Annotated in this window: 52 protein-coding genes and 1 tRNA gene (1 of these 53 running past the window's edge); 28 read left to right on the top strand and 25 right to left on the bottom strand. The window is 66.1% G+C overall.

What is annotated here, in order from left to right:
- On the bottom strand, positions 1 to 345 hold the 5' end (the start) of the coding sequence (locus H7J73_RS28935) for a LuxR family transcriptional regulator (protein WP_264071260.1). 747 nt of this gene lie to the left of the window's left edge; only the first 345 of its 1,092 coding nucleotides appear in the window; its start codon is at positions 343 to 345; its stop codon lies beyond the left edge, outside the window.
- A 219-nt stretch (positions 346 to 564) separates the two neighbouring features.
- Between H7J73_RS28935 and H7J73_RS28930 the strand changes: the two genes are divergently transcribed.
- The 8 genes from H7J73_RS28930 to H7J73_RS28895 all read left to right on the top strand — a co-directional run bounded on the left by H7J73_RS28930 (position 565) and on the right by H7J73_RS28895 (position 10,032).
- Positions 565 to 1,413, top strand: coding sequence for an NAD(P)H-dependent flavin oxidoreductase (locus tag H7J73_RS28930; RefSeq protein ID WP_353962011.1), 849 nt, complete (start codon positions 565 to 567; stop codon positions 1,411 to 1,413).
- 165 nt (positions 1,414 to 1,578) lie between these two features.
- On the top strand, positions 1,579 to 3,177 hold the full coding sequence (locus H7J73_RS28925) for an acyl-CoA carboxylase subunit beta (protein ID WP_264071258.1): 1,599 nt from the start codon (positions 1,579 to 1,581) through the stop codon (positions 3,175 to 3,177).
- 7 nt (positions 3,178 to 3,184) lie between these two features.
- Positions 3,185 to 5,200: an ATP-binding protein gene (locus H7J73_RS28920; RefSeq protein WP_264071257.1), complete on the top strand. Its 2,016-nt coding sequence runs from the start codon at positions 3,185 to 3,187 to the stop codon at positions 5,198 to 5,200.
- Entirely contained in the window at positions 5,197 to 5,955 is a 759-nt protein-coding gene (locus H7J73_RS28915; RefSeq protein WP_264071256.1) for an enoyl-CoA hydratase/isomerase family protein, read from the top strand. The genes H7J73_RS28920 and H7J73_RS28915 overlap by 4 nt, the downstream gene beginning before the upstream one ends.
- A complete protein-coding gene (locus tag H7J73_RS28910; RefSeq protein WP_264071255.1) occupies positions 5,955 to 6,749 on the top strand; it encodes a TIGR03084 family metal-binding protein in 795 nt (264 codons plus the stop codon). The genes H7J73_RS28915 and H7J73_RS28910 overlap by 1 nt, the downstream gene beginning before the upstream one ends.
- Positions 6,746 to 8,584 (top strand): acyclic terpene utilization AtuA family protein, encoded by a 1,839-nt coding sequence (locus H7J73_RS28905; RefSeq protein WP_264071254.1) that lies wholly within the window; start codon positions 6,746 to 6,748, stop codon positions 8,582 to 8,584. The genes H7J73_RS28910 and H7J73_RS28905 overlap by 4 nt, the downstream gene beginning before the upstream one ends.
- Before the next feature lie 83 nt (positions 8,585 to 8,667).
- The gene (locus H7J73_RS28900) at positions 8,668 to 9,099 is read left to right on the top strand and encodes a type II toxin-antitoxin system Rv0910 family toxin (protein ID WP_264071253.1); all 432 of its coding nucleotides are present in this window, start codon (positions 8,668 to 8,670) and stop codon (positions 9,097 to 9,099) included.
- Positions 9,100 to 9,177: 78 nt separating this feature from the next.
- Positions 9,178 to 10,032 carry a rhomboid family intramembrane serine protease gene (locus tag H7J73_RS28895; RefSeq protein ID WP_264071252.1) on the top strand — a complete coding sequence of 285 codons (855 nt, stop codon included), beginning with the start codon at positions 9,178 to 9,180 and terminating at the stop codon, positions 10,030 to 10,032.
- Between the two features lie 3 nt (positions 10,033 to 10,035).
- Here the strand turns inward: H7J73_RS28895 and H7J73_RS28890 are convergent, their stop codons facing one another.
- The gene (locus H7J73_RS28890; protein WP_264071251.1) at positions 10,036 to 10,308 is read right to left on the bottom strand and encodes a hypothetical protein; all 273 of its coding nucleotides are present in this window, start codon (positions 10,306 to 10,308) and stop codon (positions 10,036 to 10,038) included.
- Between the two features lie 144 nt (positions 10,309 to 10,452).
- On the opposite strand from H7J73_RS28890, the gene H7J73_RS28885 reads away from it, so the two are divergent.
- Together H7J73_RS28885 and H7J73_RS28880 are read left to right on the top strand one after the other, a co-directional pair.
- Positions 10,453 to 11,457 carry a zinc-binding dehydrogenase gene (locus tag H7J73_RS28885; RefSeq protein ID WP_264071250.1) on the top strand — a complete coding sequence of 335 codons (1,005 nt, stop codon included), beginning with the start codon at positions 10,453 to 10,455 and terminating at the stop codon, positions 11,455 to 11,457.
- Positions 11,458 to 11,492: 35 nt separating this feature from the next.
- Positions 11,493 to 13,880, top strand: coding sequence for a flippase-like domain-containing protein (locus H7J73_RS28880; protein WP_264071249.1), 2,388 nt, complete (start codon positions 11,493 to 11,495; stop codon positions 13,878 to 13,880).
- A 33-nt stretch (positions 13,881 to 13,913) separates the two neighbouring features.
- On the opposite strand, the gene H7J73_RS28875 is transcribed toward H7J73_RS28880, so the two are convergent.
- Positions 13,914 to 15,410 carry a potassium/proton antiporter gene (locus H7J73_RS28875; RefSeq protein ID WP_264071248.1) on the bottom strand — a complete coding sequence of 499 codons (1,497 nt, stop codon included), beginning with the start codon at positions 15,408 to 15,410 and terminating at the stop codon, positions 13,914 to 13,916.
- Positions 15,411 to 15,492: 82 nt separating this feature from the next.
- On the opposite strand from H7J73_RS28875, the gene H7J73_RS28870 reads away from it, so the two are divergent.
- Entirely contained in the window at positions 15,493 to 16,158 is a 666-nt protein-coding gene (locus tag H7J73_RS28870) for a potassium channel family protein (protein WP_264071247.1), read from the top strand.
- A 10-nt stretch (positions 16,159 to 16,168) separates the two neighbouring features.
- Here the strand turns inward: H7J73_RS28870 and H7J73_RS28865 are convergent, their stop codons facing one another.
- Positions 16,169 to 16,627, bottom strand: coding sequence for a MarR family winged helix-turn-helix transcriptional regulator (locus tag H7J73_RS28865; RefSeq protein ID WP_264071246.1), 459 nt, complete (start codon positions 16,625 to 16,627; stop codon positions 16,169 to 16,171).
- A 255-nt stretch (positions 16,628 to 16,882) separates the two neighbouring features.
- Between H7J73_RS28865 and H7J73_RS28860 the strand changes: the two genes are divergently transcribed.
- Genes H7J73_RS28860 through H7J73_RS28850 form a run of 3 tightly spaced genes read left to right on the top strand, consistent with a single transcriptional unit; the run spans position 16,883 to position 20,612 of the window.
- Positions 16,883 to 17,299, top strand: coding sequence for an MmpS family transport accessory protein (locus H7J73_RS28860; RefSeq protein WP_264071297.1), 417 nt, complete (start codon positions 16,883 to 16,885; stop codon positions 17,297 to 17,299).
- 35 nt (positions 17,300 to 17,334) lie between these two features.
- Positions 17,335 to 20,148 carry an MMPL/RND family transporter gene (locus H7J73_RS28855; protein WP_264071296.1) on the top strand — a complete coding sequence of 938 codons (2,814 nt, stop codon included), beginning with the start codon at positions 17,335 to 17,337 and terminating at the stop codon, positions 20,146 to 20,148.
- Positions 20,145 to 20,612: a hypothetical protein gene (locus H7J73_RS28850; RefSeq protein ID WP_264071245.1), complete on the top strand. Its 468-nt coding sequence runs from the start codon at positions 20,145 to 20,147 to the stop codon at positions 20,610 to 20,612. The genes H7J73_RS28855 and H7J73_RS28850 overlap by 4 nt, the downstream gene beginning before the upstream one ends.
- On the opposite strand, the gene H7J73_RS28845 is transcribed toward H7J73_RS28850, so the two are convergent.
- Both H7J73_RS28845 and H7J73_RS28840 read right to left on the bottom strand, forming a co-directional pair.
- Positions 20,600 to 21,685 carry a 3-deoxy-7-phosphoheptulonate synthase gene (locus H7J73_RS28845; RefSeq protein ID WP_264071244.1) on the bottom strand — a complete coding sequence of 362 codons (1,086 nt, stop codon included), beginning with the start codon at positions 21,683 to 21,685 and terminating at the stop codon, positions 20,600 to 20,602. The two genes, H7J73_RS28850 and H7J73_RS28845, sit on opposite strands and share 13 nt — an antisense overlap.
- Positions 21,686 to 21,998: 313 nt before the next feature.
- Entirely contained in the window at positions 21,999 to 23,060 is a 1,062-nt protein-coding gene (locus H7J73_RS28840; protein WP_264071243.1) for a hypothetical protein, read from the bottom strand.
- Positions 23,061 to 23,496: 436 nt separating this feature from the next.
- On the opposite strand from H7J73_RS28840, the gene H7J73_RS28835 reads away from it, so the two are divergent.
- From H7J73_RS28835 to H7J73_RS28825, 3 genes are all read left to right on the top strand, one after another.
- Positions 23,497 to 23,814: a WXG100 family type VII secretion target gene (locus tag H7J73_RS28835; RefSeq protein WP_264071242.1), complete on the top strand. Its 318-nt coding sequence runs from the start codon at positions 23,497 to 23,499 to the stop codon at positions 23,812 to 23,814.
- Positions 23,811 to 25,505, top strand: a complete 1,695-nt coding sequence (locus H7J73_RS33765; RefSeq protein ID WP_264071241.1) for an alpha/beta hydrolase — start codon at positions 23,811 to 23,813, stop codon at positions 25,503 to 25,505. The genes H7J73_RS28835 and H7J73_RS33765 overlap by 4 nt, the downstream gene beginning before the upstream one ends.
- Positions 25,506 to 25,596: 91 nt before the next feature.
- Positions 25,597 to 26,037: a lipoprotein LppJ family protein gene (locus tag H7J73_RS28825; RefSeq protein ID WP_264071240.1), complete on the top strand. Its 441-nt coding sequence runs from the start codon at positions 25,597 to 25,599 to the stop codon at positions 26,035 to 26,037.
- 139 nt (positions 26,038 to 26,176) lie between these two features.
- Here the strand turns inward: H7J73_RS28825 and H7J73_RS28820 are convergent.
- Positions 26,177 to 26,260: transfer RNA gene (locus H7J73_RS28820), tRNA-Leu, on the bottom strand.
- A gap of 273 nt (positions 26,261 to 26,533) precedes the next feature.
- Here H7J73_RS28820 and H7J73_RS28815 point away from each other — a divergent pair.
- Together H7J73_RS28815 and H7J73_RS28810 are read left to right on the top strand one after the other, a co-directional pair.
- A complete protein-coding gene (locus H7J73_RS28815) occupies positions 26,534 to 26,914 on the top strand; it encodes a hypothetical protein (protein WP_264071239.1) in 381 nt (126 codons plus the stop codon).
- Entirely contained in the window at positions 26,911 to 27,276 is a 366-nt protein-coding gene (locus H7J73_RS28810) for a DUF3817 domain-containing protein (RefSeq protein ID WP_264071238.1), read from the top strand. The genes H7J73_RS28815 and H7J73_RS28810 overlap by 4 nt, the downstream gene beginning before the upstream one ends.
- On the opposite strand, the gene H7J73_RS28805 is transcribed toward H7J73_RS28810, so the two are convergent.
- The 9 genes from H7J73_RS28805 to clpS form a co-directional block, all read right to left on the bottom strand.
- On the bottom strand, positions 27,254 to 28,732 hold the full coding sequence (locus H7J73_RS28805) for an MFS transporter (protein WP_264071237.1): 1,479 nt from the start codon (positions 28,730 to 28,732) through the stop codon (positions 27,254 to 27,256). The two genes, H7J73_RS28810 and H7J73_RS28805, sit on opposite strands and share 23 nt — an antisense overlap.
- A gap of 36 nt (positions 28,733 to 28,768) precedes the next feature.
- The gene (locus H7J73_RS28800; RefSeq protein WP_264071236.1) at positions 28,769 to 29,380 is read right to left on the bottom strand and encodes a non-canonical purine NTP pyrophosphatase; all 612 of its coding nucleotides are present in this window, start codon (positions 29,378 to 29,380) and stop codon (positions 28,769 to 28,771) included.
- 45 nt (positions 29,381 to 29,425) lie between these two features.
- Positions 29,426 to 30,205 carry a ribonuclease PH gene (rph, locus tag H7J73_RS28795; protein WP_264071235.1) on the bottom strand — a complete coding sequence of 260 codons (780 nt, stop codon included), beginning with the start codon at positions 30,203 to 30,205 and terminating at the stop codon, positions 29,426 to 29,428.
- Positions 30,206 to 30,238: 33 nt separating this feature from the next.
- Positions 30,239 to 31,012 (bottom strand): cyclic nucleotide-degrading phosphodiesterase, encoded by a 774-nt coding sequence (locus tag H7J73_RS28790; RefSeq protein ID WP_264071234.1) that lies wholly within the window; start codon positions 31,010 to 31,012, stop codon positions 30,239 to 30,241.
- Between the two features lie 69 nt (positions 31,013 to 31,081).
- Positions 31,082 to 31,912, bottom strand: coding sequence for a glutamate racemase (murI, locus tag H7J73_RS28785; protein WP_264071233.1), 831 nt, complete (start codon positions 31,910 to 31,912; stop codon positions 31,082 to 31,084).
- Positions 31,909 to 32,577: a rhomboid family intramembrane serine protease gene (locus tag H7J73_RS28780; protein ID WP_264071232.1), complete on the bottom strand. Its 669-nt coding sequence runs from the start codon at positions 32,575 to 32,577 to the stop codon at positions 31,909 to 31,911. Before H7J73_RS28780 ends, murI begins: the two co-directional genes overlap by 4 nt.
- 76 nt (positions 32,578 to 32,653) lie before the next feature.
- Complete coding sequence (locus H7J73_RS28775; RefSeq protein ID WP_264071231.1) at positions 32,654 to 33,676, bottom strand: P1 family peptidase; 1,023 nt, start codon at positions 33,674 to 33,676, stop codon at positions 32,654 to 32,656.
- A complete protein-coding gene (aosR, locus tag H7J73_RS28770) occupies positions 33,673 to 34,263 on the bottom strand; it encodes an oxidative stress transcriptional regulator AosR (protein ID WP_264071230.1) in 591 nt (196 codons plus the stop codon). The genes H7J73_RS28775 and aosR overlap by 4 nt, the downstream gene beginning before the upstream one ends.
- 31 nt (positions 34,264 to 34,294) lie before the next feature.
- On the bottom strand, positions 34,295 to 34,597 hold the full coding sequence (gene clpS / locus H7J73_RS28765) for an ATP-dependent Clp protease adapter ClpS (RefSeq protein ID WP_264071229.1): 303 nt from the start codon (positions 34,595 to 34,597) through the stop codon (positions 34,295 to 34,297).
- Between the two features lie 125 nt (positions 34,598 to 34,722).
- Between clpS and H7J73_RS28760 the strand changes: the two genes are divergently transcribed.
- Genes H7J73_RS28760 through H7J73_RS28750 form a run of 3 tightly spaced genes read left to right on the top strand, consistent with a single transcriptional unit; the run spans position 34,723 to position 39,548 of the window.
- Entirely contained in the window at positions 34,723 to 36,009 is a 1,287-nt protein-coding gene (locus tag H7J73_RS28760; RefSeq protein ID WP_264071228.1) for a nicotinate phosphoribosyltransferase, read from the top strand.
- An 8-nt stretch (positions 36,010 to 36,017) separates the two neighbouring features.
- A complete protein-coding gene (locus H7J73_RS28755) occupies positions 36,018 to 38,045 on the top strand; it encodes an ATP-dependent DNA helicase (RefSeq protein ID WP_264071295.1) in 2,028 nt (675 codons plus the stop codon).
- A 60-nt stretch (positions 38,046 to 38,105) separates the two neighbouring features.
- Positions 38,106 to 39,548 carry a neutral zinc metallopeptidase gene (locus tag H7J73_RS28750; RefSeq protein WP_308207452.1) on the top strand — a complete coding sequence of 481 codons (1,443 nt, stop codon included), beginning with the start codon at positions 38,106 to 38,108 and terminating at the stop codon, positions 39,546 to 39,548.
- Here H7J73_RS28750 and H7J73_RS28745 read toward each other — a convergent pair.
- The 3 genes from H7J73_RS28745 to H7J73_RS28735 all read right to left on the bottom strand — a co-directional run bounded on the left by H7J73_RS28745 (position 39,545) and on the right by H7J73_RS28735 (position 43,855).
- A complete protein-coding gene (locus H7J73_RS28745; protein WP_264071227.1) occupies positions 39,545 to 40,291 on the bottom strand; it encodes an MspA family porin in 747 nt (248 codons plus the stop codon). The two genes, H7J73_RS28750 and H7J73_RS28745, sit on opposite strands and share 4 nt — an antisense overlap.
- 106 nt (positions 40,292 to 40,397) lie before the next feature.
- Complete coding sequence (locus tag H7J73_RS28740; protein ID WP_435405596.1) at positions 40,398 to 41,255, bottom strand: Vgb family protein; 858 nt, start codon at positions 41,253 to 41,255, stop codon at positions 40,398 to 40,400.
- On the bottom strand, positions 41,252 to 43,855 hold the full coding sequence (locus tag H7J73_RS28735; protein ID WP_264071226.1) for a glycosyltransferase family 1 protein: 2,604 nt from the start codon (positions 43,853 to 43,855) through the stop codon (positions 41,252 to 41,254). The genes H7J73_RS28740 and H7J73_RS28735 overlap by 4 nt, the downstream gene beginning before the upstream one ends.
- A gap of 215 nt (positions 43,856 to 44,070) precedes the next feature.
- Between H7J73_RS28735 and H7J73_RS28730 the strand changes: the two genes are divergently transcribed.
- Together H7J73_RS28730 and glgB are read left to right on the top strand one after the other, a co-directional pair.
- Positions 44,071 to 46,158 (top strand): alpha-1,4-glucan--maltose-1-phosphate maltosyltransferase, encoded by a 2,088-nt coding sequence (locus H7J73_RS28730; protein ID WP_264071225.1) that lies wholly within the window; start codon positions 44,071 to 44,073, stop codon positions 46,156 to 46,158.
- A gap of 25 nt (positions 46,159 to 46,183) precedes the next feature.
- Positions 46,184 to 48,385, top strand: a complete 2,202-nt coding sequence (glgB, locus tag H7J73_RS28725; protein WP_264071224.1) for a 1,4-alpha-glucan branching protein GlgB — start codon at positions 46,184 to 46,186, stop codon at positions 48,383 to 48,385.
- Positions 48,386 to 48,394: 9 nt separating this feature from the next.
- On the opposite strand, the gene H7J73_RS28720 is transcribed toward glgB, so the two are convergent.
- The 3 genes from H7J73_RS28720 to H7J73_RS28710 are packed head-to-tail and all read right to left on the bottom strand — an operon-like array spanning position 48,395 to position 50,969.
- Entirely contained in the window at positions 48,395 to 49,327 is a 933-nt protein-coding gene (locus H7J73_RS28720; RefSeq protein ID WP_264071223.1) for a tetratricopeptide repeat protein, read from the bottom strand.
- A gap of 13 nt (positions 49,328 to 49,340) precedes the next feature.
- Positions 49,341 to 49,724 (bottom strand): DUF3817 domain-containing protein, encoded by a 384-nt coding sequence (locus H7J73_RS28715; protein ID WP_435405598.1) that lies wholly within the window; start codon positions 49,722 to 49,724, stop codon positions 49,341 to 49,343.
- 51 nt (positions 49,725 to 49,775) lie between these two features.
- Positions 49,776 to 50,969: an acetyl-CoA C-acetyltransferase gene (locus H7J73_RS28710; RefSeq protein ID WP_264071221.1), complete on the bottom strand. Its 1,194-nt coding sequence runs from the start codon at positions 50,967 to 50,969 to the stop codon at positions 49,776 to 49,778.
- Positions 50,970 to 51,062: 93 nt separating this feature from the next.
- Here H7J73_RS28710 and mce point away from each other — a divergent pair, with 93 nt between their 5' ends.
- Positions 51,063 to 51,536, top strand: coding sequence for a methylmalonyl-CoA epimerase (gene mce / locus H7J73_RS28705; RefSeq protein WP_264071220.1), 474 nt, complete (start codon positions 51,063 to 51,065; stop codon positions 51,534 to 51,536).
- A 26-nt stretch (positions 51,537 to 51,562) separates the two neighbouring features.
- On the opposite strand, the gene H7J73_RS28700 is transcribed toward mce, so the two are convergent.
- Together H7J73_RS28700 and nucS are read right to left on the bottom strand one after the other, a co-directional pair.
- Positions 51,563 to 51,856, bottom strand: a complete 294-nt coding sequence (locus tag H7J73_RS28700) for an Rv1322 family protein (protein WP_264071219.1) — start codon at positions 51,854 to 51,856, stop codon at positions 51,563 to 51,565.
- Positions 51,857 to 51,874: 18 nt separating this feature from the next.
- The gene (nucS, locus tag H7J73_RS28695; protein ID WP_264071218.1) at positions 51,875 to 52,546 is read right to left on the bottom strand and encodes an endonuclease NucS; all 672 of its coding nucleotides are present in this window, start codon (positions 52,544 to 52,546) and stop codon (positions 51,875 to 51,877) included.
- A 47-nt stretch (positions 52,547 to 52,593) separates the two neighbouring features.
- Here nucS and H7J73_RS28690 point away from each other — a divergent pair, with 47 nt between their 5' ends.
- The gene (locus tag H7J73_RS28690) at positions 52,594 to 54,210 is read left to right on the top strand and encodes an adenylate/guanylate cyclase domain-containing protein (RefSeq protein WP_264071217.1); all 1,617 of its coding nucleotides are present in this window, start codon (positions 52,594 to 52,596) and stop codon (positions 54,208 to 54,210) included.
- Here H7J73_RS28690 and glsA read toward each other — a convergent pair.
- Entirely contained in the window at positions 54,207 to 55,496 is a 1,290-nt protein-coding gene (gene glsA / locus H7J73_RS28685) for a glutaminase A (RefSeq protein WP_264071216.1), read from the bottom strand. The genes H7J73_RS28690 and glsA overlap by 4 nt on opposite strands.
- Before the next feature lie 89 nt (positions 55,497 to 55,585).
- Here glsA and H7J73_RS28680 point away from each other — a divergent pair, with 89 nt between their 5' ends.
- Together H7J73_RS28680 and H7J73_RS28675 are read left to right on the top strand one after the other, a co-directional pair.
- Entirely contained in the window at positions 55,586 to 57,079 is a 1,494-nt protein-coding gene (locus H7J73_RS28680) for a DNA-3-methyladenine glycosylase 2 family protein (protein ID WP_264071292.1), read from the top strand.
- A complete protein-coding gene (locus H7J73_RS28675; protein WP_264071215.1) occupies positions 57,076 to 57,567 on the top strand; it encodes a methylated-DNA--[protein]-cysteine S-methyltransferase in 492 nt (163 codons plus the stop codon). Before H7J73_RS28680 ends, H7J73_RS28675 begins: the two co-directional genes overlap by 4 nt.
- Positions 57,568 to 57,671 lie beyond the last annotated feature (104 nt).

The raw sequence follows: 57,671 nt of genomic DNA, 5'->3' as shown, positions 1-57,671 counted from the left end.
GTACATGGCCTTCGGCAACCAGGTGGAACCCCGGATGCCCGACAACATCACTCGGCCGAACACCCGCGTTGCACACAATTCCCGCGGAGCGAGCTCCAGCACCGTGGCGGGAACGGTCTCCTGCCGGATCCGGGCCAACGCCTCCAGCACAGCGGACAGCGCTCCCTCGACCCGATCGCTGTCCCGCTGCGCCGATGCCGACGTGGCCGCACTCATATCCGCAAACCGGTCGGCCAACTCGGTGAAATCCAGCGTTGCCGACGCCAGGGGTGAGAGACCGGTGCTGATGGCGGACGCTCCTTCGGACCGACAGCCCGATGCGGGCCAGGATTTACTAGTGGCCACATCATTGGTGACGTGTATCACTTTGTCAAACGACCCGGCAGATCGCGTTCACATCGGGAGATGGCGCTGTGAGCATGCCCTCGAGTTGACATATCGCTGCGGGCATTAGTTATTGTGGATTCACTAACTAGCGTGCCGCAGCTGCAACCCCGAGGTGACACCGTGCCCCCCACCACCCCCTGGTCTGATCGGCTGACGATTCCGGCCATCGCCGCACCCATGACGGGGGTGTCAGGCCCGGATCTGGTGATCGCGACCTGCCGGAGCGGGGTCATCGGTTCATTTCCCACTCACAACGCGACCAGCACCGGCGCGCTCGACGACTGGTTGCGTCGAATCGCCGACGAGGTCGACGCCACCGACGCTCCCGTCGCGCCGAACCTGGTGGTGCATCGCAGCAACACCCGGCGGGATGCCGATCTGGATTGCCTGCTGCGCCACGGCGTCGAGCTGGTCATCGCCAGCGTCGGATCGCCTGCACCGGTGATCGAGCCACTGCACAGCGCGGGTGCAGCGGTCTACGCAGACGTGGCAAGCCTCGGACACGCCTGGCATGCGCTCGACGCCGGCGCCGACGGCCTGGTGCTGCTCACCGCCGGCGCGGGTGGCCAGACCGGCTGGGCGAATCCGTTCGCCTTCGTGCGTGCGATCCGGGAACGATTCGACGGGCCAGTGGTGCTCGCCGGGGGTATCAGCGACGGTCGGTCCATCTTCGCCGCCGAAGTCCTCGGCGCGGACCTGGCCTACCTCGGCACCCGCTTCATCGCCACCTATGAAAGCGCCGCCGACGACGACTACCGCAGCGCACTTGTCGAGGCCACCCTCGACGACATCCGACTTTCGTCGGATCTGGGCGGGATCCCCGCCAGTCTGCTGGCCGCCTGGCTGGACCGAACCGCAACGGACTCGCCGGCACGGACCGGCTTCGCCCAGGACCGGCTGCTCGCCAACCAGGACGCCTGGAGCGCGGGCCACAGCGTGTCCGGGGTCCACTCCGTGCTCAAGGTCGACGAGTTGGTGGCGACGCTGACTGCCGAGTATCGACAAGCGCGAAATAGTTACCGGTGACCAGCTTGTGGCCGAGAAGCCACACCGCCCTACTCCGTACGGACCCTTCATCTCACCAGATAGAGATGTTCCTCGGACTTCCACGCCGAACCAGGACCCACCCATTTAGCGTTTCTGTATTCACTATCCATCTGACCGCCATCACCACCGATTCCAGGGAAGACGATGCCCATCCTCACGTCGGACGTTGACACCGCCTCCGCGGCCTACCTGCACAACCGGGAGGTTCAATCCGCGGCTGTCGCGGCGTTGAACGAACAGCTCGAAATCGTCGCCGCGGGCGGCGGCGAACGCTACGTCAAGCGCCACCACGACCGCGGCAGGCTGCTGGCCCGTGAACGCATCGAGCTGCTGGTGGACCGGGACGCCCCCTTTATGGAGCTCTCGGCTCTGGCGGCCTGGGGCACCGAGTTCAACGTCGGCGCGGCCATCGTCACCGGCGTAGGGGTGATCAGCGGTACCGAATGCATGATCATCGCTCACGACCCGACCGTCCGCGGTGGCACGATGAACCCCTACACGCTGCGAAAGAACCTGCGCGCGTTGGATATCGCCACTGTCAATCGACTCCCGGTGGTTTACCTCGTGGAGTCCGGCGGCGCCGACCTGCCCACGCAGTCCGACTTGTTCGTCGACGCCGGGCGCATCTTTCAGAAGCTCACCGCGCTGTCCTCGATCGGCATCCCCACCATCTCCCTGGTCTTCGGCAACTCCACCGCGGGTGGCGCCTATGTGCCCGGCATGTGCGACTACGCCGTCCTGGTCGACAAAGCCGCCAAGGTGTTCCTCGGCGGGCCGCCGCTGGTCAAGATGGCCACCGGCGAAGAGTCCGATGACGAGTCGCTCGGCGGGGCCGATATGCACACCCGCGTCTCGGGCCTCGGCGACTACTTCGCCATCGACGAAGTCGATGCCATCCGCATCGGCCGCGATATCGTCGCTCACCTCAACTTCCGCAAGCTCGGCCCCGGGCCGACCCAGCCCGCCGACGATCCGCTTTTCGACGCAGAGGAGCTCCTGGGAATCGCGTCCGGCGACTCAAGGGTGCCGTTCGATCCGCGGGAGGTCATCGCCAGAGTGGTCGACGGGTCCCGGTTCTCCGAGTACAAGCCCCGGTGGGGTACCAGCCTGGCCACCGGGTGGGCGTCTGTGCACGGCTTCCCGGTCGGCATTCTCGCCAACACCCGCGGCGTCCTGTTCTCCGAAGAGTCCAAGAAGGCAACGGAATTCATCCTGCTGGCCAACCAGACCGATATCCCGCTGATCTTCCTGCAGAATGTCACCGGGTTCATGGTGGGCGCCGAATACGAGCAGGGCGGCATCATCAAGGACGGCGCGAAGATGATCAACGCCGTCACCAACAGCACCGTCCCCCACATCACCGTCAACATGGGTGGTTCGTTCGGCGCGGGCAACTACGGCATGTCCGGACGGGCGTACGACCCCCGATTCGTGTTCACCTGGGTCAACGCCAAGCTCGCGGTGATGGGTGCCGCACAGTTGGCCGGGGTGATGTCGATCGTCGGGAAGGCGGCCGCAGAGTCAGCCGGTCGTGAATTCGACGTCGAAGCCGACGCCAAGCGCACCGCCGAGATCGAGGCACAGATCGAACGCGAGTCTCATCCCTTCTTCATCTCGGGAAAGACCTACGACGACGGCGTCATCGACCCGCGCGACACCCGCTCGGTGCTCGGGATGGCCTTGTCCGCAGCACATTCCAACGTTGTCTCCGGCCGCCGCGGTTTCGGCGTATTCAGGATGTGAGGGCATCGTGTCAATCAAGAAGTCGACTATCAGGAAACTACTCATCGCCAACCGTGGCGAGATCGCGTCCCGGATCATCCGGACTGCGCGTGAGATGGACATCGCCACCGTCGCGCTCTACTCCGACGCCGATCTCGACGCGCCTTATGTGACGCAGGCAGACGAGGCCGTCGCGCTGCCCGGCACCGCCCCGGCGGACACCTACCTGCGGATCGATCTCGTCCTGGCGGCCGCTGCCCGCACCGGTGCCGACGCCGTCCACCCCGGTTACGGATTCCTTTCCGAGAACGCCGCTTTCGCACAGGCCTGCGCCGACGCCGGCATCATCTTCGTCGGCCCCAGTCCCGCGGCCATCACCGCGATGGGATCGAAGATCGCGGCCAAAGACATGATGCGGGCGGCCGGGGTGCCAGTGCTGCCCGGAGTCACCGTCGACAGCGACGCCGACGAGGATCCAGAAGCGCTACGTGCCGCCGCGACCGAGATCGGCTTCCCCATCCTGGTCAAGGCAGCGTTCGGCGGCGGCGGCCGAGGCATGCGCATCGTGGGTGACGAAGGCCAACTCGTCGACGCAGTCAGCAGCGCGCGGCGTGAGGCTGCCTCGGCATTCGGTGACGGAACGGTGTTCCTGGAGAAGTTCGTCGAGTCGCCCCGTCACGTCGAGGTGCAGATCTTCGGTGACCGGTACGGCACGCTGGTCCATCTCGGCGAGCGGGAATGCTCGATCCAGCGGCGCTACCAGAAGATCATCGAGGAAGCCCCTTCGCCCGTGGTCGACGACGCATTGCGCGACGAACTCGGCCGCGCAGCGGTCGCCGCCGGCAAGGCGCTGGCGTACGAGGGTGCGGGCACAGTCGAATTCGTGATGGCCGCCGACGGGTCCTTCTATTTCCTCGAAGTCAACACACGACTGCAGGTGGAACACCCGGTCACCGAACTGGTCACCGGCATCGATCTGGTGCGCGCCCAGCTGCTGGTCGCCGCGGGCGAGCCGTTGCCGCCGGAGATGCTGCACACGTCGCCCGTCGGACACGCCGTCGAGGTCCGGCTCTACGCCGAAGATGTTGCAGCGGGCTTCATCCCGGTGTCGGGCACCCTGACAACGCTGGAATTTCCCGAGCTACCCGGGATTCGGGTCGACGCCGGCTTTGCATCGGGCTCGGTGGTCAGCACGTTCTACGACCCGATGCTGGCCAAAGTCATCGGCTATGGGGCCACCCGCGACGAAGCCTGCAGCCGCGTCGCCCGGGCGCTGCGCGAGACCATGGTGCACGGTGTGATCACCAACCGGGACCTGTTGATCGGGATCCTGCGCGAGCCAGAATTCCGTTCGGGCGCAATCGATACCGGTTATCTGCAGCGCCATGAGCCCGCACAGCTCATGATCGCGAGCCCTGACCCGACCGCCGTGCACGCACTGGTGGCAGCGCTGTCCGCGCAGGCGGATCGCCGGTCTGCGACGACCATACTGCCCGGCCTGCCGTCGGGCTTCCGGACCCTCGTCGCGCAGCCCCAGCTGGTGGCGTTCACCGCTGGCGATACCGGAGTCGAGGTGCGCTACCGCTTCGAGCGCGGCGCATGGACCGTCTCGGTGGACGGCTGGCAACCCACGGTCCGGCTGCTCTCCGCCAGCACCGGGCACGTCGACGCCGAGATCGACGGCGTTCGACGCCGATATCAGGTAAAGCGCAGTGGTGCACTCTATTACGTGGACAGCGCACTGGGCTCGACCGCGCTGCACGAGGTCGAGCGGTTCCCCGATCCGAGTGCCGTTCAGGAGGCCGGCTCGCTACTGGCACCGATGCCGGGATCGGTGGTGCGCATCGAGGTGATCGAGGGCGACCGGGTGATGGCGGGCACCGCGGTGATCGTGCTGGAAGCGATGAAGATGGAACACACCGTGCGGGCTCCCGCCGACGGCGTGGTCGCGACGATCGCGGTGGCGACCGGTGACCAGGTCGATTCCGGTCAAGTGCTGGCCATCGTGTCCGACAGCGTCTCCGATGTAGGAGCCGACGCATGAGCGTGACCTACGAGCTCCGCAACGGAGTCGCATGGTTGACGATCGACCGCCCCGAGGCCCGCAACAGCCTGAACAAGGCAGTGCGTGACGGCCTATTCGACGGAGTTCGGCGGTTCAACGGGGACGACGCCGCCAAGGTGCTGGTCCTGACCGGCGTCGGCGAGAAAGCGTTCTGCGCCGGTGGTGACCTCAAAGAGATGTCAGCAGACGCGCTGGCCATCCCGCCGGTCGACTACGTCCCGCAGTTCGGCCGCAACATCACCGTGGACAAACCCACCATCGCAGCGGTCAACGGTGCCGCATTCGCGGGCGGGTTTCTGCTGGCGCAAACCTGCGATCTGTGTGTCGCCGCCACCACCGCACAGTTCGGCATCACGGAGGCCAGGGTCGGCCGCGGCTCGCCGTGGGCTGCGCCGCTGCCCCTGATGATCCCGCGCAGGGTGGCGTTGGAGCTGACGCTGACCGGTGCCCCGCTGTCGGCGCAGCGCGCCTATGAGATCGGCTTTGTGAACCGGCTCGCCGAGCCCGGCGACCTCGCCGAAGTGACGCAGGAGCTAGCCGAGCAGATTGCTGCCAACGCCCCGATGTCGGTGGCGGCCGGGAAGCAGACGGCCACGCTGACCGCCGAATATCCGCTCAGCGAGGCTTTCGACCGCGCCGAGACTCTCTGGGCACCCGTCTATCTCAGCGATGACGCACAAGAGGGCATGGCGGCATTCAAAGAAAAACGCGCTCCCCAGTGGAAAGGCAAGTAATGGCACTCGACTACATCGGCCTGCTGGCCGACCTGCGCTTCGAATCCGACCGTCTGATCGAACATCTCGCGCCGTTGACCAGCGTTCAGTGGGATCTGCCCACCCCCGCACTGGGCTGGTCGATCAAAGACCAGGTATCCCACCTGGCCTTCTTCGACGATTCGACGTACCTCTCGCTCACCCACCCTGACGAATTCCGCATCGAGGCAGCAGATCTCGTTGCAGGCGGGATGGATTTTCCCGACCGCATCGCCGCACGGCACCGAGTCCTCACCGCTTCGACACTGCTGGATTGGTTCGTCGACTCCCGGAGGCAACTGTCTGCCGGGTTCGCCGGCGAGGATCCCAAGCGCCGGCTGCCATGGTTCGGCCCTGATATGAGCGTGGCGTCCGCGGCCACCGCCCGGCTGATGGAGACGTGGGCGCACGGCCAGGACATCTACGACACCATCGGAGTTACCCATCCGACCAGTCCAGGCCTGCGTAGCATCGCTCATCTCGGCGTGGCCACCTTCGGTTTCGCCCACTCACTGAACGGGCTGATCGTTCCCGACGATCCAGTGCGCATCGAATTGCGCTCGCCCACTGACGATCTGTGGGTCTGGGGGCCTGCTGACGCCGCGCAGCGGGTGACGGGCCCGGCCACAGACTTCGTTCTCACCGTCACCCAGCGCAGGCATTGGACGGAGACCGCGCTGACCGCCGAGGGCGCGGTGGCTGCCGGTTGGCTCGATATCGCACAGGCTTTCGCCGGGGCACCCAGCCGACGCGAGGCGCAGGCGGTACAGCCATGAGCACGGCCCGTCCGGTCCGCATCGGCAACGCGTCGGCCTTCTACGGCGACCGACTGGCCTCGATGCGGCTTCTCCTGGAGAACTCCGGTGGCGGCGACATCGACGTCATCACCGGCGACTATCTTGCTGAACTCACGATGTTGATCCTGTGGAAGGCCAGGCAGAAGGATCCGTCCACCGGCTATGCGCGCACCTTCCTCACTCAGTTTCAGCAGGTGTTCCTGGACTGCGCCGCCCGCGGCATCAAGATCGTCGTCAACGCCGGGGGCCTGAACCCCTCGGGGATGGCCGAGCAGATTCGCGGCATCATCGCCGATGCCGGCGTCGACCTGAAAGTCGCCCACGTCGAGGGCGACGATCTGATCCCGCGGCTGGCCGAGCTTCGGGCTGCTGGCCTTCCCTTCACCCACCTCGACACCGGCAGCACACTCGATGACGCCGGAGTGCACCCTGTTTCGGCGAATGCTTACCTGGGCGGCTTCGGGATCGCGGCCGGCCTGCGGCGCGGCGCCGACGTAGTGGTCACCGGGCGGGTCACCGACGCGGCACTGGTCGTCGGTGTCGGCGCATGGTGGCACGACTGGGCGCGCACCGATTACGACGCGCTCGCCGGCGCGGTCGCGGCCGGACACATCATCGAGTGCGGCCCGCAGGCCTGCGGCGGGAACTACTCCCAGCTTGCCGAGATCGCCGACCGTCGCTACCCGGGCTCCCCCATCGCCGAACTCGCCCACGACGGCAGCTTCGTGATCACCAAGCACAACGGCACCGGCGGACTGGTCAGCCCGGGCACCGTCACCGCCCAACTCCTCTATGAAGTCAGCTCCCCGGCTTACGCCAACCCCGATGTCGTCGCGCATTTCGATTCGATGAGCGTCACCGTCGACGGGCCGGACCGGGTGCTGGTGGCGGGCACCAAGGGATCCGCGCCGCCGCCGACGCTGAAGGTTGCGATGAACTACATCGGTGGTCACCGCAACACCATGACCATGGTCCTGACCGGTCTGGACATCGAGGACAAAGCAGCCTGGGCAGTCGACGAGCTCTTCGAAATACTGGGTGGGCGAGAGACTTTCGACGATGTCGATGTCCAGCTGTTGCGCTACGACCAGCCGGAGCCGACGCGCCTGAGCGAGGCGACCGCACACCTGCGGGTGACGGTCAAAGACCGCGACCGCAAGAAGGTGGATCGGACGTTCTCGGACGCGGTGCTGGAACTCTATGTCGGTGGCTACCCCGGATTTCACACGACCACACCGCCGACCTCGGCCAGCGAATTCGGGGTGTACTGGCCGACACTGGTACCCGCAGACGAGGTCGAGCACGTCGTCGTGCACGCCGACGGCTCACGAGAAGTCATCGCACACAACGCCGAAACGGCGGTACCTGTCGAACCGCCCCCGGCGATCGCTCCACCCCCCGTCGACCTCGGACCCACCACCCGCCGCCCGCTCGGCACCGTCATCGCCGCCCGCTCCGGCGACAAAGGCGGCAACGCCAACGTCGGCGTCTGGACCGACACCGCCGAACGCTGGGACTGGTTACACACCCACCTGACTGCGGACAGGTTCGCCGAACTGGTCCCCGAAGCCGCCGGACTCGTCGTGCGCCGCTACGAGTTCCCCAACCTGCGCGCCCTGAACTTCGTCATCGTCGGGTTCCTGGGCGACGGGGTGGCCTCGTGTACCAAGACCGACCCGCAAGCCAAGGGGCTCGGCGAATACGTACGCGCCCTGTCCACCCACATCCCCGACAAGCTGGTGTCCCAGGACACCCGCGGCACAGATCGACGTCGACCATCCAGCGCGTGCGGGTTGCCACCGCGTTCGTACTGACGCAATCCACGTCCGAACTACGCGTCTGAACTACTCTGTGCGCCCGAGCGTAGTAATCAGGTCGAGCGGGTAAGGGTGCGGTTATGGCTAGCGTCGACGTGTCGGTGTCCTCCCACCTGGAACCGGACAAGGCCTGGGCACTGGCATCCAACCTGGGCCGGTTCGGCGAGTGGCTGACTATCTTCGGGGGGTGGAAGAGCGTCGTCCCGGACGAGATCGAGGTCGGCACGGCAGTCTCCTCCCTGATCAAGGTGAAAGGTTTCCGCAACGTCATCCACTGGCAGGTCACGGCCTACGACGCGCCAAAACGCATCGCACTGCAAGGCAGCGGGCGCGGCAGCGTGCGGATCGCGCTCACCATGACGGTGACCGACCGTGCCCCGGGATCGACGTTTCACCTGATGGCAGAGCTCAGTGGCGCGCTGCTCAATGGTCCTGTCGGCATGCTGGTGGCCAGAGTCCTGGAAGCGGACGTCCGCAGATCGGTGGAAAACCTCGCGGCACTAGGCAGTTAACTCGTCCGCGTCGACGCCCGCATCGGTAGGGGACGCATATAGTCGAGCCCTCATCCCCGCGGATCTGAGAGCACATCGATGAGCATTCCGAGCACCCCAGAAACTCCTGCCGAGACACCGACCTGTTACCGGCACCCCCAGCAACCGACCTACGTTCGGTGCGTCCGTTGCCAGCGCTACATCTGCCCCGCCTGCATGCGCGACGCCGCCGTCGGCCATCAATGCGTGGACTGCGTCCGCGAAGGCGCCAAGACGATTCCCACCCCGCGCACGCGGTTCGGCGGGCGGCAACCCTCGTCGAACACGCCGGTGATCACCTATACGTTGATCGCGATCAACGTGGTGGCGTTCATCCTGCAGACGGTGTCGTCCGGCGTGCAGCGGATGTTCGCCCTCTGGTCTCCGGCTGTCGCCGACGGCGATTTCTATCGCCTGCTCACGTCGGCGTTCCTGCACTACGGCATCGTCCACCTGCTCTTCAACATGTATGCCCTGTACGTGGTCGGGCCGCCGTTGGAGAGGTGGCTGGGCCGGTTGCGATTCGGCGCGCTCTACGGCCTCAGCGCGCTCGGCGGTTCGGTACTGGTGTACCTGATTTCGCCGTTGAACAGCGCCACCGCCGGCGCGTCCGGCGCCGTTTTCGGGCTGTTCGGCGCGACCTTCGTCGTCGCCAGGGCACTCAGCCTCGATGTCCGCTGGGTCATCGGCCTGATCGGTATCAACGTCGTGATGTCGTTCGTGGTGCCCGGGATCAGCTGGCAGGGACACGCAGGTGGCCTGGTCACCGGCGCCGCCGTCGCGGCGGCGTACGCCTATGCGCCGCGCGGACGCCGGAACCTCATCCAGGGGTCGGCGACCCTCGCCGTCATCGCGCTGTTCGCGGGCCTGATCTGGTGGCGGACCAACGCACTGCTCACCCTGTTCGGCGGTTGAGCTTTACGACGCGACCGTCGCCAGCGGCCGCCTCGGCGGCTGTTGGTTCTGCGAGAAGGCCGTGCATGTGCCCAGATGGCTTGCCACACAAGGAATTCCGTTGACAGTCGGGGCACTGCCCTCGACATAGCACTGACCACTGTAGACGTTGATCTGGTGACCGGGCGGGCAGCCCTGCGCAGCGGCGACCGGCAGCGTCGTCGGACTCATCGCGACCATCAGCGCAGCGCAGCATCCCGCCGTCACCAGCCGGTATGTCCCGAGACGACTCACCATGGTCGAAGCTTAACGACACACCGCTAGACATCGGACCTCACAGCGGCTAAGCAGACCAGGTGAGCGCACCATCGAGCAGTATCGGGATCGGCGAGTTCGGGTCACTGCCACAGCAATGAATCCGGCGGCCGACAGGAGATCCACATGCGGGCGGTAGTCATCACCAGACACGGCGCCCCGTCGGTGCTGCAGGTGCAGAACCGACCCGCCCCCGGGCCGCCTGCGGCCGGCCGGATCCAGATCGCGGTGCGCGCGGCCGGGGTGAATTTCGCCGACCATCTGGCCAGGGTGGGGCTCTACCCCGGTGCACCGAAGGTGCCATCTGTCGTGGGTTACGAAGTGTCGGGCACGATCTGCGCCGTCGGGACCGGCGTCGACCCGGCCCGAGTGGGCGAGCGGGTGATCGCCGGGACCCGTTTCGGCGGATACGCCGAAATCGTGGACGTGGCCGCCTCCGATGTCATCAGCCTGCCCGGTTCGTTGAGCTTCGCCCAAGGTGCCGCCGTCCCGGTGAACTATGCGACCGCCTGGGCGGCGCTGCTGGGCTACGGATCGCTGCGCGCCGGTGAACGGGTGCTGGTACACGCCGCCGCCGGCGGAGTGGGCATCGCGGCGGTGCAACTGGCGAAATCGGTGGGCGCGGTGGTACATGGCACCGCGTCGCCCACCAAGCATGACCGGCTGCGTGAGCTGGGCGTCGACCGGGCCATCGACTATCGCCGGAAGGGCTGGTGGAAAGGCCTGGAGCCCTACGACCTGGTACTCGATGCGATGGGCGGGACGTCACTGCGCCGCTCGTACGCGCTCCTGCGTCCGGGCGGCCGGTTGGCGGCCTACGGTATCTCGGCTATCCAGCGGGGTGAGACCCGCTCACTGCGCACCGCGTTACCCCAGATCGCGTCCATGTTCCGCGGCTTCAACCTGCTCAAGCAACTCGACGAATCGAAAACCGTCATCGGCCTGAACATGCTGGGCCTGTGGGATGACCGCGGCACCCTGGAACCGTGGACGACACCGCTGACGGCGCTACTGACCGACGGCACCATCGCGCCCGTCGTACACGCGCAGGTGCCCTTCGCGGACGCCCCCGAGGCGCACCGCATCCTTGCCGCGCGCGAGAACATCGGCAAGGTCGTGCTCGTGCCATGAGGCTCGGTCAGTGCTTCCCGAGATAGGTTGACCGGATGCGAGTCGACGGGCGGGAAGTCTCCGTCACCGGCAACCTGCTGCAGCCGCTGCTCCGCAGGACCAACGACATCGTCCGCTTCGCCTTGGCCGCGGCGTTCCTAGCAGTCGTCATCACCAGTTCGCTGATCACCCGCAATGACTGGGTGGCGCTCGAACGGTCGATCTCCGACATCGTCGGGGTGCTGACACCCACCCAGTCGAACCTGGTCTACCTGCTCTACGGTGTCGCGATCCTGGCGTTGCCATTCGTGATCCTGATCGGGTTGATCGCAGCGCAGCAGTGGAAACTACTCGGCGCCTACGGCGCAGCCGGCCTGATCGCCGTCCTGTCGCTGTCGATCACCGGCAACGGAATAGCCGCGCCGCGATGGCATTTCGATCTCGACGACCGACTCCGCACGGTGCTGTCGCAGTTCCTCGACGACCCTCGCTGGATCGCGATGCTGGCCGCCGTGCTCACGGTGTCCGGCCCCTGGCAGCCGGCCCGCTGGCGCCGGTGGTGGTGGACGCTCCTGCTGGCGTTCGTGCCGATTCACCTCGTCGTGAGCGCCGTGGTGCCGGCCCGCTCACTACTCGGTCTCGCGGTCGGCTGGTTCGTCGGCGCCCTGACCGTTCTGGTGGTCGGCACACCCGCACTGGAAGTGCCCCTCGACGGCGCGGTCCGGGCGTTGGTCCGGCAGCGGTTCCCGGTCACCGGTCTGGCGGTCGATCGCCCGGCCGGCCCGGGGCCACTGGTGCTGACGGCCACCGCCGAAGGGTCCGACGGCGCTCCTCCAGCGCAGGCAATCATCGAGATGTACGGACCCAACCAGCGCAGCGGCGGCTTCTTCCGCCAGGTCTGGCGATGGCTGCGGCTGCGCAACAGCGAGACATCACCGTTGATCGCCTCGATGCGCCGCGCCGTCGAACACCGCGCGTTGATGGCCATCGCCGTCGGAGATGTGGGGGTCGCGAACACCAGCCCGATCGCCGTGGCCGCGCTCGACCGCGGCTGGACGTTGTATGCACGCAGTCCCGAACGCGGGGTGACGGTCGACTCCTCCTCGGGGCCCGATGCGGTCACTCTGGTGTGGACGTCACTCGGTGTGCTGCACAGCCATCAGATCGCCCACGGCGACCTGCGTACCAGCGAGATCACCCTCGACGACGGCACCGCGCTCTTCGGTGGTTTCGGTAGCGCCGAGTTCGGCGCCTCCGAGGTGCAACTGCAGGCCGATATCGCCCAGCTGCTGGTGTCGACGACGGCGACCTTCGGCGCCGAACCCGCGGTACGCGCCGCTATCGGCGTCTTCGATAAGGACACGGTGCTGACGGCATCCCGCCGGCTGACGAAATCCGCGGTGCCGGCGCGTATTCGGAATTCGGTGACCGATGCCGGCGCCGTCATCACCGCCGCGCGCGACGAGGTGATGCACGAGACCGGCGCGGATCAGATCAAGGCCGAAACGATCACCAGGTTCACCCGCAACCAGGTGATCCAGATGGTGCTGCTGGTGGCGCTGGTCTACGTCGCCTACCCCTTCATCAGCACCGTGCCTGCCTTCTTCGCCGAACTGCGCAACGCGAACTGGTGGTGGGCACTGCTCGGGCTGACGGTATCGGCGCTGACGTACGTCGGCGCGGCGATGGCGCTGTGGGCCTGCGCCGCCGGCCTGGTCAGCTTCCGCAATCTGGTGATCATGCAGGTGGCCAACACCTTTGCCGCGACGACCACGCCCGCGGGTGTCGGCGGTCTGGCGCTGAGCACCCGCTTCCTACAGAAGGGCGGCCTCGGCGCGCTGCGGGCCACCGCGGCGGTCGCTCTGCAGCAGACGGTGCAGGTGATCACCCACGTGGCCCTGCTGATCCTGTTCAGCGTCGCGGCGGGCACCTCCGCGGACCTGTCACACTTCGTACCGAGTGCGACGGTGTTGTACCTGATCGGCGGCGCCGCTCTCGGCGTCGTCGGCACCTTCATGTTCGTCCCGAGACTGCGGCGCTGGCTCGGGACGGCGGTCCGGCCCCGCCTGACGGAGGTTCTCAGCGAACTCGCCGAGCTGGCCCGCGAACCCAAGCGACTCGCTTTGATCGTATTGGGCTGTGCGGCAACAACTCTGGGCGCAGCCCTGGCGCTGTGGGCGAGTGTGATGGCCTTCGGCGGCGGCACCACGTTCATCACGGTCACCGTCGTCACCATGGTTGGCGGGACGCTGGCCTCGGCGGCGCCTACCCCCGGCGGCGTCGGCGCAGTGGAAGCGGCGTTGATCGGTGGCCTCGCCGCGTTCGGAGTGCCCACCGCCGTGGCGGTGCCATCGGTGCTGCTCTACCGGGTGTTGACGTGTTGGCTGCCGGTTTTCGTCGGCTGGCCGGTGATGCGGTGGCTCACCAGGAAAGACATGATCTAGTCGGACAATTCAGTCCGGTCGGGTCCGACCGACTCAGTCCGGTTCGCCGTACTCGTCGAACCAGTAGGCAAGCTTGCCCCGCCGGTTGACCGCCCGCAGCCGTTTCTCCGCAGCCGCACGGGTTTTCGAGGTGGTGACGATCAGCAGCTCATCCCCGACCGCGATCCGCGTCTCCGGTTGCGGCACGAACGTATGGCCGGCGCGGATGATCAAGGTGATCACGCTCGGATCAGGCAGGCGTAGCTCCATGATCATCACGCTGTGCAGCTGCGATTCCGGCAGCACTGTCAGCGTCAGCAGCTCGGCTTCCAGCACGTCCAATGGCGCAGACTCGACCTGGATCTCTCGCGCGGCATCACCGGAGATCAGCCCGAGCCCGCGAGCAATCGGCCCGAGACTGGGTCCCTGCACCAGGGTGAACACCACGACCAACATGAAGACGATATTGAGCAGACGATGGCTGTCGGGGACCCCGGCGACGATCGGAAACGTCGCCAGCACGATCGGGACCGCGCCGCGCAGCCCGGCCCAGGACAAGAAAAGCTGTTCGTGCCACGGGATCCGGAAGCCGACCAACGACGCGACCACCGACAGCGGCCGGGCCACCAGCAACAGCACCAGACCGACGACGACGGCCGGCACCACGTCGGCGGCCAGTTCGCTGGGGTCGACCAGCAGGCCCAGCAGGACGAACAGGCCGATCTGGGCCAGCCAGCCCAGCCCCTCGGCGAAGGACCGGGTTGCCGAGCGGTGCGGTAGGCCGGAATTCGCCAGCACCACGGCAGCCAGGTAGGCGGCGATGAAACCGCTGGCGTGGATCGAACCCGCGGCGGCGAACGCCACCATGCCCAGCCCGAACGTCGCGATCGGATAGAGCCCGGAGGCGGGCAGCGCGATGCGGCGCAGCGTCATCGCGCCGAGGAAGCCGCAGCCGAGCCCGATCGCGGAACCGGCCAACAGCTCGTACGCCAGATCGGTAACCGCACTTTCCGGCTCGAACACGAATGGCGTCGCACTGAACATGAGCACGAGAATCACCGCGGGCGCGTCGTTGAAACCGGATTCCGCTTCCAGCAATCCGGCAAGGCGGCGCGGCAGTGGCAGCACTCGCAACACCGAGAACACCGCGGCGGCGTCGGTCGAGGAGACGATGGCGCCCAGAAGCAACGCGAGTTGCCCGCCGATGCCGAGCAGCAGATGGGCGCCCGCAGCGGTGATGACCATCGAGATCAGCACCCCGAATGTGGCCAGCACGCCGGCGGGCGCCAGCACTTTGCGCACATCGGCGAACCGGGTGGTCAGACCACCCTCGACCAGGATGACGGCGAGCGCCGCAGTGCCCACGTTGCGGGCCAACTCGACGTCGTCGAACCTGACGCCGATGCCATCCTCGCCGAGAATGACGCCGACCAACAGGAACAACAGCAGGCTGGGGAAGCCGACCTTGGTGGCCACCCGGGTAGCGACAATGCTGGCGAGCAGCACGAAGCCGCCGACGAGCAATGCCAGATACAGCTGCTGCAAAGTCATTTCAGTCCTGTCAGGGTTTGCACAGGTACAGTAGCGAACCCTGGGTCAAAGGTAGGTCGAGCCGAGCGTGAGGAGAGCGGTCATGCGTATCGCGATCGCCGGCGCCGGCGCAGTCGGTCGGTCCGTCGCACTCGAGCTGACCGACAACGGCCACCAGGTCCTGCTGATCGAGCGTGAGGTCCGCCGCTACGAACCGAACACCGTCCCTGCTGCCGACTGGCTGATCGCCGACGCCTGCGAGCTCACCGCGCTGGAAGAAGCCGGCGCGCACACCTGCGACGTGTTGCTGGCTGCCACCGGCGACGACAAGGCCAATCTGGTGGTCGCGCTACTGGCGAAATCCGAATTCGGCGTGCCACGGGTGGTCGCCAGGATCAACGACATCCGCAACGAGTGGCTGTTCAACCAATCGTGGGGTGTCGACGTGGCGGTGTCCGCGCCGGGCGCGATGGTCGCCGGGGTGGAGGGCGCGATCGACGTCGGGCACCTGGTGCGGTTGATGGGCCTGCGCGAAGGCGAAGCCAACCTGATGAAGCTGACCCTGCCCGACGACAACCCACTTGTCGGTCAACAGGTCGCCGACCTGGGGCTACCGGAGAACTCGGCGCTGGTCACCCTGTTTCGCGCCGGCAGCATCATCGTTCCCAAACCCGACGATGTCCTGGAGGCCGGCGACGAGATGCTGTTCGTCGCCAACTCCCAGCTGGTCGATTGGTCCGGGCTCGACAACGCCCAGCGCGGACCGTGAGGACACGACGTTATTCGGCAACCGGACCCTGGAGACCGGCCGCCTCCCGCATCTGTCCGAGAACACGCACCACCACCTGCGAAGCCAGCCATAGCGCCACCTGATCGTCCCTGGACACCGCGGGGAGCAGGGCGGCGATGCGTTGTCGACGGGTCTCGGCTCGGCTGTCCCAGTTCCGCCGCCCCGCCGCACTGAGCATCACCAACGACGCCCGACCGTCATCGGGGTCGCTCGATCTCTCCAGCAGCCCCTGGCATTCCATCCGTTGCACCAGTTGCGTCATCCCCGACTGGCTGGCGCCCTCGGCGGCGGCCAGCGCCGTCAAGCGCATCGGCCCCTCGCGATTCAGCCGGTTCAAGACCAGCGCCGCGCTCGCGCTCAGGTCGTTGCGGTCGATCAGGTAGCGCCACATCGTGTCGGTTCCGAGTGCGATCATCTCGCTGATGGCATCGACGCCCGCTGGTTCCATGGGGGCTTTATATCATTGAAGTGATGCACTTGAGGGAATTAGCGCAATGTCGGCAAAACCCAGACTTTGCACCACTAACGTAATGTGCTGCAGTTGGCATCTATTCCTGTCAGATAGCTGTGGAGCCCACTTTCCCGGTTGAACTATTGATCCTGTATAGGATATAAATCGTTCCGCGGAGCCCCGAGTCATCGGCTGCCTGCTACGCAGATTTCGAGAGGTGATCGAGTGCGCCAACGGTTTGCCGCCAGGACCGTGTTGGCTCGAGCGTGGCTGCCCCTGGTGATCGTCGTGGCGTTGGCGCTCGGTGGGCTGTGCATGTGGAAGGTCCACCAATCGTCGGCCCCTGGGCCGGTCCTGGCCGTCAATCCCCCGCAGGCACCGGAAGAGTTCACCCCCAAACGGCTGACCTACGAGTTGTTCGGCGACATCGGCAGTGGCGGGTTGCTCGACTACATCGATATCGACGGCCATCCGCACGAGGTCGAACTCACCGACCTGCCGTGGTCCCACACCGAGACGACCACGCTCACCGTCGTCTCGGGCAGCATCTCGGCCCAGGTGCACGGAGGTCAGGTGGGCTGCCGCATGTTGGTCAATGACGTTGTGCGCGACGAACAATCGGCGACTCGCCAGGACGCGGACGTCACTTGCAGAGTGAAATCCGCGTGAGCGCGCATCAGGCGACTCGGCCGTTCTTCCCCAGAATGGTCCGCCTGCTGGCCATTCCGATCATCATCTTCTGGGCGCTGCTCGCGATTACGACGAACACGTTCGTGCCGAAAGTGGAGGACGTCGCCACCGAACTGGCCGGCCCTGAGGTCCCGACGTATGCGCCGTCGCAGTTCGCACTGCTGCACATCGGAGATGTGTTCAAAGAGTCCAACTCCACCAGCCTGACGATGGTCGTCCTGGAGGCCGACCATCCGCTCGACGACCAGGACCACCAGTACTACGACGGCCTGGTGCAGCGCCTCAAGGCCGACTCCCAGCACGTGCAGTACGTGATGGACCTGTGGGGCAAGCCGATCACCGCAGCCGGCGCTCAGAGCATCGACGGCAAGGCGACCTATGTCCTACTTCGCCTGGCGGGCAACGTCGGTCAGATCCAGGCGAACCGGTCCGTCGAGGCCGTGCGCGACATCGTCAACAAAGACAGTCCGCCCCAGGGGCTGAGGGTCTACGTCAGCGGTTCGGCGCCGATGGCCTCGGACACCCTGTCCATCGCGAACTCCAGCCTGAACAACATCACCATCGTCACGGTCATCTTGATCTTCGTGATGCTGCTGCTGGTGTACCGCTCGCTGACGAACGTGGCCGTCCCCATGTACAGCGTGCTGTTCGAGATCCTCATCGCCAAGGGCGTGGTCTCGACACTCGGGCATTACGGCTTCATCCCCATGTCGTCGTTCGCGGTGAACATCGTCGTCTCGCTGACCCTGGGGGCGGGCACCGACTACGGCATCTTCCTGTTGGGCCGGTATCACGAGGCCAGACAGCTGGGCGAAACCCGCGAGGAGGCGTACTACACCGCCTACCGCGGCGTGGCGCCCATCATCATCGGCTCGGGTCTGACGATCGCCGGTTCATGCTTCTGCCTGAGCTTCGCGCGTCTGGACTACTTCCACACCATGGGTCCCGCGGTCGCCATCAGCATGCTGTTCACCATCGCGGCGGCGCTGACCCTGGCCCCGGCGCTGCTGACGTTGGGCACCCTGTTCGGGCTGTTCGATCCCAAGAAGGTGGTGCGCGGGCATCTGTACCGGCGCATCGGGGCCAGCGTGGTGCGTTGGCCGGTCCCGATCCTGGCGGCCAGCAGTGCCGTGGTCGTGCTGGGCGCGATCTTCGTACCGAGCTACCAGGTGAGCTACGACGACCGGACCTACCAGCCCTCGACCGGCGCGGCCAACCAGGGCTTCACGGCCTCGGACCGACACTTCCCGTCCAGCAAGCTGTTCACCGAGATGATGATGGTCGAGTCAGACCACGATATGCGGAACTCGGCGGACTTCATCTCGCTGGACCGGGTGGCGAAAGAACTGATCCGCCTGCCCGGGGTGGCCATGGTGCAGAGCATCACCAGGCCCCTGGGCCGGCCTCTGGACCACGCCAACGTGCCCTACCTGTTCACTGTCCAGGGTGGCGCCGCCGGACAACAGTTGCCGTTCAACGAACATCAGAACGACAACACCGATCAGCAGGCCAAGATCCAAGCCGATACCGTCGCGACGCTGGGCAAGACCATCGACCTGACCCAGAAGCTGGCCGACGATTTGCACACCACCGTCCTCACACTGGAGAACCTGCAGCAGGTCACCGACGAGGTCAACGACGACATCTCGAATCTCGATGATTTCATCCGTCCGCTGAAGAACTACTTCTATTGGGAGCCACACTGTTTCGATATTCCGGTCTGCTACTCGTTCCGGTCGTTGTTCGACGGGCTCGACGGTATCGACGCTCTTGACGAACAGATCGGCCACGCCGTCACCGACTTCCAGGCCGTCGATGCGCTGATGCCGCAAATGGTCGCCCAGTTGGAGGTGATGCGCGACGAGACCCAGGCGCTACAAGCCGTCATCGTGAACAACTACGGCCCGGCACACCTGCAGTCCACCCAGACCGACCAGACCTTCGACGACCAGATCAACGTCGGCAACGACTTCGACGCCTCGCGCAGCGACGACTACTTCTACATGCCCAGAGAGGGTTTCGACAACGAGGACGTCAAGACCGGTGAGCAGCTGATGATGTCACCGGACGGAAAGGCCGCGCGGTTCGTCATCACCCACGAAGGCAACGCGATGGCACCCGAGGGCATCGACCACGTCAACGCCTTCCCCGACGCGGTGAAGGCAGCGCTCAAGGAGACGTCGTTGGCCGGGGCGAAGATCTACATCGGCGGCGCCGCCTCCAACAACAAGGACATCAGGGAATACGCTGCATCGGATCTGAAGATCGTGGCGATCGCCGCCTTCGTCCTGATCTTCCTGATCATGCTGGTGCTCACCCGTTCCCTGATGGCCGCGATCGTGATTCCCGGCACCGTCGCATTCTCCTTCGCCGGCGCCTTCGGTCTGTCGATCCTGTTGTGGCAACACTTGATCGGGCTACATCTGCACTGGCTGGTGCTGCCGATCACGTTCGTCATCCTGGTTGCCGTCGGCTCCGACTACAACCTGCTCCTGATCGCACGGGTCAAGGAAGAGATCGGCGGTAGCCGGCAGATCGCCGGGCTGAACACCGGCCTGATCCGAGCCCTCGGCAGCACCGGCGGCGTGGTGACCTCAGCCGGACTGGTATTCGCCTTCACCATGCTGGCGATGCTCGCCAGTGACCTCAAGACGATCGCCCAAGTGGGGACCACCGTCTGCATCGGTCTGCTCCTCGACACGCTCATCGTCCGGTCGTTCATCGTGCCGTCGCTGATCAGGCTGCTCGGGCCGTGGTTCTGGTGGCCGACGCTGGTGCGCCACCGCCCGCTGCGGCAGCCGGCGGATTTCCGGGGGGTGAGCCGATGAACCTCAGCACGCACACCACGGGCCTGGGACTCTGGGGGCTACTGATGTTCGTCGCCCTCGGTTTCGAAGTCGTGTTCGCCAGCCTGGCGTTCGTCTACACCCGGCGACTGCTACGGCTGCGAGCCATCCCGGGCAGCGACGATATCAACGGCTACCAGAAGGCGCTTCGCAAGTTGCGCAAGAACGAACCCATGACCGAGGACGAATACCACCTGGCGGAGCGCATCATCGACATCCGTCGATCGCCGCTGGCGTTCTCGGTGCCCGCCGCCTTCATGACACTGGGGCTGTTCTACATCTTCGGCAGCCTGGAGTACCTGCACGGCTCCACCCCGTCGGAGCGCACGTTTCTCGGGATCATCCCCATGTTCACCTCGACCAACCTCATCATCCAGATGCTCAAGAGCGCGAGCCTGAAGAAGCGGCTCAAAGATGCACGGCTCCACGAGGTTCAGCCGGCCTGAGCCCCTTTCGCCTCGTACAGCTGTGCCAGCACATCGGCGGTCGTGGTGAAGTCCATGCACTTGTCGGTGACCGACTGGCCATAGACGAGTTCGCTTCCGGGAGGCGCCGGCAGCGACTGCGCGCCCGCGACGAGGAAGCTCTCCAGCATCAGGCCGCTGATGCCCTGCTCGCCGGCGCCGATGCGGGCCGCGATCTGCTTGGCAACCTCGGCCTGACGGAGGTGGTCTTTGCCCGAGTTCGCATGCGAGCAGTCGATCATGACCCGCGCGGGCAGCCCTGCCGCCGCCACCGCGGAGACGGCGGCAGCAACAGATTCGGCGTCATGGTTCGGGCCACCCGAGCCGCCCCGCAGGATCACGTGGCAATCCGGGTTTCCCGCGGTCTCGACGACAGCGCCACGGCCGAACGTGTCCAGCCCGAAGAACACATGCTGGGCGGCAGCGGCTTTCACACCGTCGACAGCCGCCTGGAGGTTGCCGTCGGTCCCATTCTTGAATCCGACGGGCATCGACAGCCCCGACGCCAGCTGCCGGTGGATCTGCGACTCGGTGGTCCTGGCTCCGATCGCGCCCCAGGCGATGGCGTCGGCGATGTACTGCGGGCTGGTCGGTTCGAGGAATTCACAGCCCACCGCCAGACCGAGCGTGCCGATGTCCAGCAGGAGGGCGCGCGCCGCGCGCAGGCCGCGCTCGACCTGGTAGCTGCCGTCCAGTCCGGGATCGTTGATCAGCCCTTTCCAGCCGACCGTGGTGCGCGGCTTCTCGAAGTACACGCGCATGACGATCTTGAGTCGGTCGGCGTAGGCGTCGGCCAGGGGCTCCAGACGGCGCGCGTAGTCCAGTGCCGCCACCGGATCGTGGACCGAGCACGGACCCACGATCAGCAGCAGTCGGTCGTCACGACCGGCAAGGATGTCGGCGATCTCGTCGCGATGGCGTTGCACCGCCTCGCCACGACGCGCGGTGAGCGGGAGTTCGGCGCGGATCTGTTCCGGCGCGGGAACAGCACGAAAGGACACGATCCGTTGATCGGAAGTGCTCTCGACCTCGACGGTGCTGCTGGTGATGGTCACGATGCGTTCGGGCTTCCTCTGAGTGGTTCTCAGGGCATACCCGCGGCCTCTCCGGTGCCCTGAAATAACGAAAGCAGCGACCGTATGGTCACTGCTGGGGCTCCGGGTGGCGTGGTGCGCAGGGTCTAGATCGCCCTATCCGCGGCTCCGCCCGGAGCCGAGATAAAGCGCCAATAGCAGCGCGCGCCGATGTTCACGCAAGCCACCCTACGCCCCGGGCGCTCGGCTTGGCCAACCCGGGGCTGTCGGGAGAGGCACGGCTATCGCCAAGTAATCGCACCTCGGCGGCGCCACCGGCGACAGCTGGCCCGCCTCAGGCCTCGTCTTCGTCGAAACAGTCGTACCGACGCGCATCCGCCAACACAGCGTTCCGATAACTGTCGGCCATGGCATCGATGACCGCGATGGCCTCGGCGGTCAGTTGGTGTCGAATTTCGCTTTCCGCGTGAGCAAATGGCACGTAAGCGCGCAGCAGAGCGGGAGCATTGAGCTGGGCCGTCAGCTCGAGGCGATCGTCATAGTCGGGACGCTTGAGCAATTGCCTGAGGCGTTCTGCACTCCATCGCAGGGGATCACGGGTGCCCTGGTCCACGAAGTTCTCCAGGAGTACCTCGTAGTCCCCACCTGTGAAGGGCGCTCCGGCCCACGACGCGAAGAAGCGTTCGAGCACTTCGGTCGACTCTTGCTGAGGAACAAGCGAACCGCCATCCGGCAACAACCGAACGAGCCACCTCAGCAGCGCGCGGGATTCCGGCCAGTGCTCCGAATCGCCGAACGCGATATCCGAAAGGGGGTTATCGAGCGCCTTCTCCAAATACGCCCTGGCGTCGGCCGGACCGAATTCGGCGAAGGCGGTGTCACGATCACCACCCGCTTCGGCGATGTCGCGCACCGTAGCCAGTGGTCTCGCCAAAAGAAGTGCTTCAGTGATGCGCGACAACGCCAGGTGGTCGACATACACCGCGAAGGTCAGTTCTCGACGGTCCGCAAGACGTACCCCCAACAGCAGCTGGTCGCCGTCGCCGAGTACGTGCGCTCTTCGCATCACCCGGTACACCTCGGTCCGGGCAAGCTCGGCGAGCCAGACGGGTAGCGCGTCGTCGCGTTTGTCGAGTTCACGGCGGCAGTGACCTTTCAGCGCGTCATCAGTCCGTGACAGTTCGCTGAGCAATGCCAATAGCGCCGTGGTCTCAGGCGACTTGAGTTCGATGAAGGCGGCGACGAAGTCATCGAGACTGTGGGTGATGTCCCAGCCCCGTCGCCGCGGCAGAGTTGACTCCGGCGAGCAAGCCTCGATCATCAAGCTCACCAAGCTGAACAGCTCCGCCGGCTCACCATCGCCCACCGCTCGGCGCACTCTGTCGACAAGCGACATTTCCTGAGGAGGCTGTTCAGCCGCCCCTGACGGTGCGCTTGTCCCGCGGCGGGCATTTCGGCGCCGAGCGGCACGCCGGGCCCGTTTGGCTGATCTACGTTTGAGTTTGTCCACCATGGCCGGAAGATACCTACGTCAGCCGACATGAGGTGTGCCGGTGCGCGTGGCCTGTGGACAAACGAGTTGATCCCCGCGCGGGCTTGCGCAAAGTGGTTGCACCAGAGGGCAATCGATCACACACAGAGATGACGCGCAGGGCGCCTGATCGCAGCTGGCGCAACCCGCTGTCCGGCGACGCACCTATCGGACTGCCTGCCGAACGCACATGAGGCGGTCAGAGCCTTCGATTCGCTCGATTTCGGCGGTGAACCGCCCAACCGCCCGGTGGTAGGTTCGCTTCATCAGCTGTTTGCTGGACGGTAATTTAGGGGAATACATGACCGACCCGCTGAGATCTGTTCCAGAGCATCTCATCGCCTCTGGAGCCATTGCCGACGATCACTCACAGAACGTTTTCGTCACACACTCCGCGGCCGACAGCGCCATCGAATCGTCACTGTTCAGCTGGGCGGGGCAATCACAGACGGCGATGACCGCCAAAGCCGGCGAGTGGGCCACCCTCACAACAACCCTTACCACCCGCCTCTACTCCCACGCCGAAGCGCTGCGGACAAGTGGTTTGTCGTTCGCCGACATGGACAATCAGAACGCCGAAGACCTCGATGCCGTCTACAAGCACCCGGGCGACCCGTGACGCTCGGCGTTGCCGATATCGAGCGTTGGGATCCGGAAGCAGTCCGCGAGGTGTTTCACGCAGCATCGGCACGAAGCGGGGCGGCGACGCAGGCCGCCCAAGCCATGGAACAGCTGCCGGCCTTTCAGACGTGGGGCGGCGTCGCCGCTGACGCCGCACGAGACGCGATTGGAAAGACTCGGGTCGATCTTGACGCCCATGCCCAGGAAGCGCTCGCCGTGGCCCAGGCCGCACAGAAAGCGGCCCAAGACATCGAAAAGGTCAAAGTCGAGCTGCGAAACCTGGAGGACGCTGCACACTCGGCAAAGATGGATATCGATCCGACCACCAGCAGCGTGGTCGCCGGACCGGGATTCACAGGCCTCACCTCCGACCTGTCGTCCATGCAAGCCCGGCTGAACGCGATCCTCGCCGAAGCCAACAACGTCGATGCCGAACTCGCTGCCGCCATCACCATGGCAGACGGCAAGGCGCCGATACCCGCGGCGGCGCCGACACCCTATCCACCGCCTGAAACGACGAAACCCGAAGACGTCAACAAATGGTGGAAGTCGCTCACCCCCGAACAGCAGCAGGCCCAACTTCGCGACAATCCCGAATTCATCGGCAACCTCAATGGCATCCCGGTCGACGCCCGCGATGACGCCAACCAGCGAGTTATGCGCAACGACATCGAGAACATCCAGGAGGCCGCCACTCGGCACGGCGTCTCGGCGCAAGACGTTCTCGACGACCCTTTCCGATACGGCGCCACCCCCAATGACGTCACCCGCTACACCAATGCGGTCAAGGTCGATCAAGCTCTGGCTGCCGACCAGGCCAAGACTGGCGCGCAGACGTTTCTCCAGGTGTATCAACCAGACAGGTTCAACGGCCAAGGCCGCGCAGCAGTCGCCATCGGGAACCCGGACAAGGCCGACAACACCACCGTCGTCGTACCGGGCACCAGCCACAGCGTCACCGAAGGCTGGCTCAGCGCTGACGATTCGACCAACCTGTACACCGAAGCCAAGAACGCCGACCCGGGCAGAAGCACCGCCGTGGTGGCGTGGATGGGGTACAACGCGCCCGACGATCTCACCGACCCGCAGGTGGCGCAGACGTCGCTGGCCCACGAAGGGGGCGCCCTGCTGGCCTCAGACGTCAATGGCCTCAACGCAACTCATGACGGCGGCACCTCGCACGTGACGGTCATGGGGCACTCCTACGGATCGACGACCGTGGCCGATGCCGCGGCCGGCTACGGCATGCATGCCAACGACGTAGTCCTGATCGGTTGCCCTGGAACAGATATGGCCAAGAGCGCGGCCGACTTCCATCTCGCACCAGGTGGCCACGTCTACGTCGGTGCCGCCTCGACCGACCCGATCACCCAACTGGGCGGCCTACCACAGGTCCATCTACCGGGCACCGGCGTCAACCTGGCGCTGGGAGCTGATCCGTCGGTCGACGACTTCGGGTCCACGCGGTTCAAAGCCGAGGTACCGGGACTCACCTTCAACGACCACAGCCACTACTACGACCCTGGGAGTGAGTCGCTGTTCAGCATGGCCGATATCGTCTCCGGACACGGTGACGCCCTCGAACACGACGGCATGACCGCACTGCACCGCAATGAGCTGATGGCCGAACTCGGGTTGCCCAGCGACCCCGAGTTGTACCGTGCCCCCACCTCGGGGCACTACCACTGATGACGGAGGCCTCGAATTGAAGCGAAGTGTCCGCATAGCCCAACTACTGGCGGCAGCAACGGTCGCCGTGTCTCTCTCAGGATGTGGAGTCATGAAATCCGATGTCGACAAGGTGTCCGATCCCCTGACACCAGATCAATCCAGGGCCCAGGTCATGGATGCCGGACGCGAAGTCGTCACCACTCTCGATCTTCACGTGGTCGATGGGGCGTTCTGGCACGCCTCCTGTAACGACCAGGGCGACCCGCCATTCCGCGGTCAACTGCGGATCGCATACCCCGCGGCACCGACGTTCGATGACTCGAAGGCCCAAATCGCCCAGATGACAGATCATCTCAAAGCCTCTGGCTGGACAGGCGACCCCGATTTCCAATCCCACGGCACCGTCCTCCAGAAGAACAATGTCGTAGCCGTCTTCGGCCCACAAAACGCCAGCGATCCCAACCCCGAGGTCATGTTCTACGGCGAATGCCGAGACGTCACCACGACCAAAGAAACCAAAGGCCAGCCGGAGCCGGTCTCACTGCCATGAGCCGCTCCGGTTGCGCTTACGCCGACTGATACAGCTGCATCGTGAGGAGCAGGAGTGTGCGGCACGGTGCCGCGGACTCGATCGCACGACCCGATCCAGGCTGTTCGCGCTCGCGCTGATTGCAGTAAGCAATCCGTAGTGCGGGCGGAGGGACTCGAACCCCCACGCTCTTTCAAGCAATGGCACCTAAAGCCATGGCGTCTACCAATTCCGCCACGCCCGCAATGACGCTGATCCTACCGACTCCGACCGCGCAACCTCGCCGGTGGTGCCCTCTGGTTCGACGGCATACGGGCCAGCCCCTCGGCGACGGGTCCATCTCAGGTAGTCGGCGTGTGTGGCGACCACGGGTGGCGCTGGATTAGGAAGCACCTTGACATCGTCCTGGCTTGTTGTGAATCGACGAACATCGTCGGGCCCGAATCCGCGCCGCAGCCAGACCTGACAGACCAACCTGTGATTCCGCCGGAATGCGGCCAACCGGTACCGTCGAGGGGTGTCCACTACAAGCCGTCGGAGATGGCCGATGATCGCGCTGGTGATCATCGCTGCCTGCGGCTGCCTGGCGCTGGCCTGGTGGCAGTGGACCCGCTTCGAGTCGAATTCGGGCTCGTTTCAGAACCTCGGCTACGCGCTGCAGTGGCCATTCTTCGCCGGTTTCTGTGTGTACGCCTACCGCAAGTTCGTCCGCTATGAAGAGGCACCGCCGGCACCGTCCGATACCTCAAGGACCCAGATCCCCGAGGGGCTGCTGCCGCAACGGCCCGCCACCTCGTCGCCGGCCGTCGACGACGATCCCGCCCTGCGGGAGTACAACAGTTACCTGGCCGAACTGGCCAGAAACGATCAGGACCGACAGGACAGGACCACCGCATGACGGCAGCAGAGCCACCAGAAGCGCGGACCGCCGTTCCCGGCGCCGCGCCCGTCGACAAGATCCGGACGGCACTGCTGGGCTACCGGGTGATGGCGTGGGCGACAGGCGTGTGGCTGATCGCGCTGTGTTACGAGATGGTCGTGAAATACATTGTCCAGGTTGATAATCCGCCGAGCTGGATTGGTGTCGTGCACGGCTGGGTGTACTTCGTCTACCTGTTGTTCACGGCGAATCTTGCCGTGAAGGTGCGCTGGCCGATCGGCAAGACCATCGGGGTGCTACTGGCAGGAACCATCCCACTACTGGGCATCATCGTCGAGCATTTTCAGACCAAGAAGCTCAAGGCGCAGTTCCAGTTGTGACGAGGGCCGACGCGCTCTCGTCCACGCCGTCGGCCGGATCGGCAGGCGCGGCGGGTTTGGGGATCAACAGGGCCAATATCGCGGCACCGACGCCGGCACCCGCGGCGATGAACAGCGCGATGTGAAAGCCCCGCAAGGTGGGAAATTCATGGCCCGCGAACGACATCGTCATCCCGCCGAGCACGGCACCCATCACCGCACTGGATATCGAGGTGCCCAACGACCGGGCCAACGAGTTGATGCCGTTGGCGGCTGCGGTCTCCGAGATGGGGACCGCGGAGTTGATCAGCGCCGGCATGGACGCGTAGGCAAAACCCACTCCCACGCTGATGATGATGCCCATCACCATTATTCGAGAGGGGCTCGTCAACAGTTGCAGTCCAGCCAGATATCCGCCGCTCACGATCAGACAGCCCACGATGAGGGTGAACTTCGGCCCGCGCCGGGCGGATATCCTGGCCGCGATCGGTGCAGTGACCATCATCGCCAGGCCACCCGGTGCCATCCACAGGCCCGCCTGCAACATCGACTGACCGAGGCCGTAACCCGTCTGCGTCGGTAACTCGAGAACCTGCGGCGCTATCAGCGACGAGGCGAACATCGCGAAACCGATACCGATCGAGGCCAGATTCGTCGTGAGCACCGGCCGCCGCGCGGTGGTTCGCAGATCGACGATGGGTGACGACGCACGGAGCTGCCAGCAGCCGAACACCACGAAAGTCGCGGCCGAGGCACCGAACAACGCCCATGTGGTCGTGCTGGTCCATCCCCATTGCGCACCCTTGGTGATCGGCACGAGCAGGGTCACGAGCCCAGCCGCCAACAGCACTGTGCCCAGCGGATCGAACTTGTCGTCGGACCGGGCGGCGACCGTGGGCACCATGAACGTGAACATCAAGACCGCCGCCACGCCAAGCCCGGCGGCGAACCAGAACAGTGCATGCCATTCGAAATGCTGGGCGATGGCCGCGGCCAGCGGTAAACCGAGCGCCCCGCCCACACCCAGCGATGAACTCATCATTCCCATGGCCGAACCGACCCGATCCGCGGGCACGCTGGCGCGCAGCACGCTGATTCCCAGCGGGATGATCGGGATTCCAAACCCTTGCAACCCCCGGCCGATGATCACCGGCAGCAGCGAGTCCGCCAGGGCCGCGGTCAGCGACCCCGCCGTCAGCGCGAGCGCACAGGCGACCAGCATCGGCTTCGGTCCGTACATATCGCCGAGGCGACCGAACACCGGTGTGGCCACGGCGGCCGTCAGCAGGGTTGCGGTGATCGCCCAGGAAGCGTTCGACGGGCTGGTGTCGAGGAGCTTCGGTAGTTGCGGGATCACCGGGATGATGAGGGTCTGCATCAGCGAGACACCGATGCCGGCCAGGCACAGGACTGCGATCAGAATTCCGGGATGCGGGGGTTGCGCCGCGCGGATCGCCTTCTCGGTATGCCGCCCCACCGCGTGGACTATACGCAGTTAGACACGCTATTCAAATTACTCCGGCAAAGTGACCAACGAGGGCACCAACTGCGCCAGCGCACGGCCGCGGTGCGAGGCCGCGTCCTTCTCCGCCGGACTCAACTCGGCGGCCGACCGGTCGGACCCGACCGGCACGAACACCGGGTCGTAACCGAACCCGCCAGTGCCGCGCGGTGCGCGGGCGATCGTCCCCGGCCACTCCCCACGAACGACGACGTGGTCATCGGGACCAGTCCCCCAGACCAGTGCGCACGCGGACACGAAGGCGCCGCCGCGACGGTCGTCGGGCACATCTCCGAGCTGAGCCAGGAGCAATGCGGTGTTGGCGGGGTCATCACCATGCCGGCCTGACCAGCGGGCCGACAAAACCCCGGGCATCCCGTTCAACGCATCCACTTCGAGGCCGGAATCGTCTGCGACACAAGCCAATCCGGTAGTCACATAACCGTCGCGCGCCTTGGCGAGCGCGTTCTCTTCGAAGGTCGCGCCCGTCTCGGGAGCTTCGTCGTAGGCGGGCACCTCGTCGAGCGACACCAACGTCACCCGGTGCAGCCCCGCCCCGTCGAGCACGCGGCGCAGCTCAGCCAGTTTCTTGGCGTTGCGGCTGGCCACCAATAGGCGCGTCATGTTGCGCCGCTCCTCCTCATCACTCGTGCCTCGGTCGCCGGCGCGTCAGCTTCCGAACGCCTTCTTCGACGGCGGCCCGTCGGGCAACTGCCCCGGATAGGGCAGCTCGAGCGCTGCACGCTGAACGGCGAACAACGTGTCGCACGCAGCGAGTGCCGCGTCGAGCAGCTTGTCCAGCGTGGAACGGGGGAACGTCGCGCCTTCGCCGGTCCCCTGCACCTCGACGAGCGTCCCGGTGTCGGTGGCGACGACGTTCATGTCGACTTCAGCGCGCGAGTCTTCTTCGTAGGGCAGGTCGGTGCGGACCCGGCCGTCGACGACGCCGACGCTGACCGCGGCGATCGCACAGGACAACGGACGCGGATCGGAGAGCTGTCCGGCCGCGCCGAGGTAGGTGATGGCGTCGGCCAGCGCGACGTAGGCGCCGGTGATGGCCGCGGTTCGGGTGCCGCCGTCGGCCTGGAGCACATCGCAGTCGATGGCGATGGTGTTCTCCCCCAACGACCGCAGGTCGATACACGCGCGCAGGGATCGACCGACCAGCCTGCTGATCTCCTGGGTCCGGCCACCGACGCGGCCCTTGACCGACTCACGATCCGAGCGGGTGTGGGTGGCGGCGGGCAGCATCGCGTACTCCGCGGTGAGCCAGCCGAGCCCGGAGCCCTTGCGCCAGCGCGGCACACCGGTGGTGACGCTCGCCGTGCACATGACTCTGGTCTGGCCGAATTCGACCAGAACCGAGCCGGCGGGGTGGGCAGTGAAACCTCTGGTGATGACTACCGGGCGCAGCTCGTCATCGAGTCGACCATCTTCACGTCTGGACACCAGGCAACCCTAACGAGGTGGGGTGACAACAGCTCAGGCGGCTCGTACCTCGAACGTTTCACCGCACACCACGGCCCGCACCGGACCGTCGAACTCGGCCTTCGCTTCGCTGATGACATCCTCGCGGGACGTCCACGGCGGAATGTGGGTGAGTAGCAACTCCGCCACCCCGGCCTTGGCGGCGATCTGACCGGCCTCGGTGCCCGAGAGATGCACGTTCTGCGGACGATCGGCGGCGTGCGTCCAAGACGCCTCGCAAAGAAAGACGTCGGCACCGCGGGCCAGATCGACCACCGAATCGCAGATTCCGGTGTCACCGCTGTACACCAGCACGGCGCCGGACGGGTCGGTGAAGCGCATGCCATAGGACTCAGTGGGATGCGAGACCAGCCGCGGCTCGACGGTCAGCGTGCCGAACGTGACAGCTCTCCCGTCCTCCCAGTGCCGGACATCGAAGATGTCGCGGAAATCGTCGAACTCGCCGCCCTCGGGTGACGACGCCGCGGCCAACCGCGCCCAGGTGTCGCTCGGGCCGTACATCATCGCCCGGCCCACCGGCGGGTTCGGGTGGTAGCGCCGCCACACGAAGAGACCGGGCAAATCGAGGCAGTGGTCGGCGTGCAAATGCGAGAGCAGCACCTGAACCTCGCCGGGGTCGGCGTGACGTTGCAGGGCACCCAGGACACCGCCGCCGAAGTCGATCACCAGCGGTGGAGTGTCCGGCGCGCTCAGCAGATAGCCGGAGGCAGGCGAATCGGGGCCGACGACACTGCCGGAGCAGCCGAGCACGGTGATTCGCACAGTCACTAGCTTGCCATGCCCCATATCACTCGTGCGAAAACATCAGAGCATTCACTGGCGAAACATTCGCCAGGATTACTGCTGCGCGCCAACGTGGCTGTGAACTGGCGCAACTCGGGTGATCGCCGGGCCGAGAAAGCGGCCGGCCAGTGTGGTGAAAGCGTCGGGATCGCCGGTTGCTTCGAAGAGGCGCACCGGTGTCGGCGAACCATGCGGCCGCAACAGGTCCTGCTCGCTGAGCACCCGCAGAAGATCCTTCGCCGTCTCTTCCGCACTCGAGACCAGGGTGACGTTCTCGCCCATCGCGAGCTGGATCAGACCGGACAGCAGCGGGTAATGCGTACAGCCCAGCACCAGGGTGTCGACGCCGACGCGCTGCAGCGGCTCGAGGTACCCCTCGGCCAGTCCGAGCACCTGGCGCCCGCTGGTGATGCCGCGCTCGACGAAATCGACGAACCGCGGGCAGGCCACCGCGGTGATCTCCGTATCGCGGGCGGCCGCGAACGCGTCCTGGTAGGCGCGGGACGTCACCGTCGCCTGAGTGCCGATCACCCCGATGCGCCCGCTGCGGGTGGTGGCCACCGCCCGGCGGACCGCAGGCAGGATGACCTCGATGACCGGGACGTCGTAGCGCTCCCGCGCATCGCGCAAGCAGGCCGCCGACGCCGAGTTGCACGCGATGACGAGAGCCTTGACACCGCGGGCGACGAGATCGTCCATGATCGCCAGCGCATGCGAGCGGATCTCGGCGATCGGCAGTGGGCCGTACGGACCGTTACCGGTATCGCCGACGTAGATCATCTCTTCGTCGGGCAATTGGTCGATGATCGAGCGCGCGACCGTCAATCCCCCGACGCCGGAGTCGAACACTCCGATCGGGCTCAGGGCGTCTGGCGCGAGCTTCATGACTTGTAGTACGGCAGCGGGGTGGGGGTCCGGTGCTTCTCACGCGCTTTGCGTTCGGGGCCGGCCAACAGATAGGCGGCGACGACACCGGCGATTCCGCCGCACAGGTGGCCCTGCCAGGACACCCCGAAGGTGCCGGGCAACGCGCCCCACAGGATGCCACCGTAGACGAAGAGCACGACGATACCGACCACGATCTGCCAGGCATGCCGGGTGAAAAAGCCGAACACGACGAGAAACGTCAGCCAGCCGAAGATCAGGCCGGAGGCACCGATGTGATTGGTCTCCACTCCGGGTGGGGCGCCGACGTTGCCGATCAGCCAGGTACCAAAGCCACCGAAGATCCAGATGATCACGGTCGCCCAGATGAACCGCGACATTCCGGCCAGCGTCACGAGGAAGCCGAGCACCAGTGCCGGCACGGTGTTCGCGACGAGGTGTCCCCAATTGGCATGCAGCAGCGGCGCGACGAGGATGCCCGTCAGGCCGTCGGTCTCCAGCGGCCGGATGCCGTTATTTTCCAGATGCTCACCGGTCACCTGATCCCAGGCTTCGATGATGTAGAGCAGCGCGACGAACGTGATGATGGTGGCGCCGCCGACCATCCACACCGGCCGCTTCTTCGACTGCGGCGCCGACTTGGCCGAATACCCGGGGGCACTCATGCCCGACCCGTGATGCCCATAGCTGCCCTTCCAAAGCGTCTTCCGCTTGGTCCAGGCTACCGGCGCAAGCAGCCACCTACGCGAATGCGCCGGGCAGCATGCCGCGGTAGGTCGGTATTCCGGCGATCGATTCGGCGGCGAACACCCCGGCCAGAACGGCGATCGCCAGACAGTCCGCGGCGGCGGCACCGATCTTGGCCACCAACTTGGTCTCCGGCGACAACGAAGAGGGGGTGTCGGCAAACGGCTCCACCTCGACCGCGCCGGTCGACAGCGCGAACACCGTGTCCCCGTCCAGCGGGGTGTGCGCGGGACGAATGGCGTGCGCCAGCCCGTCGTGCGCGGCTATCGCCATTCGCTTGCACGCCGCCGGGCTCAGCGCAGCATCGGTGGCCACCACCGCGATCGTGGTGTTCAGTGGGCTGTCCGCGCGCTCGAGCTCGGCGAACACCTCGATCTGCTCAACCGGGGGCGGCAGCAGCCCGAACTCTCGGATCAGGTGTGCCATCCACGGCAGACCCGTCACGGGATCCACGACATTTCCCGCCGAATTCACCGCGACGACAGCGCCGACGGTGACGCCGATATCAAGCGTGATCGACGCAGTGCCGAGTCCACCCTTGAGCACTCCGGCGCGGGCGCCCACCCCGGCCCCGACCGTTCCCACCGCGAAATCGACACTGGCGGCCTCGGCTGCCGCGCGGCCGAATTCCGCGCTCGGGCGACACTGCCAACCGCCGACAGGCAGGTCGAAGATGACCGCCCCGGGCACGATCGGCACCAGACCACCGTCCATCGCCACCCCGCGGCCCTGTTCTTCGAGCCAGCCCATCACGCCGTCGGCCGCGGCCAGTCCGTACGCGCTGCCGCCGGTGAGCAGGACGGCGTCCACGTAACGCACGCTGTTGGCCGGATCGAGCAGGTCGGTCTCCCGGCTACCTGGTGCACCTCCGCGGACATCGACGGCACCCGTCGTGCCGGGCGGGGTGAGCACAACGGTGCTGCCACACGCCCAGCCGGAGCCGAGGGTGGCGTCGGGATCGAGCCGATGATGATGTCCGACAAGGATTCCCGCGACGTCGGTAATCGCGCCGGTCATCGGATCGGCTTACCCATCAGACCCAGGACCAGATACTCCTGCAGCACCGTCAGCCATTGGTAGACGTCGAGATGGCCGGCCATCGGGTGCTCCGGCGGCAGCCGGTCAGGACCGTCGGGGCCCATACCCAGCATGCTGCCCAGTGCCAGCCGGACGTCGTTGACGCTGGCGACCCACGCGTTGGCGTCGTCCTCGGTCAGCTCGAACTTGCCGCCACCCTTGGGGCAGGTGTCCAGTAGCCGCCGCGCGGCTTCGCGTTTGGCGTCGATGATCTCTGGTTCGTGCAGGCTTCGCAGCGCACTGTTGAGGCTGTCGGCCGCGGCCGACCCTGCGGGGTGGTCATTGTTCTGCGGGCGGAAGAAATCCGGCAGGAGCCGGCTCATCGTGGCGTCCTCGGGAGGCGTTGCGTTGCCGGTCCGGATCCCGGTGATCTGCTCCAACTCATCCGACGGCGCCGCAGCCTCCCGGTCGTCGAGCATGCCCACCATCGAGGTGACCATGTTGTGCAGTAGAGCTGCTTCGTGGGGATCGAGGGTGGAACGGAAACGCGGGCCGCTGGCGGTGTCTACCCGCTTCCATTTGCGCACTGTTAAGCCCTGATTACCCCGTCTGTCCCGGTCAGCGATCTTGCTGCATCGTCGCCCACAAACCGGCGGCGTGCAGCTTGGTGACGTCGACCTCCATGGATTCCCTGGTACCCGACGACACGACGGCCTTGCCTTCGTTGTGAACTTGCAGCATCAGCTCGGTGGCCTTCGGTTCGTCGTAGCCGAACAGCTTTTGCAAGATGTACGTCACGTAATTCATCAAGTTGACCGGATCGTCCCAGACGATCGTCACCCACGGCCGTTGCGTGGCCACCGACGGGTCGGAACTCCGTTGCCCCGCGGACCCGGGCTTGGTCTCTGCTGGCGCAGCCATGGGGGTAAGGATACCGAGGTTTCGTCACGCTGAAACCAGCCTGCCGCCGACTCGGGCCCAATCCGATCGACGGGCTCCTCACCGTCTCGTACCTCGCCGGATTCGTCACCCGTAATGTTTGCGCTGTGACGGTGGCCCTGCTGACCGATAAATACGAGATCACCATGCTGTCCGCGGCGTTGCGCGATGGCACGGCACACCGGCGGACGACCTTCGAACTCTTCGCCCGCCGGCTGCCCGACGGCCGGCGCTACGGTGTGGTCGCGGGTCCAGGACGCTTCTTGGAATCATTGCAGCAGTTCAGGTTTGACGATGCCGAGCTGGACTCGATGGCAGACTTCCTCGACTCCGACACCCTCGCATTCCTGCGGGATTTCGAGTTCACCGGCGACGTCGACGGCTATGCCGAAGGCGAACTGTACTTCCCGGGGTCACCGGTGTTGTCGGTCCGCGGCAGCTTCGCCGAATGCGTGCTGCTCGAAACCCTGGCGCTGTCGATCTTCAACCACGACACGGCCATCGCCTCGGCCGCCGCTCGCATGGTCAGCGCCGCCGAGGGCCGCACGCTGATCGAGATGGGATCGCGTCGCACCCATGAGCGGGCCGCGGTCGCCTGCGCCAGGGCCGCCTACATCGCCGGGTTCGACGGCACCTCCAACCTGGAGGCCAAACGCACCTACGGGGTGCCCGCGCTCGGTACCAGTGCACACGCCTTCACCATGTTGCACACCACCACCACAGGCCCCGACGAGCTGTCCGCGTTCAAGGCGCAGGTGGCCGCGCTCGGTGTCGGCACCACCTTGCTGGTGGACACCTACGACGTAACAACCGGTGTCGCCAACGCGGTCGAGGCCGCCGGCCCCGACCTGGGTGCGGTTCGCATCGACTCAGGCGATCTGGGTGTGCTGACCCGTCAGGTCCGTCAACAGCTCGACAGCCTCGGCGCCACCAACACTGCCATCGTGCTGTCGGGTGACCTCGACGAGTACTCGATCGCCGCCCTGCGCGCCGAACCCGTCGACAGCTACGGCGTCGGCACCAAACTGGTCACCGGTTCCGGGGCGCCGACGGCGAACATGGTCTACAAGCTGGTCGAGGTGGACGGTATCCCGGTCCAGAAACGCAGCAGCGACAAGGAATCTCACGGCGGCGCCAAGATGGCGGTGCGGCTGTCCCGCTCCACGGGCACGATCGTCGAAGAGGTCGTCTACCCCGTCGGCCGGCGACCGGACATCGCCGAGCCGTCACGCGTGGTGACCGTACCCATGGTGCGCGACGGCAAGCGGGTCTTCGCCGGCGATCTCGCCGACGCCAGGGCATTGGTCGCCAGCGGCCTGAAAAGCGTGCCGTGGGAAGGGCTCAAGCTCTCCCACGGTGAACCCGCGATACCGACCCGCCTCATCGCACCGTAAGGACGACGATCACGTCAAACACCTCCGTAACCGAGCTGTTGGCCGTCGCCGTGGCCGCCCTCGGGGGCAGCGAGCGAACCGGCCAGATCGCGATGGCCGAAGCCGTCGCCAAGGCCTTCGAATCCGGCGAACATCTCGCGGTTCAGGCCGGCACCGGCACCGGGAAGTCGCTGGCCTACCTCGTGCCCGCCATCGCCAAGGCCACCAAGGGCGAGCCCCATGACAGCACCCCCGTCGTGGTGTCGACCGCGACGATCGCGCTGCAGCGCCAACTGGTCGACCGCGACCTGCCCCGGCTGGCGAAGGCCATCACCGCCGCGCTGCCGCGGGCACCTCGCTTCGCGTTGCTGAAGGGTCGCGGAAACTACTTGTGCCTGAACAAGATTCACAACGGATCGGCGGGGAACGTCGATCCGACTCAGGGCGGTGAGGCCTCTCAGGAGGAGCTGTTCGAACCATTCGCGGCAAGTGCGCTCGGCCGTGAGGTCCAGCGGTTGACCAGCTGGGCCGACGAAACCACCAGCGGTGACCGCGACGAGGTCAAACCCGGCGTCTCCGACCGGGCCTGGGGCCAGGTCAGTGTCTCGGCCAGGGAATGCATCGGGGTGGCCCGTTGTCCGTTCGGCACCGAGTGCTTCTCGGAGAAGGCGCGCGGGGAGGCCGGCCGCGCCGATGTGGTGGTCACCAATCACGCTCTGCTGGCCATCGACGCCATCGCCGATGCCTCGGTGCTGCCCGAACATGATCTCCTGGTCATCGACGAAGCCCACGAGTTGGCGGATCGGGTCACCGGCGTGGCAACCGCCGAGCTGACCTCGGCAATGCTCGGGGTGGCACTGCGGCGCGCCACCCGGTTGATCGGCCCGGAGCTGAGCCAGCGACTCGACACGGCGTCGACCACGTTCACCTCCGCGATCCACGACGCCGAACCGGGCCGCATCGACCATCTCGACGAAGAGCTGGCCACGTACCTGACGGCGCTGCGCGACGCCGCCCACTCCGCGCGTACGTCGATCAACCCGTCCCCCGGCGACCCCGCCGCCGCAGCAGCACGCGCCGAAGCGGTTTCCGGCCTCACCGAAATACACGACACAGCCGACCGGATCCTGATCTCCTACGGGCCCGCGCTGGCCGACCGGAACGACGTCGTGTGGCTCGACCACGAAGACAACCGCGGTCAGATCAGGCCGGTGCTTCGGGTGGCGCCGCTGTCGGTTGCCGGCCTGCTGCGCAGCCGGCTGTTCTCGCAGGCGACGGCGGTGCTCACCTCGGCGACGTTGACAGTCGGCGGATCGTTCGACGCGATGGCCTGGGCGTGGGGACTCAACATCCCCTCACCCGAAGGCAAAACGCCGAAATGGCGTGGACTCGATGTCGGTTCGCCGTTCGAACACGCCAAATCGGGCATCCTCTACGTCGCCGCACACCTGCCGCCGCCGGGACGCGACGCCAGCGGTTCGGCTGAACAGCAGAACGAGATCGCCGAGCTGATCACCGCGGCGGGCGGGCGGACTCTGGGGCTGTTCTCGTCGATGCGCGCAGCCAAGGCGGCGGCCGAGGCAATGCGTGAACGCCTCGACACTCCGGTGCTGTGCCAAGGGGACGACAGCACATCCGAACTCGTCGAGCAATTCGCCGCTGACGCCGAGACGTCGCTGTTCGGCACGCTGTCGCTGTGGCAGGGCGTCGACGTGCCCGGGCCGTCACTGTCGCTGGTGCTGATCGACCGCATCCCGTTCCCGCGGCCCGACGATCCACTGCTGACCGCCAGACAGCGCGCCATCGCCGCGCGCGGCGGCAACGGCTTCATGGCGGTGGCGGCCAGCCACGCCGCGCTGCTGCTCGCCCAGGGCGCAGGCCGGTTACTGCGCAGGGCCGATGACAGGGGCGTCGTCGCCGTGCTGGATTCGCGGATGGCCACAGCACGCTACGGCGGCTATCTGAAAGCGTCGCTGCCGCCGTTCTGGGCGACCACCGATGGCGCTGCGGTCCGCTCGGCGCTGCAGCGGTTGCAGACCGACAGTGAGCGCGGGTGAGGGCACTATCCTGGCAACACGCTGGGGGCTATCCCACCTGAATCCGAGAGGGGGCGAGCGGTGCGGTCGAATCTGCCACACCTGGGCCGACTGTTCGCCGCCGCCGCGGTGTGCCTCCTCGCGTCCTGCTCGACCACCCTCGAGGGCAAACCGGTATCGATGTTCGCCGACCCCTTCAGGGTGGCCGGTATGCAAGCCGTCGACGGTCCGACCGGTCTGCGACCGGACGCCAAGCCCGCGACCCGCCAGGTCGACGGGACGGACGGCGGCCAGATCGACCACGTCGGCGGTGAGGCCGTCAGCGATATCGAGGAGTTCTGGGCAACCGCCTACAGCCAAGCGTTCCCCGGCCAGTTCAGTCCCGTCGACAAGGTGCTGTCGTGGGACGCCAACGGCTACGACGGGGTCTTCTGCGAAGAGGGCACCTACGGGCTGGTCAACGCCGGCTTCTGCCCGCTGGACCGGTCGATCGGCTGGGACCGCGGCGAACTCTTCCCCGCGCTGCAGCGGGCGAACGGCGACATGGCGATCACGATGGTGCTGGCCCACGAGTACGGCCATTCCGTGCAGAAACAGGCCAACCTGAACAAGCGCGGTACCCCGACCCTGGTCAGAGAACAGCAGGCCGACTGTTTTGCCGGTGTGTACATGCGCTGGGTCGCCGAGGGCAATTCCAGCCGATTCACCCTGAGCACGGGCGACGGGCTCAACACCCTGCTGGCCAGCATGATCTCGTTCCGCGATCCCCTGCTCAGCGATGAGGACGTCGGCGGCGGTGACGAGCACGGGTCGGCGTTCGAACGGATCTCGGCGTTCCAGTTCGGTTTCACCGACGGAGCCTCGGCGTGCGCGGCGATCGACGCCAAGGAAGTCGCCCAACGGCGCGGCGACCTGCCCATCGAACTGCAGCAGGATCAAACGGGCGAATGGCCGGTGTCCGAAGAGTCGGTGCGCGCGGTCATCGATGCGATGAACAGCCTCTTCACTCCGGCGCGGCCTCCGACGCTGAGCTTCGATGCCGCTTCGGCCGCAACCTGCCCCGACGCCCGGCCGAGTCCGCCGGCATCGTTCTGCCCGGCCACCAACACCATCTCCGTCGACCTGCCCGGGTTGGAAGAGCTCGGCGCCGCGGGTGGGGAGGACCAGAGTTCGGTGCTCTCCGGCGACAACACGGCGTACTCGGTGCTGATGTCGCGCTTCATGATGGCGATCCAGCATCAGCACGGCGGCCTGACGCTGGACACCGCGGAAGCGGGCCTGCGCACGGCCTGCCTGACCGGGGTGGCCACCACCAAGTTGACCAGGGAAGTCACCACCCCCGACGGCAATACCGTCGCCCTGACCGCGGGCGACCTCGACGAGGCGGTGGCCGGACTGCTCACCAACGGCCTGGCCGCAGGCGATGTCAACGGCGAACCCGTGCCCGCGGGCTTCTCCCGCATCGACGCATTCCGCATCGGCGTGCTCGGTGACGAGGAACGGTGCCTGAAACGGTTTCCCTAAACCACTTTCGTGACACCGTAGTACGCCAGGATCGCGTCGGACACCCGCGTCGAGCGGGTCAGGAACGCATACGAGCGGATGAACGACTGTCCGACGCAGCCGTCGATCTTGATCCGGAAGCCCTGCACCATCACCCAGGGATCGGCTCCGGTGAATTCCTTCTTGCTGACCGGGACGATATTGATGATGCCCGGTTTCAGACCGATCGTGATGGCACCGCCGAGGTTGCCGCCGATGTTGGGAAGAACCCCGTCGGGCAAGGGGGTGACGACGTCGGTGCCGAGGATGCCGAGCGAGGCGTTGACACCCGCGTTTGCGGCCAGCGAGACGCCGTTGGACGTGCTCATATCGATGCCGCAGCCGATCTGGTAGCCGACTTCCAGCGTGCCGTGCGGTGGGTCGGATTCGTCGGGACCGCTCATCGCGCCGTTGAAGGTTCCCCCCACCTCATATTCGCGCGAAGACACCGCCGTGGTCAGCGGGGCGATCGCCCGCTGGGTCTCGTCTTTAGCGGATACCTTCAGCACCCAGTTATCCGGCGCTTTCAGCGTCGCCGGCGGGGAGGACTCGACGCGGCCGTCATCGACAGGTGGTACCGCGGCGGCAGGATCAACGGGCGTGGCGCCGGCGGCGTCAACCGCGACGAGGTCGGGGTCCGGATCAGCTGAAGCCGGCCCCGCGCCCCCGAGAAGCAGCGCACCCGCCGCCAGCACCGCGGCACACCGCCCGAGAACCGAAGCCATCACGTTGACGTCCTCCGCGGGCGCCCCCCTGTGACCGTGGCCCCGATGCCACCGTCTATGACGTCCCTTCCTGGAACCTACAACGGATGGTCAGGCGCGGAGACGGTCAGGTGGGTAGCCGGATGACGAATCCGACTTCGAGCGCCACCCAGAGCGCACCGCCGCTTCCAATGGCCAGGCCGTGAGGCTCACTGCCAGCCGGCAGGTCCATGGTGGTGATCTCGCCGTCACCGCTGACGCGGGCGATCTGGTCACCACCCCACAAGCTCACCCAGACCCCGTCTGCATCATCGGCGACGACAGCGTGTGGGCGGCCCGGGAGGTCGATCTCCTGGATGGCGTCGTGCAGCGGGATCCGGCCGAGCTTGTCAGCGCGGACCTCGGTGAACCACACCGCATCATCGTGGGTGGCCGCGATCCCGACCGGGCCGGCGTTGCGGGTGGGCAGTTCCCGGACGGTCAGCCCCGACGACCGCCCGGTCAACGCCAGCCTGCCGATCGCGTTGCGCTGGTTGAGGGTGAACCACAGCGCGCCGTCCGGCCCGGTGATGACCATCGACGGCATCCCTCCGACGACCGTCTCGTCGGACACCTCGCCGTCGAGACTGATCCGGCCGACGGTGCCCAGCGCCGTCGTCGTGAACCACAACGCCTCGTCCGGGCCGGTGCAGATCCCGTACGGCGCGCTCTGCGGGGTGAGCGGGAACCGGGTCAGCTCACCGGCCATGGTGATCCGTCCGATGCTGTGCTCACCGGCGCAGGTGAACCACATCGCGGCGTCGGGCCCCGCGGTGATGATCGAAGGTTTGGCGTCCGGCGCCACGTCGAAGAGCGTCACCTCGCCGGTATCGCCGATGCGCGCAATCTGGCCACTGTGCACCAACGTCGCCCACATCGCCTGGTCCGGACCGGTAGCCAACGCGTACGGGCCGCCGTCGAGAACAACCGTCAATGCGTCGCTCACGCCAACGCGACCAGGCCGAGCTCGCTGTCCGCGGACAGCAGGTTGTCATGGGGCAGCACCCGGACGGTGTAGCCCACCGAACCCGCGACCGGCAGCGGCGTCGAGGTCTTGAAGATGTCCACCCCGTCACCGCTTCCGGCGTACGCCATCGGCACCGTGATGGGATCGACCAGCGCATCCCCGCTGTCGACCCGGCCCAGCACGGCCTGGACGACGACCTCGTCGGGGCGCAGTCCGGCCAGCTGCACGGTCGCCGTCAGCGTCAGCTCAGACCCCAGCAGCGGGGTGTCCGGCAGGCCGGTGCTGTCGACGTCGGTGATCTCGATCTTCGGCCAGGCCGCCTCGACCCGTTTGCGGTACGCGGCCAGCTCGCGAGCGGCGCCGAAGGGCCCGCTGTGCGCCCCGGCGACACCCGCACCGACAGTCGCACGCAACGACCGCGCGGCGGGCCCGTAGTACATCTGGGTGTAGTCACGGACCATGCGCGAGGCCAGCACCTTGGGGCCCAGCGTCTGCAGGGTGTGCCGGACCATCTCGACCCAGCGGTTGGGCACACCCCGATCGTCGCGGTCGTAGAACCGCGGCGTTACCGCCTCCTCGAGCAGGCTGTAGAGCCCCGCGGCCTCGATATCGTCGCGGCGGTTCTCATCGACCAGACCGTCGGCCGTCGGGATCTCCCAGCCGTTCTCGCCGTCGTACCACTCATCCCACCAGCCGTCGCGGATGGACAGGTTGAGACCGCCGTTGAGCGCGCTCTTCATGCCTGAGGTGCCGCAGGCCTCCAACGGTCGCAGCGGGTTGTTCAGCCAGACGTCGCAGCCCCAGTAGAGCAGCCGCGCCATCGACATGTCGTAGTCGGGTAGAAAGGCGATCCGGTGCCGCACCTCGGGGCGGTCGGCGAATTTGACCACCTGCTGGATCAGCGCCTTCCCGCCGTCGTCGGCGGGATGCGATTTGCCCGCCACGATCAACTGGATCGGCCGCTTCTCGTCGAGCAGCAATTTCTCCAACCGGTCGGGATCACGCAACATCAGCGTCAGCCGTTTATAGGTCGGGACCCGCCGCGCGAAACCGATGGTCAGCACGTCTTTGTCGAAAGCCGTCGCAATCCAGCCCAGCTCGGCGTCGGAGGCGCCGCGTTCAAGCCAGGACCGACGCAGCCGCGCCCGGACATCCTCGACCAGCAGTTCCCGCAGCTGGGACCGGATCCACCACATGTGGCCAGGGTCGACCTGCTGGACCTTCACCCAGGTGGCGGGCTCGGACAGTGAAGCCAACCCCTCGTCGCCGGCCAGCTCGCGAGCCAGTTCCAGCCATTGGGGGGCGGCCCAGGTCGGAGCGTGCACGCCGTTGGTGATCGAGCCGATCGGCACCTCGCCGGGGTCGAAGCCCGGCCACAGCTCGTTGAACATCTCCCGGCTGACCTTGCCGTGCAGCAGCGACACCCCGTTGTGGCGCTGCGCCAGCCGCAGGCCCATGTGCGCCATATTGAATTTCGAGGGGTCGTCCTCGGCGCCGAAGGCCAGGATCTTCTCCAGCGGAACACCGGGCAGCAGCACCGTCGAGTCGCCTTCGCCGAAATAGCGGCGCACCATCTCGACCGGGAAGCGGTCGATACCCGCGGGCACCGGTGTGTGAGTGGTGAACACCGTGCTGGATCGGACCACGGCCAGCGCGGTATCGAAATCCAGCGCCGAACCCGTCATGTACTCGCGGATGCGTTCGGCGCCGAGGAATCCGGCGTGGCCCTCGTTCATGTGGAAGACCTCGGGTGCAGGCAGCCCTTCGATCTCGGTGAACGCGCGGATGGCCCGCACACCGCCGATGCCGGCCAGGATCTCCTGTTTGATCCGGTGTTCCTGATCGCCGCCGTAGAGGCGATCGGTGATCCCCCGCAGCTCGTGCTCGTTCTCGGGGATATCGGAATCCAGCAGCAGCAGCGGCACCCTGCCGACCTGCGCGATCCAGATCCGGGCGTGCAGCCGCGCCGAGTCCGGTAGCGCCAGCGACACCAGAGCCGCCGCCCCGGTGGCATCCGTCAGCAGGCGCAGCGGCAAACCCTGCGGATCCAGTGACGGGTAGGTCTCGTGCTGCCAGCCGTCGGCGGTCAGCGACTGACGGAAGTAACCCGACCGGTAGTACAGCCCCACGGCGATAAGCGGCAAGCCCAGGTCCGAGGCTGATTTGAGGTGATCGCCCGCGAGGATGCCCAACCCGCCGGAATAGTTCGGGAGTACCTCGGCAACGCCGAACTCCATCGAGAAGTACGCGATCCCCGTCGGCATGTCCTCGCCGGCGCTCTCCTGCTGCTGGTACCACAACGGCCGACTCAGATAACCGTCGAGATCCGCAGCCAGCGCGTCGAGGCGTTCCAGGAATCCGTGATCGGCGGCCAGCTCGTCGAGGCGGGCGGGGCTGACCGCGCCCAGCAGTTCGACCGGATCTCCTCCAGACTGCACCCAGAGGGTCCCGTCGATTGTCCGGAAGAGGTCCTGCGTGGGTTTGTTCCAAGACCATCGCAGATTTATCGAGAGGCGTTCGAGTGCCGCGAGGCGATCGGGAAGGTGGGCACGCACTGTGAACCGGCGGAGGGCTTTCACCGGTTTCACCCTACTGACCGTGTGCGGGCCCCGCGGCCGGTCTCCGAGGAGACGCAGAGAGGTGACGCTGGTGCTTCCGGTCCCGCGCAGTGAACCCGGCCACTACGGTGTGAGTAGGGCCCGAAGTGGTTAACCGGCGTATTGACAACCTTTGGTAAGACCGCAACAACACCGCGCGGTAGTTCCGCGCCATAGACCTCATGAGGAGAGCTCGGGTGCCCGGTCGTATCGAGATCGATGACGTCCAACCCGTCGTATCCGGCGGAAAGTTCCCGGCGAAGGCGGTCGTCGGGGAAGTGATCCCGATCTGCGCCACCGTCTGGCGTGAGGGCCACGACGCCGTCGCGGCCACCTTGGTGGTGCGCTATCACGGCGCCGCCTATCCACAACTGGTTCCCGGACCGGCCAAACTGGCGGAGTCTCCGCAGGCCGTACCGATCGAGACCATCGTCTCGCCCACACCGCGGATCAAGCCGCAGCTGTTGTCGATGTCGCCGGGCCGCACCCCCGACGTTTTCCACAGTCAGTTCGCCCCCGATACCGCGGGCCTGTGGACCTTCCGGGTGGACGGCTGGGGCGATCCGATCAGCACCTGGCGCCATAATGTCACCGCCAAACTGGAGGCGGGACAGAGCGAATCGGAGTTGGACAACGACCTGTTGGTCGGTGCCCGCCTGCTGGACCGCGCGGCCACCGGCGTGCCGCGCCAGATGCGCTACCCCTTGATCGAGGCGGCACAGACCTTGCGCACGCCGGGTGACCCGTACACCAGGGCGGGCGCAGCGCTGGCGCCCGAAGTGACCGCGCTGCTCGCGGACTATCCACTGCGTGAATTGGTCACTCGTGGTGACCAATTCGGCATCTGGGTAGACCGCCCGCAGGCCCGGTTCTCGTCCTGGTACGAACTGTTCCCCCGGTCGACCGGCGGCTGGGACGGCGAGGGCAGGCCGGTCCACGGCACCTTCGCCACCGCCACCAAGGGCTTGCCCCGCATCGCGAACATGGGTTTCGATGTCGTCTACCTGCCCCCGATCCATCCGATCGGCAAGATCCACCGCAAGGGCCGCAACAACTCCGTGACGGCAGCACCGGGTGACGTCGGGTCGCCGTGGGCTATCGGCAGCGACGAGGGCGGCCATGACGCCCTGCACCCGGAGCTCGGCACCCTCGAGGATTTCGACGAGTTCGTGGCCACCGCAGAGGACCTCGGCATGGAGGTGGCACTGGACCTGGCGTTGCAGTGCGCGCCCGATCATCCCTGGGCCAAAGACCACCGGCAGTGGTTCACCGAGCTGCCCGACGGCACTATCGCGTATGCGGAGAACCCGCCGAAGAAGTACCAGGACATCTACCCCCTCAACTTCGACAACGACCCGGCCGGCCTCTACGAGGAAGTGCTGCGCGTCGTCCTGCACTGGATTGACCACGGCGTCAAGATCTTCCGCGTGGACAACCCGCACACCAAGCCGCCGGACTTCTGGGCGTGGTTGATCGGCAAGGTCAAGGCGGTCGACCCCGATGTGTTGTTCCTGGCGGAGGCGTTCACCCGCCCGGCGCGCCTCTACGGGTTGGCCAAACTCGGCTTCACGCAGTCCTACAGTTATTTCACCTGGCGGACGGCCAAGTGGGAGCTCACCGAATTCGGAGAGCAGATCGCCGAACACGCCGACGAGGCGCGACCAAATCTGTTCGTCAACACCCCGGACATCCTGCACGAGAGCTTGCAGTACGGCGGTCCCGGTATGTTCGCCATCCGCTCCGTGCTGGCCTCGACGATGAGCCCGCTGTGGGGGGTGTACTCAGGCTTCGAACTCTTCGAGCATCAGGCAGTGCGCGAAGGCAGCGAGGAGTATCTGGACTCCGAGAAGTACGAGTTGCGGCCCCGCGATTTCGACGGCGCCGTGACCCGCGGCGAATCGTTGGAACCATTCATCGCCCGGCTCAACGAGATTCGCAAGCTGCATCCGGCACTGCGCCAGCTGCGCACCATCACATTCCATCACCTCGACAATGACGCGCTGCTGGCCTACAGCAAGTTCGACCCCATCACCGGGGACACCGTCCTGGTGGTGGTGACGCTCAACCCATTCGGGCCCGAAGAGTCGACTCTGTGGTTAGACATGGCCGCGCTGGGTATGGAGCCTTACGACCGGTTCTGGGTTCGCGACGAGATCACCGGAGAGGAATATCAATGGGGCCAGGCGAACTACATCCGCATCGACCCGGCAAGGGCGGTCGCGCACATCGTGAACATGCCGCTGATTCCGAACAAACTGCGGGCGCCACTGCTGCGCCGCGAATGACCGTGCCAATGAAGGGAATCGCGCAATGACCCGCACCGAGATTGTCAGCAAGTACCTCGCCCCGGATCCGTCTGACCTGCATCGGCTGATCGACGGGGTGCATCACGACCCGCACTCGATCCTGGGCGCGCACGAATACGGCGACCACACGGTCATCCGGGCATACCGGCCGAACGCCGTGGAAGTGGTCGCGCTGGTCGGCGATGCCCGCTACCCGTTACAGCATGTCGACTCGGGGCTGTTTGCCGCCGCGCTGCCCTTTGTCAACCTGATCGACTACCGACTCGAAGTCAGCTACCCGACTTCGGACGGCACTCATACCCAGGTCGTCGCCGACGGCTACCGGTTCCTGCCCACGCTCGGCGAGGTCGACCTACACCTGTTCGCCGAGGGCCGCCACGAACGACTCTGGGAGGTCCTCGGGGCCCACCCGCGCGCCTTCACCACCGCCGACGGGCCCGTGACGGGTGTCTCCTTCGCAGTGTGGGCGCCAAATGCCAAGGGCGTCACTCTGATCGGCGAGTTCAACCACTGGAACGGTAATGAGGCGCCGCTGCGCGTGCTGGGCTCGACGGGCGTCTGGGAGCTGTTCTGGCCCGGCTTTCCCACCGACGGCCTTTACAAGTTCCGGGTGCACGGCGCCGACGGCAGCGTGATCGACCGCGCCGACCCGATGGCCTTCGCCACCGAGGTGCCGCCGCAAACTGCGTCACGGGTCAACATTTCCGGTCATCTTTGGCAGGACGCCGACTGGATGGCCGAGCGCGCGCAGAAGAACGCCGTCTTCGAGCCGATGAGCACCTACGAGGTGCACCTGGGTTCGTGGCGCCCGGGCCTGTCCTACCTGGAGATGGCCGACCAGCTCACCGACTATGTTGTGTCGCAGGGCTTTACTCATGTCGAGATGCTGCCGGTGGCCGAGCACCCGTTCGGCGGCTCGTGGGGATATCAGGTCACGTCGTACTACGCCCCCTCCTCCCGCTTCGGCACACCCGATGAATTCCGATACCTGGTCGACCGACTGCATCAGGCTGGCATCGGCGTGATCGTGGACTGGGTGCCGGCCCACTTCCCGAAGGACGTCTGGGCGCTGGGCCGCTTCGACGGCACCCCCCTCTACGAGCACGCCGACCCGCGTCGCGGCGAGCAACTCGACTGGGGCACCTACGTTTTCGACTTCGGCCGCGCAGAGGTCCGCAACTTCCTGGTCGCCAACGCGCTGTATTGGCTGCAGGAGTACCACATCGACGGCCTACGAGTGGACGCCGTGGCCTCGATGCTCTACCTGGACTACTCGCGGCCGTCCGACGGCTGGACACCGAACATCTACGGCGGCCGGGAAAACCTCGAGGCCGTCCAGTTCCTGCAGGAGATGAATGCCACGGTGCACAAGATCGCGCCCGGCATCGTCACCATCGCCGAGGAATCCACTTCTTGGCCCGGCGTCACGCGCCCGACAAACCTTGGCGGCCTTGGCTTCTCGATGAAGTGGAACATGGGCTGGATGCACGACACGCTGGACTACATCAGCCGCGACCCGATCTACCGCGGGTACCACCACCACGAGATGACATTCTCGATGCTGTATGCGTTCAGCGAGAACTACGTACTGCCGATCAGCCACGACGAAGTGGTCCACGGCAAGGGCACGCTGTGGAGCCGGATGCCCGGCAACGACCATGTCAAGGCCGCCGGGCTGCGCAGCATGCTGGCCTACCAGTGGGCGCACCCCGGTAAGCAATTGCTGTTCATGGGTCAGGAGTTCGGCCAACGCGCGGAGTGGTCCGAAGAGCGCGGCGTCGACTGGTACCAGCTCGACGAGAACGGCTTCTCCGGCGGCGTGCTGCGCATGGTGGCTGACATCAACGGGATCTACCGCTCACAGCGCGCGCTGTGGAGCCAGGACACCCGGCCGGAAGGGTATTCCTGGATCGACGCCAACGATTCGGCCAACAACGTCCTGAGCTTCCTGCGCTTCGGTGACGACGGATCGGTGATGGCCTGCGTCTTCAACTTCTCCGGCGCCGAACACAGTCGTTACCGGCTGGGGTTACCGCACGCCGGTCGTTGGCGCGAGGTGCTCAACACTGACGCCACCGTCTACAACGGGGCGGGCGCCGGGAACATGGGCGGCGTCGAAGCAACCGAGGAACCCTGGCACGGCCGCCCCGCGTCGGCGGTGCTGGTGCTGCCGCCGACGTCGGCGCTGTGGCTGGTGCCGGAATAGGTCGAGCGGTCAGTACAGCGCGTTCGCGAGGTTTCGGCGGGCCACGACGATATCGGGGTCGGCCGGATCGAAGATGTCGAACAACTCGATCACTCGAGTACGCACCGCGGTGCGCTCGTCGCCGGCGGTCCGTCGCACGAGCGCGATGAGCCGGTCGAACGCCGCCGCCACATCCTGATTGAGGATCTGAACGTCAGCAGCAGCGAAGGCGGCCTCGATATCGGCTGGTGCCGCATCCGCGATCGTCACTGCGTCGGGGCGCTGGGCGGTGGCGCGGAGCAGGAAACCGACCTGCCGTACGGCCCCTTTGGCTTCAGTGTTGCCGGGGTCGGCGTCGAGGATTGCCTGATAGGAGTCGCGGGCCGCCTCCAGGTCCCCGGCCTCCAACTGCTCGCGCGCCGCCGCGACAGCGGGATCGACCTCTTCGGGCTCATCGCCGTCAGCGCCCGCACCGAGCTTGCCGACGGTCGCCTTCAGCAGCGAGTCGACCCATTTGCGGAGCTGTTCGGGCGGCTGCATGCCCTCGAAGTTCGACAGTGGCTGGCCGCCGGCCAGGGCTACCACGGTCGGCACGGCCTGCACACCGAAGACCTGCGCCACCCGCGGTGAGGTATCCACGTTGACGGTCGCCAGGGCCCACGCGCGCCCCGGCTTGTCCAGGTCCTGGGCGGCCAGTGCCGAGAGGATTTCGCCGAGCTGGACCGATCCGTCGCTGCGCGGAGACCAGAGCAGAACGACCACCGGCACCTCGTTGGACCGGACCAGCACCTCGGCCTCGAAATTGGCCTCAGTTACCGCGATACCTACCGGGGGGCCGGCAGCACCTTCAGATGCCGCGCCCGGCTGCGCGGACGGTGGACGCTGTTTGAGTGCCGACAGATCGACAGCACCGGCCATGGAGGCCGCTATCGGAGAGACTGCGGGCTGGCGTGGTCGTGTCACACAGTCAAGTTTGTCACGGCTTGTCGGGTGTCGGTCCGCCCGGCCGGACAGCGGCGGTGGCGTCCTCGGATTCGCCGAGAATTCGCGCGCGATCAGCCCATATGAGGAAGATCACACTGCCAAGTGGGACGATGCTCGCCAGCAACGCCAGCAACCAAGTGCCGGTCGCCCACTTGTACGCGATACCGGCGAAGACGGCGGTGATGACGAACGCGATGAACACCAATCCGTGGGTCATCCCGAAGACCTTCACACCGATCTCCGTCCTGGGCGTGCCCAGGTACTTGAAATACATCCCGATCAGCAGTCCGACCCAACTGACCGCCTCCGCCAGAGCCACCAGACGGAATCGGCCGGCAGTCGTGCGGACGTCAAAAGTGCTCGTCATGGCAGCTATTCTGCCGGAACTCGCCGCCAGCTACTACATGGCGTAATAGTCGCGCGGGGCTCAGCCTGCCCGCAGCACCAGCGCGTCGCCCTGCCCGCCGGCGCCGCAGAGCGCAGCCACGCCGTACCCCGAGCCGCGCCGCTTGAGCTCAAGGGCAACGTGCAGCGTGATGCGAGCACCAGACATCCCGATGGGGTGCCCGACGGCGATCGCCCCACCGTTGACGTTGACCTTGCCCGGGTCGATGCCCAGTTCCTTCGTCGAGGCCAGCGAGACAGCCGCGAAGGCCTCGTTGATCTCGATGACGTCCAGTTGATCGAGCGAGATACCCTCGCGGGCAACGGCTTTCTTGATCGCGTTGGCCGGCTGGCTCTGCAGCGTGGAATCGGGGCCGGCCACCACTCCGTGTGCACCGATCTCACACAGCCAGTCCAGGCCCAGTTCCTGCGCCTTCTCCTTGTTCATCACGACGACAGCGCAGGCACCGTCGGAGATCTGCGAGGCGGAACCGGCCGTGATGGTGCCGTCCTTGCGGAAGGCCGGCTTGAGCCCGCCGAGTGAGTCGGCGGTGGTATTGGCACGGATGCCCTCGTCCTCGGTGAACTCGATCGGGTCGCCTTTACGCTGCGGGATGCTGACCGGAACGACCTCGTCGGCGAAGACGCCGTCCTTCCAGGCTGCGGCCGCCTTCTGATGCGATCCGGCCGCGTATTCGTCCTGCTCCAGGCGGGTGAACTTGTCGGTGTCGTTGCGCTGCTCGGTGAGCGCACCCATGGGCTGGTCGGTGAAGACGTCGTGCAGCCCGTCGTAGGCCAGGTGGTCGAGCACGGTGACGTCGCCGTACTTGTAACCGGCCCGGCTGTCCATCAACAGGTGCGGAGCTTTGCTCATCGACTCCTGCCCGCCGGCAACCACGACGTCGAACTCCCCGGCCCGGATCAGCTGATCGGCCAAGGCGATGGCGTCGATTCCCGATAGACACATCTTGTTGATCGTCAGCGCCGGAACGTCCCAGCCGATACCGGCGCCGACAGCGGACTGCCTGGCCGGCATCTGCCCGGCCCCGGCCGTCAGCACCTGGCCCATGATCACGTAGTCGACCAGCGACGCCGGCGACTCGCTGTTCGGGAAAGCCTTCTCCAGGGCCGCCTTGATGGCGATGGCGCCCAGATCCGAGCCGGAGAAATCCTTCAACGAACCCATCAGCTTGCCGATCGGGGTGCGCGCTCCAGCAACGATCACAGACGTCGTCATTTCTACCTCCAAGGCTTGGTGCGTATCGCTTCTTAACCGCTCAAGAAGCCAACTGCGAGAACAGTTATCTGCTCGTCAGGTTACCTTTACAGTATGACTGCCGAGCAGGTTGACGCCCGTCCCGTCCTGGCCACCGCTCTGGTAACTGCGATCGACCATGTCGGCATCGCGGTACCCGATCTTGAGGTCGCCAAGAAGTGGTATCACGACCACCTGGGCATGATCGTGCTGCACGAAGAGGTCAACGACGACCAGGGCATCGTCGAGGCCATGCTCTCGGTGCGCGGTGCTCCCACGGGCAGTGCTCAGCTTCAGCTGATGGCCCCTGTCGCCGAGACCTCGGCCATCGCCAAGTTCCTCGACAAGCGCGGCCCGGGCATCCAGCAGCTGGCCTATCGGGTGAGCGATATCGACGCGCTGACCGAGCGATTGCGCGAGCAGGGCACCCGGTTGCTCTACGACGAGCCTCGGCGCGGCACCGCGAATTCGCGCATCAACTTCATCCACCCCAAGGATGCCGGTGGCGTGTTGATCGAACTCGTCGAGCCCAACTCCGAAGGTCACTAGCCCGCTAAGCCCGGTCGGCCGGAGCGTCAAGACCACTTTCTCGTCGGGCCTCTCGTCGCCCGATGGGCCCAGCACGGCGTATGCCAGTGTCGGCGGTCCTCGACCGCCGACTCCCCGAGATCCGCCGCCCAGACCACCAGATGTGCTGTGCCTGGCCGGATTTCATGATCGCAACCGGGGCAGCGATAGACCTTGGTCGCACGTGCACCAGCGACCGACCGCACCTCGTAGTCGTATCCGTCCGGCCCAATCTCGATGCGGCGTTGCGACGGCAGCGGTCGCCTCGGCTGATGCCGGTCCGGTCCGCGACGCCTACCCATCAACTCAGCCGGCGCAGGTCAGAACAGCCGGAACTCGTCGTTATCCATACCGCGCATCTGATCGTAATCTAGTGTCACACAACGGATTCCACGATCGAGAGCCAGAGTGCGGGCCTGCGGTTTGATCTGCTGCGCGGCAAAGATCCCGGCGACCGGCGCGATCAGGGTGTCCCGGTTCAACAGCTCCAGGTAGCGGGTGAGCTGCTCCACTCCGTCGATCTCGCCGCGCCGTTTGATCTCGACGGCGACCGATCTGCCGTCGGCGTCACGGCACAACAGATCGACCGGCCCGATCGCGGTCATGTATTCACGCCGGACCAACGTGTAACCGGCACCGAGCAGCTCGACGTGCTCGGCCAGCAAGATCTGCAGATGAGCCTCGACACCGTCCTTGACCAGACCGGGATCGACGCCCAGCTCATGGCTGGAGTCGTGCTCGACGTCTTCGAGGGTGATCCGCAACTGCTCGCCGGCTTTGTTCTCCACCACCCAGACCGGCAGCGGACCGTCCGTCTTCTCGGTCAACCAGCACGGCGGACTCATCCAGTTCAACGGCTTGTAGGCACGGTCGTCCGCGTGCACGCTGACCGAACCGTCAGCTTTGATCAGCAGCAGTCGCCGTGCTGAGGGCAGATGCGCCGTCAGCCGTCCGACGTAGTCGACAGTGCACTGGGCAATAACGAGACGCACCCGAACCACCTTAGGGGGTGGGGCAGCCAGATTAGGCTGACGCCACCATGAAGTCCGACAGAACGCTGGCGCAGCGACTGGGCCGGGTCCTCGAGGCCGTGACGCGGCAGAGTGGCCGGCTGCCCGATACGCCGGAATACGGGTCCTGGCTCCTGGGCCGGGTGTCGGAGAGTCAGGGGCGGCGCCGGATCCGGATTCAGGTGATCCTGACGGCGGTCGTGCTGGTGGCGAACATGATCGGTATCGGGGTGACCCTGCTGGTCATCACCGTCGCGTTCCCGGTGCCGAATGTCTTCGGATCGAACGTCGGCTGGATCAGCTTCGTCCTCGCACCGGCCTACATCACAGGTGCGCTGATCGTCGGGATCTTCTGGGCCACCCGCAGGGTGATCACAAACGTCCGCTGGGCCATCGAAGAGCGCACTCCGACCGCCGTCGAACAGCGCAATACCTTCTTCGCCCCGTGGCGATTGACCAGGGTACTGCTGGCACTGTGGGGAGTGGGCACGATCCTGCTGACCACCGCCTACGGCCTCGTCGACCCGAACTTCATCCCGAAAGTCGCTCTGGGCGTCAGCTTTCCGGGGATCGTAGTGTCCGCGAGCTGCTATCTGTTCACCGAGTTCGCGCTGCGGCCGGTCGCCGCGCAGGCGCTGGAGGCAGGGCGGCCCCCGCGCCGGATCGCACCCGGCATCATGGGCCGGACGATGACGGTATGGGCCCTGGGCTCGGGGGTGCCGGTGCTCGGCATCCTGTTGGCGGCGACCATCACGTTGACCCTGAACAACGTCACGCCCACCCAGTTCACCGTCGCCGTGATGATTCTCGCGTTGTTCGCCCTGGTGTTCGGCTTCGTACTGATGTGGATCCTGTCGTGGCTGACAGCCACACCGGTGCGGGTGGTCCGCTCGGCCCTGGCGCGCGTTGAGCAAGGCGACCTGCGCAGCAATCTGGTGGTCTTCGACGGCACCGAACTGGGCGAGTTGCAACGCGGCTTCAACTCCATGGTGGCGGGCCTGCGGGAGCGGGAGCGGGTACGGGACCTGTTCGGCAGGCACGTCGGGCGTGAGGTGGCCGCCGCCGCCGAGCGGGTCCGGCCGAAGCTGGGCGGCGAAGAGCGCCATGCCGCAGTCATTTTCGTCGATATCATCGGTTCCACCGCGTTGGTCACCGGTCGGCCCGCAGCCGAGGTGGTGGCGCTGTTGAACCGGTTCTTCGCGATCATCGTCGACGAGGTGGACCGCCACCACGGGCTGGTCAACAAGTTCGAAGGCGACGCCTGTCTGGTGGTTTTCGGCGCGCCCATCCGCCTCGACCATCCCGAGGACGAGGCACTGGCGGCCGCCAGGTCGATTTCCGAACGCCTGGTCGCCGAGGTGCCCGAATGTGAAGCCGGAATCGGAGTGGCCGCCGGAACGGTGGTGGCGGGCAATGTCGGGGCGCACGAGCGTTTCGAGTACACGGTGATCGGCGAACCGGTCAACGAGGCGGCGCGGCTGTGCGAGCTGGCGAAGACCGTTCCCAGCCGGCTGTTGGCCTCATCGGCGGCGGTTCGCGGCGCGACCGAAGCCGAGGGCGCCCGCTGGGCGTTGGGAGAGACCGTCACCTTACGCGGCCACGACGAGCCGACGACGCTCGCGGTGCCCATCGAACAGCCGGCTTAACCGGACCGGTGGATGCCAACCCAGTTCTCCGCTGCCTTCACCGCGTCCTCGACATTGGTGAAGGCCACGGCGTCGAACTGGCGCTGCGTGCGGATCACCGCGCGGTCCGGGTCTACGAGGAACCCCGCTTTCCCTGACCGCCGCAGCGCAGCGCTCATACTGGCCAGGAGTTCGCGCGCCGGATCGTTGATGTTGTCCAGCCGCGACACGTCCAGCACAGCTGCCTCGAACCCGTCGGCTTCCCGGCTGACGGTCCGGATCACCTGCTCGGCGCCCGCGAACAGCAGGTCGCCGTGGATTTCGTAGACCCGCACGCTGTCGCTCGGTTCGTAGATCGCCCGGATCGTCGATCGCGACTCCCTGGTCACGGTGAGGAAATGCAGGCCGAGGCGTTGAGAGAGGCTGCGACACACGCGGACTCCGCGCACACTGTTGCCTTTGGCATCCAACGGCGGCGAGTACACGCCGATCCCCAGCTGGCCCGGCAGCACCGCGACGATACCTCCGCCGACACCGCTTTTCGCCGGCATCCCGACGGCACTCACCCAGTCCCCCGCGGCGTCGTACATCCCGCACGTCACCATCACGCTGAGGGTTCGCCGCACGACGAGCTCGTCGGTAACGCGGCGCCCGGTCATCGGGTTGATCCCGCCACGGGCCAGCGTGGCACCCATCCGAGCCAGATCTGTACTGGTGACCAGCAGCGAGCACTGCCGGAAGTACACGTCGAGAACCTCGTCAGGGTCCCCGTCGAGTACCCCGAAGCTCTCCAGCATGTAGGCAATCGCACGATTGCGGCTTCCGGTGTCCCTCTCGGAGCGATAGACGTCCTCGTCGATCTGCAGCGACCGGCCAGCGCACGCCGAATAGAACTCGCGGAGCCGCTCGAAACGTTCGTCGGGATCATCGCCGGGAATGAGTGAGGCCGCCGCGATCGCTCCGGCGTTGATCATGGAGTTCTTGGGAATCTTCGTCGTCGGGTCGACACTGATCTCGTTGAAGGCCTCACCTGATGGCTCGACGCCGATCTTGGCGTCGACGGCCGCTTCACCGAGTTGGTCAAGAGCAAGAGCGTAGGTGAACGGTTTCGAGATCGACTGGATGGTGAATTCGACTGCTGTGTCACCGGATTCGTAGACATATCCGTCGGACGACGACAACGACAGACCGAATCCAGCGGGGTCCACCCGAGCGAGCTCGGGGATGTAACTGGCCAGTGCCCCGTCCGTGACGCCGGCGTGCTCCTCGCGAATCTGGTCCAGATAGCGTTGCACCAGTTCGGCCACGTCCCGAACCTTAGCCGCTTGACGTGTCGTGGACTGCGATGTCGGTTTTCCGCCAGTCATGTCGGCAGCGTCGTGTAATCGTGGCTGTTGTGTACAAAGACTTCGACCGCTGCTATCGGGCTGTGCAATCCAAGGACGCCCGGTTCGATGGCTGGTTCGTGACCGCGGTCCTCACCACCGGCATCTACTGTCGGCCCAGTTGTCCTGTCCGGCCACCGTTCGCGCGCAATGTGCGCTTCTACCCGACCTCCGCCGCGGCTCAGCATGCTGGCTTCCGGGCCTGTAAACGGTGCCGCCCGGACGCCTCACCCGGCTCGCCGGAATGGAATGTCCGCGGGGACGTCGTCGCCAGGGCGATGCGGCTGATTGCCGACGGCACCGTCGACCGCGAGGGCGTCACCGGGTTGGCCGCCCACGTCGGGTACACCACCCGCCAGCTCGAACGGCTGCTGCAGTCCGAGGTCGGGGCGGGCCCGCTGGCGCTGGCTCGTGCACAGCGCAGTCAGACGGCGCGCGTGCTGATCGAAACCACCGACCTCCCCTTCGGCGATGTCGCCTTTGCCGCGGGGTTCTCCAGCATCCGGCAGTTCAACGACACCATCCGCGCGGTGTGCGACAACACTCCGACCGGTTTACGCCGGAAGGCAGCGGCACGCTTCGACCGCAGCACGGTCACTGCGGGCAGCGTGTCGTTACGGCTGCCGGTGCGTACACCGTTCGCCTACGAGGGCGTCTTCGGCCATCTGGGGGCGAGCGCAGTGCCTGGCTGCGAGGAGGTGCGCGACGGCGCCTTCCGCCGGACTCTGCGCCTGCCGCGCGGTAATGGGGTGGTCAGCCTGACCCCAGCACCTGACCATGTGGACTGTCTGCTGTTACTCGACGATTTCCGCGACCTCTCGACGGCTATCGCCCGAAGCCGCCGGTTGCTCGATCTCGACGCGGACCCGCAAGCGGTCATCGATGTGCTCGACTCGGACCCGCTACTTCGTGCGCTGGTCGCCAAGGCACCGGGGCAGCGTATCCCCCGCACGGTCGATGAGGCCGAGCTGGCGATCAGGGTGGTCCTCGGGCAACAGGTGTCGACCAAGGCGGCCAGGACGCATGCCGGTCGACTGGTCGCTGCGTACGGCAAACCTGTCGCAGACCCGATTGGCGGTCTCACCCATGCATTCCCCTCGGCGGAGGAGTTGGCGGACCTGGATCCGACGCACTTCGCCGGGCCGGCCGCGCGTCGGCGGGCATTGATTTCGATGATCCATGCGGTCGCCGACGGGGAGGTGGTCCTCGACGCCGGATGTGACTGGGACCGGGCCCGCCGACAACTCTTGGCGTTACCCGGCATCGGGCCCTGGTCAGCGGAGATCATCGCCATGCGCGGGTTCGGCGATCCCGACGCTTTCCCGGTCACCGATCTCGGTGTGCGAGCGGCCGCGGAACTCGTCGATCTGCCCCGAGATCTTCGGGCGCTGACCGAACATAGTGCCCGGTGGCGCCCCTGGCGTTCCTATGCGACGCAGTACCTCTGGACTGCACTAGATCACGATGTGAACCATTGGCCGGTGAAGGAGAAAGAGTCTGCATGACCCGCTACCGCACGATCGACAGTCCGATCGGCCTACTGACGCTCGCCGGCGAAGGGCCGGTGCTCACCAACCTTCGAATGGTCGACCAGACCTATGAGCCGAATCGCGACGACTGGCTGCTCGACGACCGCGCATTCCCCGACGCAGTCGAGCAACTCGATGCCTATTTCGCCGGGGAATTACACGAATTCGAGCTAAGGCTGGAATTCCGGGGAACCGAGTTTCAACGACGCGTCTGGGAGGCGCTGCAGACCATTCCCTACGGTGAAACACGATCGTATGGAGAAATTGCCGAACAAGTCGGATCGCCGTCCGCATTCCGCGCCGTCGGATTGGCCAACGGCCACAATCCGATCGCCGTCATTGTGCCCTGTCACCGCGTTATCGGCGCGAATGGCAGTCTGACCGGGTTCGGTGGCGGGCTCGATCGCAAGCGAGCCCTTCTCGCGCTGGAGCAGAACACAGCGAATTTAACGCTATTCGAGTGAGTGCAGAAATAGAAACACCCCCCACGGTGTGGGGGGTGTTTCTGTGTGTGTTCGGCGGTGTCCTACTTTTCCACCCGGAGGGGAAGTATCATCGGCGCTGACAG

The sequence above is a fragment of the Mycolicibacterium komossense genome (assembly GCF_025822605.1).
Taxonomy (GTDB): domain Bacteria; phylum Actinomycetota; class Actinomycetes; order Mycobacteriales; family Mycobacteriaceae; genus Mycobacterium; species Mycobacterium komossense.
This window is presented reverse-complemented; position numbering and strand designations above follow the sequence as displayed.

Excerpts from the sequence above, each read along its gene's own strand:
- H7J73_RS28930 (WP_353962011.1), top strand. The coding sequence starts at position 565 with ATGACGGGGGTGTCAGGCCCGGATCTGGTGATCGCGACCTGCCGGAGC.
- H7J73_RS28925 (WP_264071258.1), top strand. The coding sequence starts at position 1,579 with ATGCCCATCCTCACGTCGGACGTTGACACCGCCTCCGCGGCCTACCTG.
- H7J73_RS28915 (WP_264071256.1), top strand. The coding sequence starts at position 5,197 with ATGAGCGTGACCTACGAGCTCCGCAACGGAGTCGCATGGTTGACGATC.
- H7J73_RS28910 (WP_264071255.1), top strand. The coding sequence starts at position 5,955 with ATGGCACTCGACTACATCGGCCTGCTGGCCGACCTGCGCTTCGAATCC.
- H7J73_RS28905 (WP_264071254.1), top strand. The coding sequence starts at position 6,746 with ATGAGCACGGCCCGTCCGGTCCGCATCGGCAACGCGTCGGCCTTCTAC.
- H7J73_RS28900 (WP_264071253.1), top strand. The coding sequence starts at position 8,668 with ATGGCTAGCGTCGACGTGTCGGTGTCCTCCCACCTGGAACCGGACAAG.
- H7J73_RS28895 (WP_264071252.1), top strand. The coding sequence starts at position 9,178 with ATGAGCATTCCGAGCACCCCAGAAACTCCTGCCGAGACACCGACCTGT.
- H7J73_RS28890 (WP_264071251.1), bottom strand. The coding sequence starts at position 10,308 with ATGGTGAGTCGTCTCGGGACATACCGGCTGGTGACGGCGGGATGCTGC.
- H7J73_RS28885 (WP_264071250.1), top strand. The coding sequence starts at position 10,453 with ATGCGGGCGGTAGTCATCACCAGACACGGCGCCCCGTCGGTGCTGCAG.
- H7J73_RS28880 (WP_264071249.1), top strand. The coding sequence starts at position 11,493 with ATGCGAGTCGACGGGCGGGAAGTCTCCGTCACCGGCAACCTGCTGCAG.
- H7J73_RS28875 (WP_264071248.1), bottom strand. The coding sequence starts at position 15,410 with ATGACTTTGCAGCAGCTGTATCTGGCATTGCTCGTCGGCGGCTTCGTG.
- H7J73_RS28870 (WP_264071247.1), top strand. The coding sequence starts at position 15,493 with ATGCGTATCGCGATCGCCGGCGCCGGCGCAGTCGGTCGGTCCGTCGCA.
- H7J73_RS28865 (WP_264071246.1), bottom strand. The coding sequence starts at position 16,627 with ATGGAACCAGCGGGCGTCGATGCCATCAGCGAGATGATCGCACTCGGA.
- H7J73_RS28855 (WP_264071296.1), top strand. The coding sequence starts at position 17,335 with ATGGTCCGCCTGCTGGCCATTCCGATCATCATCTTCTGGGCGCTGCTC.
- H7J73_RS28850 (WP_264071245.1), top strand. The coding sequence starts at position 20,145 with ATGAACCTCAGCACGCACACCACGGGCCTGGGACTCTGGGGGCTACTG.
- H7J73_RS28840 (WP_264071243.1), bottom strand. The coding sequence starts at position 23,060 with ATGTCGCTTGTCGACAGAGTGCGCCGAGCGGTGGGCGATGGTGAGCCG.
- H7J73_RS28835 (WP_264071242.1), top strand. The coding sequence starts at position 23,497 with ATGACCGACCCGCTGAGATCTGTTCCAGAGCATCTCATCGCCTCTGGA.
- H7J73_RS28825 (WP_264071240.1), top strand. The coding sequence starts at position 25,597 with ATGAAATCCGATGTCGACAAGGTGTCCGATCCCCTGACACCAGATCAA.
- H7J73_RS28810 (WP_264071238.1), top strand. The coding sequence starts at position 26,911 with ATGACGGCAGCAGAGCCACCAGAAGCGCGGACCGCCGTTCCCGGCGCC.
- H7J73_RS28800 (WP_264071236.1), bottom strand. The coding sequence starts at position 29,380 with ATGACGCGCCTATTGGTGGCCAGCCGCAACGCCAAGAAACTGGCTGAG.
- murI (WP_264071233.1), bottom strand. The coding sequence starts at position 31,912 with ATGAAGCTCGCGCCAGACGCCCTGAGCCCGATCGGAGTGTTCGACTCC.
- H7J73_RS28780 (WP_264071232.1), bottom strand. The coding sequence starts at position 32,577 with ATGAGTGCCCCCGGGTATTCGGCCAAGTCGGCGCCGCAGTCGAAGAAG.
- H7J73_RS28775 (WP_264071231.1), bottom strand. The coding sequence starts at position 33,676 with ATGACCGGCGCGATTACCGACGTCGCGGGAATCCTTGTCGGACATCAT.
- clpS (WP_264071229.1), bottom strand. The coding sequence starts at position 34,597 with ATGGCTGCGCCAGCAGAGACCAAGCCCGGGTCCGCGGGGCAACGGAGT.
- H7J73_RS28745 (WP_264071227.1), bottom strand. The coding sequence starts at position 40,291 with ATGGCTTCGGTTCTCGGGCGGTGTGCCGCGGTGCTGGCGGCGGGTGCG.
- glgB (WP_264071224.1), top strand. The coding sequence starts at position 46,184 with ATGACCCGCACCGAGATTGTCAGCAAGTACCTCGCCCCGGATCCGTCT.
- H7J73_RS28710 (WP_264071221.1), bottom strand. The coding sequence starts at position 50,969 with ATGACGACGTCTGTGATCGTTGCTGGAGCGCGCACCCCGATCGGCAAG.
- mce (WP_264071220.1), top strand. The coding sequence starts at position 51,063 with ATGACTGCCGAGCAGGTTGACGCCCGTCCCGTCCTGGCCACCGCTCTG.
- H7J73_RS28700 (WP_264071219.1), bottom strand. The coding sequence starts at position 51,856 with ATGGGTAGGCGTCGCGGACCGGACCGGCATCAGCCGAGGCGACCGCTG.
- H7J73_RS28690 (WP_264071217.1), top strand. The coding sequence starts at position 52,594 with ATGAAGTCCGACAGAACGCTGGCGCAGCGACTGGGCCGGGTCCTCGAG.
- H7J73_RS28675 (WP_264071215.1), top strand. The coding sequence starts at position 57,076 with ATGACCCGCTACCGCACGATCGACAGTCCGATCGGCCTACTGACGCTC.